General features: G+C 71.9%; 47 protein-coding genes (1 of these 47 cut by a window edge). 9 read left to right on the forward strand and 38 right to left on the reverse strand.

The genetic code is table 11. From position 1 onward, the window contains the following. Positions 1-347: 347 nt before the first annotated feature. The 5 genes from cimA to ureA form a co-directional block, all read right to left on the reverse strand. On the reverse strand, positions 348-1,958 hold the full coding sequence (gene cimA / locus ACFYR0_RS31860) for a citramalate synthase (protein ID WP_389335858.1): 1,611 nt from the start codon (positions 1,956-1,958) through the stop codon (positions 348-350). A 375-nt stretch (positions 1,959-2,333) separates the two neighbouring features. Next, complete coding sequence (locus tag ACFYR0_RS31865) at positions 2,334-2,936, reverse strand: TetR/AcrR family transcriptional regulator (protein ID WP_389335861.1); 603 nt, start codon at positions 2,934-2,936, stop codon at positions 2,334-2,336. 11 nt (positions 2,937-2,947) lie between these two features. Further along, positions 2,948-3,970 (reverse strand): agmatine/peptidylarginine deiminase, encoded by a 1,023-nt coding sequence (locus tag ACFYR0_RS31870; protein ID WP_389335864.1) that lies wholly within the window; start codon positions 3,968-3,970, stop codon positions 2,948-2,950. A gap of 8 nt (positions 3,971-3,978) precedes the next feature. Next, on the reverse strand, positions 3,979-5,691 hold the full coding sequence (locus ACFYR0_RS31875) for an urease subunit alpha (protein ID WP_389335867.1): 1,713 nt from the start codon (positions 5,689-5,691) through the stop codon (positions 3,979-3,981). After that, entirely contained in the window at positions 5,688-6,383 is a 696-nt protein-coding gene (gene ureA, locus ACFYR0_RS31880) for an urease subunit gamma (RefSeq protein ID WP_389335870.1), read from the reverse strand. The genes ACFYR0_RS31875 and ureA overlap by 4 nt, the downstream gene beginning before the upstream one ends. Positions 6,384-6,530: 147 nt before the next feature. Here ureA and ACFYR0_RS31885 point away from each other — a divergent pair, with 147 nt between their 5' ends. Continuing rightward, on the forward strand, positions 6,531-7,970 hold the full coding sequence (locus ACFYR0_RS31885; protein ID WP_389335873.1) for a cytosine permease: 1,440 nt from the start codon (positions 6,531-6,533) through the stop codon (positions 7,968-7,970). Here the strand turns inward: ACFYR0_RS31885 and ACFYR0_RS31890 are convergent. Together ACFYR0_RS31890 and ACFYR0_RS31895 are read right to left on the reverse strand one after the other, a co-directional pair. Continuing rightward, a complete protein-coding gene (locus tag ACFYR0_RS31890) occupies positions 7,967-9,055 on the reverse strand; it encodes a branched-chain amino acid aminotransferase (RefSeq protein WP_389335876.1) in 1,089 nt (362 codons plus the stop codon). The two genes, ACFYR0_RS31885 and ACFYR0_RS31890, sit on opposite strands and share 4 nt — an antisense overlap. A gap of 330 nt (positions 9,056-9,385) precedes the next feature. Continuing rightward, positions 9,386-10,429 (reverse strand): 3-isopropylmalate dehydrogenase, encoded by a 1,044-nt coding sequence (locus ACFYR0_RS31895; protein WP_389335879.1) that lies wholly within the window; start codon positions 10,427-10,429, stop codon positions 9,386-9,388. A gap of 163 nt (positions 10,430-10,592) precedes the next feature. Between ACFYR0_RS31895 and ACFYR0_RS31900 the strand changes: the two genes are divergently transcribed. Next, positions 10,593-12,212: a purple acid phosphatase family protein gene (locus ACFYR0_RS31900; RefSeq protein WP_389335882.1), complete on the forward strand. Its 1,620-nt coding sequence runs from the start codon at positions 10,593-10,595 to the stop codon at positions 12,210-12,212. A gap of 204 nt (positions 12,213-12,416) precedes the next feature. Here the strand turns inward: ACFYR0_RS31900 and ACFYR0_RS31905 are convergent, their stop codons facing one another. The 3 genes from ACFYR0_RS31905 to ACFYR0_RS31915 all read right to left on the reverse strand — a co-directional run bounded on the left by ACFYR0_RS31905 (position 12,417) and on the right by ACFYR0_RS31915 (position 14,171). Continuing rightward, positions 12,417-12,548, reverse strand: coding sequence for a hypothetical protein (locus ACFYR0_RS31905; protein ID WP_386386515.1), 132 nt, complete (start codon positions 12,546-12,548; stop codon positions 12,417-12,419). Between the two features lie 310 nt (positions 12,549-12,858). Beyond that, positions 12,859-13,392 (reverse strand): GNAT family N-acetyltransferase, encoded by a 534-nt coding sequence (locus ACFYR0_RS31910; RefSeq protein ID WP_389335885.1) that lies wholly within the window; start codon positions 13,390-13,392, stop codon positions 12,859-12,861. Between the two features lie 41 nt (positions 13,393-13,433). After that, the gene (locus ACFYR0_RS31915) at positions 13,434-14,171 is read right to left on the reverse strand and encodes a hypothetical protein (protein WP_389335888.1); all 738 of its coding nucleotides are present in this window, start codon (positions 14,169-14,171) and stop codon (positions 13,434-13,436) included. Between the two features lie 84 nt (positions 14,172-14,255). Here ACFYR0_RS31915 and ACFYR0_RS31920 point away from each other — a divergent pair, with 84 nt between their 5' ends. Next, positions 14,256-15,137 carry an alpha/beta fold hydrolase gene (locus ACFYR0_RS31920; protein ID WP_389335891.1) on the forward strand — a complete coding sequence of 294 codons (882 nt, stop codon included), beginning with the start codon at positions 14,256-14,258 and terminating at the stop codon, positions 15,135-15,137. A gap of 108 nt (positions 15,138-15,245) precedes the next feature. Beyond that, the gene (locus ACFYR0_RS31925) at positions 15,246-15,452 is read left to right on the forward strand and encodes a DUF5988 family protein (protein ID WP_389335894.1); all 207 of its coding nucleotides are present in this window, start codon (positions 15,246-15,248) and stop codon (positions 15,450-15,452) included. A gap of 159 nt (positions 15,453-15,611) precedes the next feature. On the opposite strand, the gene pruA is transcribed toward ACFYR0_RS31925, so the two are convergent. Both pruA and ACFYR0_RS31935 read right to left on the reverse strand, forming a co-directional pair. Continuing rightward, positions 15,612-17,243 (reverse strand): L-glutamate gamma-semialdehyde dehydrogenase, encoded by a 1,632-nt coding sequence (gene pruA / locus ACFYR0_RS31930; RefSeq protein WP_389335897.1) that lies wholly within the window; start codon positions 17,241-17,243, stop codon positions 15,612-15,614. 38 nt (positions 17,244-17,281) lie between these two features. Continuing rightward, positions 17,282-18,208 (reverse strand): proline dehydrogenase family protein, encoded by a 927-nt coding sequence (locus ACFYR0_RS31935; protein ID WP_389335900.1) that lies wholly within the window; start codon positions 18,206-18,208, stop codon positions 17,282-17,284. A gap of 181 nt (positions 18,209-18,389) precedes the next feature. Between ACFYR0_RS31935 and ACFYR0_RS31940 the strand changes: the two genes are divergently transcribed. After that, positions 18,390-19,556, forward strand: a complete 1,167-nt coding sequence (locus ACFYR0_RS31940; RefSeq protein WP_389335903.1) for a PucR family transcriptional regulator — start codon at positions 18,390-18,392, stop codon at positions 19,554-19,556. Positions 19,557-19,571: 15 nt separating this feature from the next. Here the strand turns inward: ACFYR0_RS31940 and ACFYR0_RS31945 are convergent, their stop codons facing one another. Further along, positions 19,572-20,153, reverse strand: a complete 582-nt coding sequence (locus ACFYR0_RS31945; protein ID WP_389335906.1) for a TetR/AcrR family transcriptional regulator — start codon at positions 20,151-20,153, stop codon at positions 19,572-19,574. A gap of 98 nt (positions 20,154-20,251) precedes the next feature. On the opposite strand from ACFYR0_RS31945, the gene ACFYR0_RS31950 reads away from it, so the two are divergent. Further along, positions 20,252-21,784 carry an MFS transporter gene (locus ACFYR0_RS31950; RefSeq protein WP_389335909.1) on the forward strand — a complete coding sequence of 511 codons (1,533 nt, stop codon included), beginning with the start codon at positions 20,252-20,254 and terminating at the stop codon, positions 21,782-21,784. Between the two features lie 94 nt (positions 21,785-21,878). Here the strand turns inward: ACFYR0_RS31950 and serA are convergent, their stop codons facing one another. The 6 genes from serA to ACFYR0_RS31980 form a co-directional block, all read right to left on the reverse strand. Beyond that, positions 21,879-23,468, reverse strand: a complete 1,590-nt coding sequence (serA, locus tag ACFYR0_RS31955; RefSeq protein ID WP_389335912.1) for a phosphoglycerate dehydrogenase — start codon at positions 23,466-23,468, stop codon at positions 21,879-21,881. Between the two features lie 234 nt (positions 23,469-23,702). Continuing rightward, on the reverse strand, positions 23,703-24,701 hold the full coding sequence (ilvC, locus tag ACFYR0_RS31960; protein WP_389335915.1) for a ketol-acid reductoisomerase: 999 nt from the start codon (positions 24,699-24,701) through the stop codon (positions 23,703-23,705). 117 nt (positions 24,702-24,818) lie between these two features. Next, positions 24,819-25,343, reverse strand: a complete 525-nt coding sequence (ilvN, locus tag ACFYR0_RS31965) for an acetolactate synthase small subunit (protein WP_386383443.1) — start codon at positions 25,341-25,343, stop codon at positions 24,819-24,821. Positions 25,344-25,363: 20 nt separating this feature from the next. Further along, positions 25,364-27,217 carry an acetolactate synthase large subunit gene (locus tag ACFYR0_RS31970; RefSeq protein ID WP_389335918.1) on the reverse strand — a complete coding sequence of 618 codons (1,854 nt, stop codon included), beginning with the start codon at positions 27,215-27,217 and terminating at the stop codon, positions 25,364-25,366. A 236-nt stretch (positions 27,218-27,453) separates the two neighbouring features. Then, positions 27,454-30,462 (reverse strand): putative bifunctional diguanylate cyclase/phosphodiesterase, encoded by a 3,009-nt coding sequence (locus ACFYR0_RS31975; RefSeq protein WP_389335921.1) that lies wholly within the window; start codon positions 30,460-30,462, stop codon positions 27,454-27,456. Between the two features lie 381 nt (positions 30,463-30,843). Continuing rightward, positions 30,844-31,794: a 2-hydroxyacid dehydrogenase gene (locus ACFYR0_RS31980; RefSeq protein ID WP_389335924.1), complete on the reverse strand. Its 951-nt coding sequence runs from the start codon at positions 31,792-31,794 to the stop codon at positions 30,844-30,846. 74 nt (positions 31,795-31,868) lie between these two features. Here ACFYR0_RS31980 and ACFYR0_RS31985 point away from each other — a divergent pair, with 74 nt between their 5' ends. Beyond that, entirely contained in the window at positions 31,869-32,867 is a 999-nt protein-coding gene (locus ACFYR0_RS31985; protein WP_386383451.1) for an aldo/keto reductase, read from the forward strand. A 161-nt stretch (positions 32,868-33,028) separates the two neighbouring features. Continuing rightward, positions 33,029-34,204 (forward strand): PQQ-dependent sugar dehydrogenase, encoded by a 1,176-nt coding sequence (locus tag ACFYR0_RS31990; protein ID WP_389335927.1) that lies wholly within the window; start codon positions 33,029-33,031, stop codon positions 34,202-34,204. Positions 34,205-34,399: 195 nt separating this feature from the next. Here ACFYR0_RS31990 and ACFYR0_RS31995 read toward each other — a convergent pair whose 3' ends face one another. The 19 genes from ACFYR0_RS31995 to mnmA form a co-directional block, all read right to left on the reverse strand. Further along, positions 34,400-34,600, reverse strand: a complete 201-nt coding sequence (locus ACFYR0_RS31995; RefSeq protein ID WP_389336084.1) for a DUF6191 domain-containing protein — start codon at positions 34,598-34,600, stop codon at positions 34,400-34,402. 39 nt (positions 34,601-34,639) lie between these two features. Then, positions 34,640-37,684: an AAA family ATPase gene (locus tag ACFYR0_RS32000; RefSeq protein WP_389335930.1), complete on the reverse strand. Its 3,045-nt coding sequence runs from the start codon at positions 37,682-37,684 to the stop codon at positions 34,640-34,642. Positions 37,685-37,755: 71 nt separating this feature from the next. Then, the gene (locus ACFYR0_RS32005) at positions 37,756-37,956 is read right to left on the reverse strand and encodes a hypothetical protein (RefSeq protein WP_389335933.1); all 201 of its coding nucleotides are present in this window, start codon (positions 37,954-37,956) and stop codon (positions 37,756-37,758) included. Between the two features lie 422 nt (positions 37,957-38,378). Then, positions 38,379-38,942, reverse strand: a complete 564-nt coding sequence (locus tag ACFYR0_RS32010) for a hypothetical protein (RefSeq protein WP_389335936.1) — start codon at positions 38,940-38,942, stop codon at positions 38,379-38,381. A gap of 46 nt (positions 38,943-38,988) precedes the next feature. Further along, complete coding sequence (locus tag ACFYR0_RS32015; protein WP_389335939.1) at positions 38,989-39,549, reverse strand: GNAT family N-acetyltransferase; 561 nt, start codon at positions 39,547-39,549, stop codon at positions 38,989-38,991. Beyond that, positions 39,527-41,755, reverse strand: coding sequence for an MMPL family transporter (locus tag ACFYR0_RS32020; protein WP_389335942.1), 2,229 nt, complete (start codon positions 41,753-41,755; stop codon positions 39,527-39,529). Before ACFYR0_RS32020 ends, ACFYR0_RS32015 begins: the two co-directional genes overlap by 23 nt. Before the next feature lie 256 nt (positions 41,756-42,011). Beyond that, a complete protein-coding gene (locus ACFYR0_RS32025) occupies positions 42,012-42,413 on the reverse strand; it encodes a hypothetical protein (protein ID WP_389335945.1) in 402 nt (133 codons plus the stop codon). 86 nt (positions 42,414-42,499) lie between these two features. Further along, on the reverse strand, positions 42,500-44,014 hold the full coding sequence (gene gatB, locus ACFYR0_RS32030) for an Asp-tRNA(Asn)/Glu-tRNA(Gln) amidotransferase subunit GatB (RefSeq protein ID WP_389335948.1): 1,515 nt from the start codon (positions 44,012-44,014) through the stop codon (positions 42,500-42,502). A gap of 15 nt (positions 44,015-44,029) precedes the next feature. Then, entirely contained in the window at positions 44,030-44,272 is a 243-nt protein-coding gene (locus tag ACFYR0_RS32035) for a hypothetical protein (RefSeq protein ID WP_389335951.1), read from the reverse strand. Next, positions 44,269-45,771 carry an Asp-tRNA(Asn)/Glu-tRNA(Gln) amidotransferase subunit GatA gene (gatA, locus tag ACFYR0_RS32040; RefSeq protein ID WP_389335953.1) on the reverse strand — a complete coding sequence of 501 codons (1,503 nt, stop codon included), beginning with the start codon at positions 45,769-45,771 and terminating at the stop codon, positions 44,269-44,271. The genes ACFYR0_RS32035 and gatA overlap by 4 nt, the downstream gene beginning before the upstream one ends. 3 nt (positions 45,772-45,774) lie before the next feature. After that, positions 45,775-46,071, reverse strand: coding sequence for an Asp-tRNA(Asn)/Glu-tRNA(Gln) amidotransferase subunit GatC (gene gatC, locus ACFYR0_RS32045; protein ID WP_386383472.1), 297 nt, complete (start codon positions 46,069-46,071; stop codon positions 45,775-45,777). Positions 46,072-46,328: 257 nt separating this feature from the next. Further along, a complete protein-coding gene (locus ACFYR0_RS32050; protein ID WP_389335955.1) occupies positions 46,329-46,820 on the reverse strand; it encodes a cupin domain-containing protein in 492 nt (163 codons plus the stop codon). Positions 46,821-47,228: 408 nt separating this feature from the next. After that, positions 47,229-49,493: a putative bifunctional diguanylate cyclase/phosphodiesterase gene (locus tag ACFYR0_RS32055; RefSeq protein WP_389335957.1), complete on the reverse strand. Its 2,265-nt coding sequence runs from the start codon at positions 49,491-49,493 to the stop codon at positions 47,229-47,231. A gap of 260 nt (positions 49,494-49,753) precedes the next feature. After that, positions 49,754-51,952, reverse strand: a complete 2,199-nt coding sequence (gene ligA, locus ACFYR0_RS32060; RefSeq protein ID WP_389335960.1) for an NAD-dependent DNA ligase LigA — start codon at positions 51,950-51,952, stop codon at positions 49,754-49,756. Between the two features lie 15 nt (positions 51,953-51,967). Continuing rightward, positions 51,968-52,969, reverse strand: a complete 1,002-nt coding sequence (locus tag ACFYR0_RS32065; RefSeq protein WP_389335963.1) for a methionine synthase — start codon at positions 52,967-52,969, stop codon at positions 51,968-51,970. 303 nt (positions 52,970-53,272) lie between these two features. Beyond that, positions 53,273-53,971 carry an SDR family oxidoreductase gene (locus ACFYR0_RS32070; protein WP_389335966.1) on the reverse strand — a complete coding sequence of 233 codons (699 nt, stop codon included), beginning with the start codon at positions 53,969-53,971 and terminating at the stop codon, positions 53,273-53,275. Positions 53,972-54,251: 280 nt separating this feature from the next. After that, entirely contained in the window at positions 54,252-54,791 is a 540-nt protein-coding gene (locus ACFYR0_RS32075; RefSeq protein ID WP_389335969.1) for a TIGR00730 family Rossman fold protein, read from the reverse strand. A gap of 42 nt (positions 54,792-54,833) precedes the next feature. Continuing rightward, complete coding sequence (locus ACFYR0_RS32080) at positions 54,834-55,661, reverse strand: hypothetical protein (RefSeq protein ID WP_389335972.1); 828 nt, start codon at positions 55,659-55,661, stop codon at positions 54,834-54,836. Positions 55,662-55,725: 64 nt separating this feature from the next. After that, a complete protein-coding gene (gene mnmA, locus ACFYR0_RS32085; protein WP_389335975.1) occupies positions 55,726-56,859 on the reverse strand; it encodes a tRNA 2-thiouridine(34) synthase MnmA in 1,134 nt (377 codons plus the stop codon). A gap of 60 nt (positions 56,860-56,919) precedes the next feature. Here mnmA and ACFYR0_RS32090 point away from each other — a divergent pair, with 60 nt between their 5' ends. After that, positions 56,920-57,103: the 5' end (the start) of an N-acetylmuramoyl-L-alanine amidase gene (locus ACFYR0_RS32090; RefSeq protein ID WP_389335978.1), read on the forward strand. Its footprint extends 530 nt past the window's final position; 184 of the gene's 714 nt are visible here — the first part of the coding sequence; the start codon lies at positions 56,920-56,922; the stop codon falls past the right edge of the window.

Here is a 57,103-nt window from a genome sequence, read left to right on the forward strand (position 1 = left end):
GATACGGTCCCTTGCGGGGGTTCTGGTGTCTGACGGCGGCCGCTGCGGGCGGACACCCCCCGCCCCGTCCCCTTGCCGCCGTACGCGGCTTCCCGCCGCCCGTCGCACGTCGCCTCGGGCCGCGCGCCGCCGCCGCGGGCATGCGTGCCGCCAGGGGCGGCACGGGTGGGCGGGGCGGCACCTCGTCGCGCCGAGTTGCGCACCGCCCCGCCCTTAGCCCCCACCGGGCGGTACGTCGCTGACGCCGGGCTGCGTAATGCCCCTGGCTGAGCGCGCACCGGGCGGGACCCCGTCGGCGTCGGGTCGCGCAGCGGCCTCGCGGCAGCGACGGGGCGTCGGAGGGACGGCTACTCGGCCGGGTGGACGCCTGCTCGGAGGAGGCCGTAGGTGTACGCGTCCTCCAGGGCCTGCCAGGACGCGGCGATGACGTTCTCGGCGACGCCGACGGTGGACCACTCCCCCGTACCGTCGGTCGTGGAGATGAGGACGCGGGTGGTCGACTGGGTGCCGTGGACGCCCTCGAGGATGCGGACCTTGTAGTCGACGAGGTCGAGCTTGGCGAGCTGGGGGTAGATCTTCTCCAGGCCGACCCGCAGCGCACGGTCGAGCGCGTTGACGGGGCCGTTGCCCTCGGCGGTGGCGACGATACGCTCCCCCTTGGCCCAGAGCTTGACCGTGGCCTCGTTGGCGTGGGTACCGTCGGGCCGGTCCTCGACGATGGCCCGCCAGGACTCGACCTCGAAGTAGCGCAGGGCCGCGCCCTGGGCCTCCGCGCGCAGGAGCAGTTCGAAGCTGGCGTCGGCCGCCTCGTAGGTGTAGCCCTTGAGTTCGCGTTCCTTCACGCGCTCGACCACCCGCCCGACCAGCGCGCGGTCGCCGCCGAGGTCCACGCCCAGTTCCTTGCCCTTGAGCTCGATGGACGCGCGGCCCGCCATGTCGGACACCAGCATCCGCATGGTGTTGCCGACCTGCTCGGGGTCGATGTGCTGGTACAGGTCGGGGTCGACCTTGATCGCGGAGGCGTGCAGGCCGGCCTTGTGCGCGAAGGCGGAGACGCCGACGTAGGGCTGGTGCGTGGAGGGGGTCAGGTTGACGACCTCGGCGATGGCGTGGGAGATGCGGGTCGTCTCGCGCAGCCGGCCCTCGGGCAGCACCTGCTTGCCGTACTTCAGTTCCAGCGCGGCGACGACCGGGAAGAGGTTGGCGTTGCCCACGCGCTCGCCGTAGCCGTTGGCCGTGCACTGGACGTGCGTGGCGCCCGCGTCGACGGCGGCGAGGGTGTTGGCGACCGCGCAGCCCGTGTCGTCCTGGGCGTGGATGCCGAGGCGGGCCCCGGTGTCGGCGAGGACGGTCGTCACCACGGCCTGGATCTGGGCGGGGAGCATGCCGCCGTTGGTGTCGCAGAGTACGACGACGTCCGCTCCGGCCTCCGAGGCCGTACGCACGACCTGCTTCGCGTACTCGGCGTTGGCGCGGTAGCCGTCGAAGAAGTGCTCGCAGTCGACGAAGACCCGGCGGCCCTGCGAGCGGAGGAAGGAGACGGTGTCCCGCACCATCTCCAGGTTCTCGTCCAGCGTGGTGCGCAGGGCCAGTTCCACATGGCGGTCGTGGGACTTCGCCACCAGGGTGACGACCGGGGCGCCGGACTCCAGCAGCGCCCTGACCTGGGGGTCCTCGGAGGCCTTGGCGCCGGCGCGGCGGGTCGAACCGAAGGCGACCAGCTGGGCGTTGCGGAAGGCGATCTCCTCCTGGGCGCGGGCGAAGAACTCCGTGTCCCTCGGGTTGGCGCCGGGCCAGCCGCCCTCGATGAAGCCCACGCCGAACTCGTCCAGGTGCCGTGCGATGGCCAGCTTGTCGGCGACGGTGAGGTTGATGCCCTCGCGCTGGGCGCCGTCGCGCAGGGTGGTGTCGAAGACGTGGAACGAGTCGTCGAGTTCGCTGGTTGCCGTCTCGGTCATGATCTCAGGGCTCCTGTTGTGGATCTTCGGTCTTACCGGAACAACCGGCTCCACCGTCCCCCCATGGTCCCTCGCGCTGGTGCTCCCCGGCTGCGGGTCGGCCAGAAAAGCGAAAAACCCCTCGCGGGTGCGAGAGGTCTGCGCGCGGGTCGAGGACGACGGTGTCCGCTCGTACCTGGTCGTACGGAGCGGTCACTGCGGACCGGCGCGCCTGCTGCCAATAATCATGGCGAACGAGAGCACGGGGGCAGTTTGGCACAGGGCGCCTCTGTGTGACCGGGGTGTCTCAGTATGCGAACCCCGCAGCTCGTTGTCCGGTGCCCCGGTCGTCCGTCGGCCGTGCCGGGTCGCGCCCGGTGGTGCGCTGCTTCCGGCCTACGGCAGCAGGCCCTCGCCCAGGAAGTCCTGGACATGGCCGAGGATCATCTCCCGGTCCGTGCCGCGCAGGCCGATGGCCACGTGGATGGAGAAGCCGTCCAGCAGGGCGCGCAGGCGGGCGGCGAAGCGGTCCGCGTCGACCGTGCGGAACTCGCCGCGTGACATGCCCTCGGCCAGCAGGGCCACCAGGTCGCGGTGCCAGACGCCCTCGATGGCGGACTGGCGTTCGCGGGCGTCGTCGGCGGCGTTCTGCGAGCGGTTCCAGACCTCCAGCCACAGCGTCCAGTGCGGGTCCCGGTGGCCGTCGGGGATGTAGAGGTCGACGAAGGCGTCCAGGCGTTCGCGGGCCGTCGCGGGGCGGGCCAGCAGCCGGCGCCTGTCGTCGCCGAGTCTGCTCTCGCTCCACTCCAGGGTCTGGAGCAGGAGTTCGTCCTTGGAGTGGAAGTAGTAGAGGAGGTGGCCGCTGCTCATGCCGACCTCGCGGCCGAGGGCCGCCATGGTGAGCTTCTCCAGACCGCGTTCGGCGATCATCTCCATGGCGGCGGACAGGACCTCCTCACGAGGCGGTGCGTTCTTCCGCGCGCGCGCCGCACCGGCCATCCGTGACTCCCTCACTGGCTCCTGGGCTGTTGCTGGGTGATGCAGTGGATGCCTCCCCCGCCCGCGAAGATCGTACGGGCGTCCACCAGGGTGACCGTGCGGTCGGGGAAGAGGCCGCGGAAGATCGCGGCGGCCACCTCGTCGTTCGGGTCGTCGAAGGCGCACAGGACGACGCCGCCGTTGCAGAGGTAGTGGTTGATGTAGGAGTAGTCGACCCAGTCGCCCTCCTCGTCCTTCAGGACGGTGGGCGCGGGGATCTCGACGACCTCCAGGGCGCGGCCCCGGGCGTCCGTCTCGCCGCGCAGGATCTCCAGGTACTCCCGGGAGCGGGCGTGGTCCGGGTGGGCCGGGTCCTGCTGGGTGTGCACGAGGACGGTGCCGGGCCGGGCGAAGGCGGCGACGATGTCGACATGGCCCTGGGTGCCGTACGTGCCGTAGTCGCCGGTCAGGCCGTGCGGGAGCCAGATCGCCTTGGTGGTGCCCAGCCTTGCGTGGATCTCCGCCTCGGCCTGTTCGCGGGTCCAGCCGGGGTTGCGTCCGGCGCCGAGCTGGACGGTGTCGGTGAGCAGGACCGTGCCCTCGCCGTCGACGTGGATGGCGCCGCCCTCGTTGACCAGGGGGCTGCTCAGCACGGGTGCCCCGGCCAGGTCGGCGACCTGGGCGGCGATCTTGGCGTCGTGCTCCCAGCGGGCCCACTCCTGGCCGCCCCAGCCGTTGAACACCCAGTCCACGGCGGCCAGTTCGCCCTGCTCGTCCGTGACGAAGGTCGGGCCGACGTCCCGCATCCAGGCGTCGTCGAGGTCGCGCTCCACCAACTCGATGTCCGGGCCGAGCAGTTCGCGGGCCGACTCGGCCTGGCCCGGGCCGTGCACGACCGTGACCGGCTCGAACGCCCTGACCGCGCGGGCGACTTGTGCCCATGCCGTACGGGCCCGGGTCAGCTCCCCCTCGTCGGTGAAGGTGGCGTTGGGGCCGGGCCAGGCCATCCAGGTGCGTTCGTGCGGAGCCCACTCGGGGGGCATGCGGTAGGTCATCGGAGGTCCTAGAGGAAGTAGAGGCGGTTGAGGGCGACCGAGTCGGCGGCTTGGGAGCGGAGGGGTTCGCCGTCGAGGGTGACGAGGCCGGTGTGCTGGTCGACGTCGACGTGTCCGGTGCGGGTGTTGTGCAGCAGGTCGGCGGGGCCGATGCCGCGGGTGTGGTGGACAGGGACGCGGCGGCGGCGGGTGGGGAGGGTGTCGTGGCCCTGGTCGAGGGCGGCGCGGGCGACGAAGGCGACGGAGAGGTCGGCGGGGGCGGCTCCGTGGGCGCCGAACAGGGGCCCGAGGACGAGGGGTTCGCAGGTGTCGGTGGCCGCGCCGGGGTCGCCGGTGACGCCGTAGGCGGGGAAGCCGGCCTTGAGGACGAGCTGCGGTTTGGCGCCGAAGTACTCGGGGCGCCACAGGACGATGTCGGCGAGTTTGCCGGTTTCGATGGAGCCGACCTCGTGGGCGAGGCCGTGGGCGACGGCGGGGTTGAGGGTGAGTTTGGCGATGTAGCGCAGGACGCGTTCGTTGTCGTGGCCGGTGCCGGGGTCGCCGAGTTCGGTCTTCATCTTCCCGGCCATGGCGAAGGTGCGGCGGACGGTCTCGCCGGCGCGGCCCATGCCCTGGGCGTCGGAGGAGGTGATGCCGATCGCGCCGAGGTCGTGCAGGACGTCCTCGGCGCCCATGGTGGAGGCGCGGATGCGGTCGCGGGCCATGGCCGCGTCGCCGGGCAGGTCGGTCTTGAGGTCGTGGACGGAGACGATCATGCCGTAGTGCTCGGCGACGGCGTCCCGGCCGAAGGGCAGGGTGGGGTTGGTGGAGGAGCCGATGACGTTGGCGACGCCGGCCATCTTCAGGACGTTGGGGACGTGGCCGCCGCCGCAGCCCTCGATGTGGAAGGCGTGGATGGTGCGGCCGTCCAGGACGCTGAGGGTGTCCTCGACGGAGAGGCATTCGTTGAGTCCGTCGCTGTGCAGGGCGACCTGGACGTCGTGGTCCTCGGCGGTGCGCAGGGCGGTGTCCAGGGCCCGGGCGTGGGCGCCCATGTCCTCGTGGACCTTGAAGCCGCAGGCGCCGCCCTCGGCGAGGGCCTCCACCAGGGGTGCGGGGTGGGAGGAGGAGCCGCGGGCGAGGAAGCCGATGTTGACGGGCCAGGCGTCGAAGGCGCCGAACGCGTGGCCCAGGGCCCAGGGGGAGTTGACGCCGACGCCCCAGACGGGACCGAACTCCTGGCCGATGACCGTGGTGACGCCGGAGGCGAGGGAGGCTTCCATGATGCGCGGGGAGAGCAGGTGGACGTGGGTGTCGACGGCTCCGGCGGTCGCGATCAGGCCCTCGCCGGAGACGATGGAGGTGCCGGTGCCGACGACGACGTCCACGCCGTCGAGGGTGTCGGGGTTCCCGGCCCGGCCGATGGCGGAGATCCGGCCCTCGCGGATGCCGATGGACACCTTGCGGATGCCCTGGACGGCGTCGATGACGACGACGTTGCTGATCACGACGTCGCAGGTGTCGCGGACGGCCGCGGCCTTGAGGTGCAGTCCGTCGCGGGCGGTCTTGCCGAAGCCCGCGAGGAACTCGTCGCCCGGGTGCTGGGAGTCCGACTCGACCCGGATCACCAGACCGGAGTCGCCGAGGCGGACGCGGTCACCGGTTCTCGGGCCGTGGGTGGCGGCGTACTCGTGGGGGGTGAGGCGGCGGGCCTCGGCGGGGTGGCCTCCGGGGCGGCTCATCGGCCCGCCCCCTCTCCGGCAGCTCCCAGGTAGCCGCAGGCGGCGGCCCTGCGCAGGGCCTCCTCGCGGGCGCCGGGCGCGTCCAGCGGGCCGTCGACCAGGCCCGCGAAACCGATCGCGATCCGCGCGCCGCCGATCGGGACGAGCCCGACCTCGGCGCTCTCGCCGGGCCCGAAGCGCACCGACGACCCGGCGGGGACCGCCAGCCGCATGCCGTAGGCCCGGCCGCGGGCGAAGTCGAGGCGCGGGTTGGCCTCGAAGAAGTGGAAGTGCGAGGTCACACTGACCGGCACCGCCGCCGTGTTGGTGACGGTCAGCCGGACGGCCGGTTCCGGCTCGGCGTGCTCGGGCCCCGGCAGCAGGGCGCCCGGAGCCCCCTCGCCGAGGCTCCCGCCGAGGGGGTCGGTGACCACCGCCAGCCGGGAGCCGTCGTCGAAGACGGCCTCGACGTGCACCTCGGTGACCACGTCGGCGACACCCGGCAGCACGTCGTCCGGGCCCAGGACCGAACGGGCGGCCTCGACCGCCTCGGCCAGCCGTCTGCCGTCGCGGGCGGCCTCGCAGACGGTGTCCGCGATCAGCGCGGTCGCCTCCGGCACGTTCAGCCGCAGGCCCCTGGCCCGGCGGGCACGGGCCAGTTCCGCGGCCCCGAAGAGCAGCAGCCGGTCACGTTCCGTGGGGGTCAGTCTCATGACGCGGGCACCTCCTTGCCTTCCAGCAGTTAGAGCAACACTCTAAACATCAGGTTCCCGCGACGGAAACATTGACGTGCCAGCTTAGGGAACGTCACATTGAACGACACTCTAACTCTCAGGGTGGCTGATCAAGGGAGACCTGCCATGCCGATGGAACAGCGCGGAGTCGACACCATCCCCGACGAGGAACGCACCAGTGGTCCGCGTGATCTCGTCTCGATCCTGCTGGGGTCGAACCTGTGTCTGGGGGTGATCGTCTTCGGCTGGCTGCCGCCCTCCTTCGGGCTCGGCTGGTGGGCCTCGGTCAGCTCGATCGTGGCCGGTACGGTCGTCGGCATCGCGTTCACCGCGCCGCTCGCCCTGATCTCGCTGCGCACCGGCACCAACCTCTCGACCTCCTCCGGCGCCGAGTTCGGCGTGCGCGGACGGCTGATCGGCTCGGTCGTCGGTCTGCTGCTCGCCCTCGGCTACACCGCCCTGACGGTGTGGATCGGCGGTGATGTGACGGTCACCGTGCTCGGCCGGCTGTTCGGCCTGCCGCAGAGCGGGACGGCGTACACCGCGGTCTACGGCCTGCTCGCGGCGGCGACGGTCGCGGGCGCGGTCTACGGCTACCGGGTGCTGCTCGCCATGTCCCGTGTCCTGGCGGTGGGCATGACCGCCCTGCTGCTGCTCGGCGTGATCGCCTACGCCCCGGACTTCACCACGGGCGCGCTGCCCGAGGCGGGCGGCTATCTGCTGGGCGGTTTCTGGCCGACCTGGCTGCTGGCGGCGGTGGCCGCGGGTCTGTCCGGCCCGGTCGCCTTCATCACCCTGCTGGGCGACTACACCCGTTACATCTCACCGGCCCGCCACTCCTCGCGCACGGTCCTGCGCGCGACCTGGCTCGGCCTGTCCCTCGGCCTGCTGGTGCCGCAGTTGTTCGGCACCTTCACGTCCTACGCCGCCCGGGCCGCGCTCGACTACGCCGGGCCGCTCGCCGAGTCCGCCCCGTCCTGGTACCTGCTGCCGCTGCTGCTGGCCGCCTCGGCCGGTTCGGTCGGCAACGCGGGCCTGATGCTGTACTCCATGGGCCTCGACCTGGACGCCATCCTGCCGCGGCTGTCCCGCGCCCGTGCCACCGTCGCGGTCGCCGTGGTCGCCACGGTCTGTGTCTTCGCCGGGCACTTCGCCTGGGAGGCGCAGTCGGCGATGACGTCGTTCGTGCTGCTGCTGACCGCGATCGGCACGCCCTGGGCGGTCATCACCCTGATCGGCCACGTCCGTTGCCGCGGCGCGTACGACGCCGACGCCCTCCAGGTCTTCAACCGCCGCTCGCGGGGCGGGATCTACTGGTACCGGGGCGGCTGGCACCCCGCCGCGGCCCTGTCCTGGGCGCTCGGCGCCCTCGTGGGCGTGCTGGCGGTGGCGCTGCCCTCGTACGAGGGGCCGCTGTTGTCGCTGACCGGCGGCGTGGACTGCAGCTTCCTGCTGTCGGGGCTGGTCGGGGGCTCGGCGTACCTGCTGTCGACGCCGGCCCGGGAAAGCGGCGGGGCCGCCGTCGGCGCGAAGTCCGAAGCGGCGGCCCTGACGGTGACGGACTAGCCGAGCGGGTGCATCCAGCCGTGCTTGTCCTCGGCCTTGCCGCGCTGGATGTCGAGCAGGGCCTGGCGCAGTCGCATCGTGACCTCGCCGGGCTCGCCGTCGCCCTGGCGCCACTCGGCGCCGTCGGTCTTCACCGTGCCGACCGGAGTGATGACGGCGGCGGTGCCGCAGGCGAAGACCTCGGTGAGCGAGCCGTTCTCGCTGTCGGTCCGCCACTGGGCGAGGGAGACGCGCCCCTCCTCCGCCCGGTAGCCGAGGTCGCGGGCGACGGTGAGGAGGGAGTCGCGGGTGACGCCCTCCAGGATGGAGCCGGTGAGGGCGGGGGTGACGATGCGGTCGCCGTACACGAAGTACAGGTTCATGCCGCCGAGTTCCTCGACCCAGGTGTGCTCGACCGCGTCGAGGTAGCAGACCTGGTCGCAGCCCTTGGCCGCGGCCTCGGCCTGCGCGAGCAGGGACGCCGCGTAGTTGCCGCCGGTCTTGGCGTCGCCCATGCCGCCGGGGACGGCCCGGACGCGGTCCTGGGAGACCCAGATGGAGACGGGCTTCACGCCGCCGGGGAAGTACGCGCCGGCCGGGGAGGCGATCACCAGGAAGAGGTACTCGTTGGCCGGCTTCACCCCGAGGCCGACCTCGGTCGCGATCATGAACGGCCGCAGGTACAGCGACTCCTCGCCGCCGTGCGCGGGCACCCAGGACCGGTCCTGGCGCACGAGCGCGTCGCAGGCCTCGATGAACGTCTCGACCGGAAGCTCGGGCATGCCCAGGCGGCGGGCGGAGGACTGGAAGCGCAGGGCGTTCTTCTCGGGGCGGAAGGTGGCCACCGAGCCGTCGGGCCTGCGGTAGGCCTTCAGGCCCTCGAAGATCTCCTGCGCGTAGTGCAGCACGGTCGTGGCGGGGTCGAGGGAGATCGGCGCGTACGGGACGAGCTGGCCGTCGTGCCAGCCGCGGCCGTCCGTCCACTTGATGATCACCATGTGATCGGTGAAGTGGCGGCCGAACCCGGGGTTGGCCAGGATCGCCTCGCGCTCCGCGGCGGACAGCGGGTGGGCGGAGGGCTTCAGCTCGATCGTGGGCGTCGTCATCGGTAGGGTCCTTCGCTTCCTGGCAAACGGCTGGGCGGCGACCGGTCTTTCGGCCGGGGGTCCGGGGGTCGCCCCCCGGGAATGCAGCACCGGTTGTGGTGACGGGCCGCCCTCACGCCCGTACGGCCGTTTCCGGCCACTGCTAGGACGTCCGAGCTTTCCCGCATACCGCGGCTCCGCGTTCGATTATCGCGCGCGGGACGCCGTGGAAGAAAACCGCGTGAGTGCTGCCCAAGGGTTGATGGTGGCACCCGGCGGGGACATGCGAAAGCCGCCGGGTGCGGATGCGACCCGGCGGCTTCGACTTGGCCGTGGTGTCGAGCGCCGGGGTCAGCCGGTTACCCGTACGGCGAGGGCGTCGCCGATCTCGCTGGTGCTCCGGGCCGGCCTGCCGACACGTTCGGCGAGGTCGGAGGCGACGGCCTCCTCGATGCGGGCGGCCTCGGCGTCGTGGCCGAGGTGGCGCAGCAGCAGGGCGACCGACAGGACCGTGGCGGTCGGGTCGGCCTTGCCCTGGCCGGCGATGTCCGGGGCCGAGCCGTGGACCGGCTCGAACATGGACGGGAACTCGCCGGAGGGGTTGATGTTGCCGGAGGCGGCCACGCCGATGCCGCCGGAGACGGCCGCGGCGAGGTCGGTGACGATGTCGCCGAAGAGGTTGTCGGTGACGATGACGTCGAACCGCTCGGGCTGGGTGACCAGGTAGATGGTCGCCGCGTCGACGTGCATGTACTCGGTGGTGACCTCGGGGAACTCCTCGGCCACCTTGTTGAAGATGTTCGTCCACAGGTGGCCGGCGAAGGTCAGCACGTTGTTCTTGTGGATCAGCGCCAGCTTCTTGCGCGGGCGGGCCTGGGCGCGGGCGAACGCGTCACGGACGACCCGCTCGACACCGAACGCGGTGTTCACGGACACCTCGGTGGCGACCTCGTGCTCGGTGCCCTTGCGGATGGTGCCGCCGTTGCCGGTGTACGGGCCCTCGGTGCCCTCACGGACGACGACGAAGTCGATCTCCGGCTGGCCGGCGAGCGGGGTGGCGACGCCGGGGAGGAGCTTGGAGGGACGGAGGTTGACATGGTGGTCGAAGGCGAAGCGGAGCTTGAGCAGGAAGCCGCGCTCCAGGACGCCGGACGGCACCGACGGGTCGCCGATCGCGCCGAGCAGGATCGCGTCGTGCTGCTTGAGGGCGGCGAGGTCGGCGTCGGTGAGGGTCTCACCGGTGGCGTGGTAGCGCCGGGCGCCGAAGTCGTAGTCCTTGGTCTCCAGCTTCACGTCCTCGGGGAGGACGGCGGAGAGGACCTTCAGACCTTCGGCCACTACCTCCTGGCCGATGCCGTCACCGGGGATCACTGCGAGATCGATGCTGCGAGACATGCGGGCACCCTACTCTTCGTCCCATTCAATGACATACGGCGTCCGCCATCTGGACATTCGAACGAGGGTCGGAGGATGCTCCGGCAGGCTGAAATCCATCTCGTCGGACCACGTTCACCCGTATGTAGCAGCAGTGTCGCGAGCCGCTGGGAACTTCATCGACATGGCCGCATTTTCCAGGGGGACGTCCTCCGAACCCGCCGTACCCGACTTCGGCATTCCCGAGCCGCTCGCGCGCCGGATGACCATGGCGGAGCAGCACGAGTACCTGCGCGCGAAGATGACCCGGCGCCGCACGCTGGTGACCGCGGGCGCGGTCGCGAGCGGACTGCTCACCGGCTGCTCGACCGCCGACGCGGCCGACCGCCCGGCCCGCACGGCGACCCCGACCGCCCCGGCCTCCGCCACCTCGGCGGCCCCCGGCGCGGCGGTGACGCCGTTCGGCCGGCATCTCTCGTTCGGCGCGGACCCGCGCACCCAGATGCGGATCTCCTGGCAGGTGCCGGCCGCGGTACGGCAGCCGTACGTCCGGCTCGGCGCGCGCCCCGACGCGCTCGGCCAGCGGATCGACGCCGAGCTGCGCCCCCTGCACACCCCTGGCGTGGAGGGCGTGAGCCCGGAGGTCGAGCAGTACTACCTGCACGCGGCGCTGGACGACCTGCTGCCGGGCACGACCTACTACTACGGCGTCGGGCACGAGGGCCTCGACCCGGCCGACGCAGCGCTGCGCGCCTCGGTCGCGTCGTTCCGTACGGCGCCCGCGCTGCCCGAGTCCTTCGTCTTCACCGCGTTCGGCGACCAGGGCGTGGGCGACGGGGCGGCGGCCGTCGACCAGCAGCTGCTGCGTGAGCGGCCAGCCTTCCACCTGCACGCGGGCGACATCTGCTACGCGAACGCCAACGGCCGGGGCACCACGGCGGACGGCTACGACGCCGCGTTCTGGGACCAGTTCTTCCGGCAGAACGAGCCGGTCGCGCAGGGCGTTCCCTGGATGGTGACGACCGGCAACCACGACATGGAGGCCTGGTACTCCCCCGACGGCTACGGCGGCCAGCTCGCCCGCTTCTCGCTGCCGGACAGCGGCTTCGACCCGCGGCAGGCGCCGGGCGTCTACTCCTTCGTGTACGGCAACGTCGGCGTGGTCGCCCTGGACGCCAACGACGTGTCGTACGAGATCCCGGCGAACCTCGGCTACAGCGAGGGCCGGCAGACGGCCTGGCTGGAGCGCACGCTGCGCACGCTGCGGGCGGCGGAGGAGGTCGACTTCGTGGTCGTCTACTTCCACCACTGCACCTACTCCACCTCGGCGCACGCCTCCGACGGCGGGGTGCGCGCGGCCTGGCTGCCGCTGTTCGCGCGGCATCAGGTGGACCTGGTGATCAACGGGCACAACCACGTCTACGAGCGCACCGACGCCATCAGGGACGGCGCGGTCGGCCGGCGTGTGCCGATCGGCGGCTCCACCGACCCGTCGCGGGACGGCACGGTGTACGTCACCGCCGGCGGAGGCGGCCGCGATCCGTACGGCTTCCCGGTGGGCGCGAAGGACAGCTACGAGGGGCAGGTGAACGACGCCGAGTCCCTGGAGACCTTCCACTGGACGCGGTCGAGGCAGCCCAGCTCGGAGACGGTGGAGTGGTCCCGGGTGCGCTTCCGGGGCTTCTCCTACCTCTCGGTGGAGGCGGAGGGCGGCACGGCCCCGCGGCTGACGGTGTCGGCCCGCACCCACACGGGGCAGCGGATCGACCACTTCGAGGTGCGCCGCGGACGCGCTCACGCCTGAGCCCGGGGCACGGGTGCCGGGACGCGAGACGCGGACGCCTGGGACCGGAGCCCAGGTGCCGGGACAGCGAGGTGCGGCACGGACGCCGGGACCCGTCCCGTGGGTCACGGACGTCGGCGCCGCTCCTCCTGCGGGTGCGGCTCCCGGAGTCGGGGACGCGCCCGGCGCGGCGGCCGGGCGCGGGAAGGCTCGGTGGCCGGCGGCTCAGTGGCCGGTCGAGCCGCCGTTGTCGCGGCGGTCGAGGGCGCGCTGGAGGGCGGCGGCGGCCTGCTTGCGGTCGGTCTCGCTCGGGCGGGAGACGTGACGGACTCGGCGGCGGACGGTCGTCTCGGCCATGGGAAATCGACTCCTTCGGACATACCGGAGTGCACGGGGGCGGGTTTCGAGACGCCGGAGAGGGCGGGGAGCACTGGCCGCAGGGGTTGCCTGCACGGGGCCCGGCTCACGACCGCCGTTCGCTTGATCGAGCGAGTCGTTCGGCTCCTACAAAGCTAAGGGAGGAGCTCGCTTCTGTCTCCACAATTACTCGGACTTCCTACTATCTGAGACGGCGACCTCGGCCACCTGCGCTTTCACCTCTCCCGGATGCCCGGCGAAGGCCCCGGGCCCCGGGCGGCGGCGGGAAGGCCGCGGCGGAGGCGCCCCGTCAGAGCACATCCCCCTCGCGCCAGTCGAAGAGCAGTACGGCGTCGGGGTCGGCCGCGGCGACGGGTACGGGCCAGACGTAGGTGGAGCCCTCCTCGTCGGGCAGCCGGAGCGGGCCGTCGGGGCTCAGCGCGTGGACCGGGCCGGACCAGGCCCGCCAGCCCCGGCTCTCGTACAGCGGGGCGCCCTCGTCGCTCGCCGACAGGGCGCCCAGGTCGTAGGCGCGGGTGATGACGCCCTCCAGCGCGTCCATGACCCGGCCGCCGAGACCGGTGCGGCGCACGTCCCGCCGTACGGCGACGCCCTCGACGTACCCGGTCCGCAGCCAGCGCGCGCCGAGCCGGACGCGGCGCATGACCACCGCGCCGTGCGCGGCGAGCCCGTGCTCGTCGTGCACCAGGGCGTGCATGCCGCCGAGCGTGTGCTCCCAGTCCTCGTCGCCGAGATCGCCGTCGAAGGCGTCGTACAACATGCCGCGCACGGCGAGGAGTTCGGCGGGGGCCAGGTCGCTGGTGTGTGCGGTGCGCAGGGTCACCGCGTCAGTATCGGCCGGGCCCCGGCCCCGCGCCGTGCATGTCAGGCGTGCCGCATCCAGACGTTGGGCTCGTGGTACACCCCGCTGTCGGCGTTCCGGTCGACGCGCAGGAGGCTCAGTCCGCCGGGGATGACGTACTCGCCGGAGATCGGCAGCCTCAGGCCGGTCCACTTCTCCCACTCGGCGACCGTGCCGGTCATCGTCTGCGACGCGGGCGCGGCGGCGAGGATCTCCGCGCCGAGGCGTTCATGGGTGCGGATCCAGGGGTCGAGATGGGTGCCGTCGTCGCGGCGCCGGTCCATGAAGCTCTCGATCGGTGTGATCGCGTACTGCTCCTTCGCGGTCGGGCGCACGGGCGCGAGGACCCGGGTGAGCCCGGCCCCCTCCGCGGCCCGGCGCAGCGCCAGGAGCGCCTCCCCGCCGAGCCCCCGCCCCTTGAGCGAGGGGGTGACGACGGCCCCGCAGATCACGAACGTGTCCGGTTCCAGGCCCTGTTCACGCCCCTCGACGGCCCGCGCGAGGGCGTCGGTGTAGCCGCCGGGCAGGTCGCCGACCGTGCCGTCCCAGCGCAGCGGCACGCCCCAGCCGCCCGCGACGGGGACGTCCCGTTCGTCGACGAGCAGCAGATCGAACCCCGCGAAGTACTCCCTGACCCGGCCTATGTACCGCTTCACCGTCCGGTCCGCGGTGATGAACTCCGGGAACCCCCCGCCGAACAGCTCCGCGAGCCGCTCCTCCGCCCAGGTACGCGCGTCGGCGCGTTCGCTTGTGAGTCTCACGCCCCGTTCCTACCACACTCGATCTTCACTCTAACCATTAAAAGTCTCTTGACTGGTTAGGCGCAGTTGGGTCAGGATGCCGTCATGACCACTCACCGGGTTCACCACCGCTCCACGACCGTCCGCGGGCACGAGATCCACTACCGCGTGGCGGGGCCCGAGGACGCGCCCGTGCTTCTGCTGCTGCACGGCTTCCCCAGCAGCTCGCACATGTTCCGCGACCTGATCCCGCTGCTCGCCGACCGCTACCGGGTGATCGCCCCGGACCACCTCGGCTTCGGCCGCTCGGCGACGCCGTCCGCCGCGGAGTTCGGCTACACCTTCGACGAACTCGCCTCGGTCACGGACGAGTTCACCGAGCAACTGGGCCTGAAGCGGTACGCGCTGTACATCCAGGACTACGGCGCCCCGATCGGCCTGCGTCTCGCCCTGGCCCACCCGGACCGGGTCACCGCGATCGTCACGCAGAACGGCAACGCCTACGAGGACGGTCTCGGCGCCGAGGCCTGGGCGCCGGTACTGGCGCTGATCGCCGAGCGGACCCCGCGGACCGAGGCGGCCGTGCGGGAGATCTACACCCTCGACGGGGTCAGGTGGCAGTACCTGCACGGCGTCCCGGAGGACCAGCACGACCTGGTCAGCCCGGACGCCTACGAACGGGACGCCGCCGAGGTGGCCCGCCCCGGCCAGGCCGAGATACAGCTCGACCTGATCTCCGACTACGGCTCCAACTTCGCCCTGTACCCGGCCTTCCACGCGTACTTCCGCGAGACCCAGGTGCCGCTGCTCGCGGTCTGGGGCGGCCACGACCAGATCTTCGTCCCGGCCGGGGCGCTCGCCTTCCAGCGGGACCTGCCGAAGGCCGAGATCCATCTGCTCCCGACCGGCCACTTCGCCCTGGAGACGCACGCGGCACAGATCGCCGGCCTGATGCGTGACTTCCTCGGCCGCAACGTGGCGGAGTGAGGGCGCCCGGCCCGGTCCCCGGCCGCGTCCCGGCGGGGGATCCCCCACACGGCTGATCCTCCGCGCGGTGCCCGACATGCGGCTGCCGCGAGGGGAACAGGTGACCTCATGAACGACACGGACAAGGTGTTTCTCGAAGGCGGCCCGGACGACCTCCCCGAGCGGATCGTCCCGGTACCGGCCCCAGGCCCCGATGTGAAGATCGAGGTCCGCAACGGCTACGAGCACTTCCGCCCGACCTCGCGCACGGCGGACACCCCCACGGGCAGTCTCCCCGTGTACGAGTGGTGGGAGCGCACGGAAATGCCCGGCTGAGGGGCGTCGCGGCCCCCAGGGACGAACGGCGGCCGGCACCACGCCGGCTCGGTGCGTGACGGCCGGGCCCCGGGAATGACACCGCCCCCGGTCCGGAGGGGGGATCCGGAGCGGGGGCGGGGTTCACGGGGCCGCGCGCGAGGCGCGGCGGGCGGGGTGTCAGCCCATGTGCGGGTAGGTGTAGTCGGTGGGCGCGACCAGCGTCTCCTTGATGGCGCGGGTCAGCGTCCAGCGCATCAGGTTCTGCGGGGCACCGGCCTTGTCGTTGGTGCCGGAGGCACGGCCGCCGCCGAAGGGCTGCTGGCCGACGACGGCACCGGTCGACTTGTCGTTGATGTAGAAGTTGCCCGCGGCGTAGCGCAGCTTCTCCATCGTGTAGGCCGCCGCCGCGCGGTCGCCGGAGATGACCGAGCCGGTGAGGGCGTAGTCGGACGCGGACTCCATCTGGGTCAGCATCTCGTCGTACTTGTCGTCCTCGTAGACGTGGACCGCGAGGATCGGGCCGAAGTACTCGGTCGTGAAGACCTCGTTCTCCGGGTCGGTGCACTCGATGACGGTCGGGCGGACGAAGTAGCCGACCGAGTCGTCGTAGGAGCCGCCCGCGACGATCGTGCAGGTCGGGTCCTGCTTCGCGCGGTCGATGGCGGCCTTGTTCTTGGCGAAGGAGCGGTCGTCGATGACGGCGCCGATGAAGTTCGACAGGTCGGTGACGTCACCCATGGTGAGGTAGTCGACCTCCGCGGCGAACTCCTCCTTGAAGCCGGAGTTCCAGATCGACGCCGGGATGTAGGCACGCGAGGACGCGCTGCACTTCTGGCCCTGGTACTCGAAGGAGCCACGGGTGAGGGCCGTCTTCAGGACCGCGCGGTCGGCCGAGGGGTGGGCGACGACGAAGTCCTTGCCGCCGGTCTCGCCGACCAGACGCGGGTAGGAGCGGTACTTCTCGATGTTCTGGCCGACCGTCTTCCACAGGTACTGGAAGGTCTTGGTCGAGCCGGTGAAGTGGATGCCGGCCAGGTCGCGGTGGTTCAGGGCGACCTCGGAGACGGCGATGCCGTCGCCGGTGACGAGGTTGATGACGCCCTTGGGCAGGCCCGCCTCCTCCAGCAGCCGCATCAGCAGCACGGCGGCGTGGGTCTGGGTCGGGGACGGCTTCCAGACGACCACGTTGCCCATCAGGGCCGGGGCGGTCGGCAGGTTGCCCGCGATGGCCGTGAAGTTGAACGGCGTGATCGCGTAGACGAAGCCCTCCAGCGGGCGGTGGTCCAGCCGGTTCCACACGCCCGGCGAGTTGGCCGGGGGCTGCTCGGCCAGGATCTGGCGGGCGTAGGCCACGTTGAAGCGCCAGAAGTCGACGAGCTCGCACGGGGTGTCGATCTCGGCCTGCTGGGCGGTCTTGGACTGGCCGAGCATGGTGGAGGCGGCCAGCGTCTCGCGCCAGGGGCCGGCCAGCAGCTCGGCGGCGCGCAGGATGATCGCCGCGCGGTCGTCGAAGGACATCGCGCGCCAGGCCGGGGCGGCGGCCAGGGCCGCGTCGATGGCGTCCTGCGCGTCCGCCTGCGTGGCGTTGCGGTAGGTGCCGAGGACGGCCTTGTGGTTGTGCGGCTGCACGACCTGGAAGAGCTCGCCGCCGCCCATCCGCTGCTCGCCGCCGATGGTCATCGGCAGGTCGATCGGGTTCTCGGCCAGCTCCTTGAGCTTGACCTCCAGGCGGGCGCGCTCGGGAGAGCCGGGGGCGTAGCCGTGCACCGGCTCGTTGACGGGGGTGGGGACCTGGGTCACAGCGTCCATGAGATCCGTAACTCCTTGTACGTGAGCGGGTGGTGGGCTCAGCCCTTGCTGACCATGGAGCGCAGGAAGAACCGCAGGTTCGCGGGCTTCTCGGCGAGGCGGCGCATGAAGTAGCCGTACCAGTCGGTGCCGTAGGCGGTGTAGACGCGCATGCGGTGGCCCTCCGCGGCCAGCCGCAGGTGCTCGTCGCTGCGGATGCCGTACAGCATCTGGAACTCGTACTCGTCGGGCTTGCGTCCGGCCTTGCGGGCGAGTTCCTGGCCGATGGAGATCAGGCGCGGGTCGTGGGACCCGATCATCGGGTAGCCCTCGCCGTCCATCAGCGTCTTCAGGATGCGGACGTACGCCTTGTCGATCTCCTGCTTGTTCTGGTACGCGACCTCGGCGGGCTCCTTGTAGGCGCCCTTGACGATGCGCACCCGGCTGCCGTTGCCGGCGAGCCGGCGGGCGTCGGCCTCGGTGCGGAAGAGGTAGGCCTGGATGACGCAGCCGGTCTGCGGGAAGTCCTTCCGCAGCTCGTCGTGGATGGCGAACATCGAGTCGAGGGTGGTGTGGTCCTCGGCGTCCAGGGTGACCGTGGTGCCGATCGCGGCGGCGGCCTCGACGACCGGGCGGACGTTGGCGAGGGCCAGTTCGTGGCCGCCCTCCAGCGCCTGGCCGAACATGGACAGCTTCACGGACATCTCGACGCGCTCACCGAGGTCGAGGCCCTTCAGGCGCTCGATCAGCTCCAGGTAGGCGTCCCGGGCGGCGGTGGCCTGCTCCGGGGTGGTGATGTCCTCGCCGACGACGTCCATGGTCAGCTCCAGGCCCTTGGCCGTGAGCTCCGAGACGATCGGGACGATGTCGGCCACGGTCTCGCCGGGGATGAACCGGTCGACGACCTGCTTGGTGACCGGGGCCGCCGAGATCAGGCGTCGCATCCGGTCGCTGCGCGACGCGGCGAGAATCACGGGACCCAGCACGGGGCACCTCCACAGAACAGCCGAAACGGGCCGCATCCCTACGAGTCGGGTACGGCACGGAGAACCACCGTGAAACCTAAGGATCTCTCCGATCGTCGGCCATCGACAGCTGTCACGCATCCCTGCCGCAGATCTCAGACAGATGTATGAAGAGACCTCGGACGTGAGGCAGAATGCCCGGGTGACGCCGGAATTCAAGGGTGACTACCAGGAGCTCGTCGACGAGATCTCCGAGCTCCTCGGCGCGCCCGCGACGCTGGAGAACCGGGACTTCGAACTGATCGCCTTCGGGACCTACGACAGCGAGGACGCCCTCGATCCGTCGGCCCTGGACCCGGTCCGCACCCGGTCGATCCTGACGCGGCGCTCCACGGCGGCGGTGCGGGAGTGGTTCGAGGGCTTCGGCATCACGCGGGCGACCGGTCCGGTACGCATCCCGCCGACGCCGGAGGCGGGCGTCTACCGGGGGCGGATCTGCCTCCCGGTGCGCCACCGGTCCGTGGTGCTCGGCTACGTCTGGCTGCTGGACGACGACCCGGGGCCGACGGACGCCCAGCTGACGGCCGCCATGCAGGTGAACGCCCGGATCGGCGCGCTGCTCGCGGACGAGGCGCAGCACGGGGCGGATCTGACGCGGGAGTTCCGCGCGGTGCTCACCGCGGAGCGGGGCTGGCAGCAGGACATGGCGGTGGCCGCGCTGCGGACGGCGCTGGGGCCGCGGGGCGAGGGGACGCACGCGGTGCTCTGTGTCGCGCCCTGGCCGTCGGCCGACCCGGACGACGCGCCGTCGGCGCGCACGGTGCCGCACGCGACGGCCCTGTGCACCCTCCCGTGGGGCGCCGCGGAGCACGCTCTGGCCGTCCTGGTCCGGTTGCGCTCGGCGGACGTGCACGTCCCGGCGCAGGCGGCGGCGCAGCGGCTGCTGCCGGAGGGGGCCCGTACGGCGGCCGGGATCGGTGAGCCGCGCGCCGGCCTGTCGGGCCTGGCCGCGTCCTGGCAGGAGGCCTCGGCGGCGGCGCGGGCGGTGCGGGCGGAACCGCGCCTGGGCCCGGTGGCCGAGTGGTCCGGCATCGGGCCGTACCGGCTGCTGACCGCGCTGCCCGCGGACGCCGGCCGGGACGCCTCTGTGGCTCCGCTCCTCTCCCCCGCCCAGCGGGAGCTGGCCCGCACGGCGGAGACCTATCTGGACAACGCCGGCCAGGCCGCCCGCACGGCCGCCGCCCTGGGCATCCACCGGCAGACCCTGTACTACCGGCTCTCCCGGGTGGAGGCGCTCACCGGCCTGGACCTGGACGACGGGGAGGACCGGCTGCTGCTGCACATGGCCCTGAAGGCGGCGCGGCTCTGAGCCGGCCGGGCTCCCTCAGGCTCCTTCGAAGCCGGCGAGCACCTGGCGCAGCCCGCGGGTGAGCTGGGCCGCCTCGGGCGCGGTCTCCGGGTCGAAGGTCCACTGCATCAACAGGCCCGTCATCAGGGTCAGATAGAGGTAGCCCGTCGAGTCCACGGCTTCCTCCGTGACCTCCTCCTCGGGCACGCCGCTGAACAGGGCCACCATGCCGCGCGCGGCCTCCCGCTGGGCGCGGGCCAAGTGGCCGCGCAGTTCGGGCAGTCGGTCGCCCATGGCGACGATCTCCACGCTGAGCCGCCACAGCGAGCCGGACTCGCGCATGGTGCCGATGATGTTCGTCCAGACCTCCTGGAAGCGCTCCGGTGAGCCCGGCGCGCCCCGGACCTCGGTCACACCGCCTTCAAAGGCGGTCGACATTCCCTCGACGAGCTCGACGTAGGCCTGGGCGAGGAGGGCGTCCTTGGAGCCGTAGTGGTAGCCGATCGAGGCCAGATTGGTGCCCGACTCCTTGACGACGTCGCGCGCCGTGGTCCGCGCGAACCCCTTTTCCAGCAGGCAGCGCTTGGCGCCTTCGAGCAGATCCTCACGGTGTCCCATGGGCGTCACCCTACCGCCGGATCCATACAGCCGTCCCATACAGACGACTTATACAATCGTTCTAGACAGCCGTTTAATACGGCTGTACGTTGCGGGGCATGACGAATCCGACGAGCACCACCGCCTCCCCGAACTCCCGGGCCGGGCGCCGCGAATGGACCGCCCTCGCCGTGCTGATGCTGCCGCTGCTGCTGGTCTCGATGGATGTCTCGGTGCTCTACTTCGCGATCCCCTCGATCAGCGCGGACCTCGCACCCACCGCCATCCAGCAGCTGTGGATCTTCGACATCTACGGCTTCGTGCTGGCGGGCCTGCTGATGACGATGGGCTCGCTCGGCGACCGGATCGGGCGCCGCCGGCTGCTGCTGACGGGCGCGGTCGCCTTCGGCGCCGCCTCACTGGTCGCCGCCTACGCGAACAGCGCCGAGACCCTGATCGCGGCCCGCGCGGTGCTCGGCATCGCCGGCGCGACCCTGATGCCGTCGACCATGGCCCTGGTGCGCACGATGTTCACCGACCCGGGGCAGCGCGCGAAGGCCGTCGGCGTGTGGTCCGGCGTGATGACGGGCGGTATCGCGCTCGGCTCGGTGATGAGCGGACTGCTGGTCGAGTACTTCTGGTGGGGTTCGGTCTTCCTGGTCAACCTGCCCGCGATGGCCCTGCTCCTGGTCCTCGGTCCGATGCTGCTGCCGGAGTCCAGGGACCCCTCCCCCGGCCGCTTCGACTGGCCGAGCGTCCCGCTGTCGATGGCCGCGCTGCTGCCCGTGATCTACGGCCTGAAACTGTTCGCGGGCGTCGGCTGGAACACCCGCTCCGTCGTGTGCGTCACCGCCGGCCTGCTCTTCGCCGCCCTCTTCGTCCAGCGCCAGCGCACCGCCGCCTCGCCGATGATCGACCCGGCGCTGCTGCGCGGCCGCGGCTTCACGCCCGCCGTCGTGCTGAACCTGATCGCCGCGCTGGCGATCATGGGCTCGGCGTACTTCACCACGCAGTACCTCCAGTCGGTGCTCGGCAAGAGCGCGCTGGAGGCGGCGCTGTGGGGCCTGCTGCCCTCGGTGCCGATCGGTGCGGCGGCGCCGGTCGCCGCCCTGCTGGTGCAGAAGGGCGTCAACCGTGCCTACGTCGTGGGCTCCGGCTTCGCCGTCACCGGCTGCGGCTTCGGACTGCTGACGCTGGCCGGGACCGACTCGCTGGCGCTGCTGCTGACCGCCTGCGCGGTGCTCGCCGCCGGCTGTGTCGTGGTGATGTCCCTGATCACGGATCTGGCCCTGGGCGCCGCCCCGGTGGAGAAGGCGGGCTCCGCCTCCTCCCTGCTGGAGACGGGCGCGGAGTTCGGAGGCGCACTGGGCATGGCGGTCCTCGGGTCCATCGGCGCGGCCGTCTACCGCCACGAGATCCCGGCCTCGGCGCCGGAGACCGCCCGGGAGACGCTGGGCGGCGCCCTGACCGTCGCCGACGACTTCCCCGGCCTGGCCACGGCCGCCCGGGAGGCGTTCACCAGCGGCATGAACGCGGCGGCGGTCGGCGGGGCCGTGCTCGTCGCCGGGGCGGCCGTACTGGCGACGGTGACACTGCGGCGGGTGACCGTGCGGGAGACCCCGGCCGAGGAGCGGGAACCGGCCGCCGTCTGAGGCGGGTCCGGAGAGGACCGACGACGCGGAACGCCGGCCGGGCCGGGACCCGCAGGGGTCCCGGCCCGGCCGGCGTTCCTCACCTCGTGAGGGCTCAGACCAGGTTGACCGACCGGGCCGACGTGGCGCCGATCTCCGCGGACACCTCGGACAGCACGGCGGAGGGCACGGTGTCGTCCACGGTCAGCACGGCCAGCGCCTCGCCGCCGACCGCGGCACGGGCGACCTGCATGCCACCGATGTTGATGCCCGCCTCGCCGAGGATGCGGCCGACGGTGCCGACGACGCCGGGACGGTCCTCGTAGCGCAGGACGACCATGTGGTCGGCGAGCGCGAGGTCCACGTCGTAGTCGCCGACGGCGACGATCTTCTGAAGGTGCTTCGGGCCGGCCAGGGTGCCGGAGACGGAGACCTCCTCGCCGGTGCCGAGCGTGCCGCGCACGGTGACGACGTTGCGGTGGTCCGGGGACTCCGAGCTGGTCGTCAGACGCACCTCGACACCGCGCTCCTGGGCGAACAGCGGGGCGTTGACGTAGGAGACCGTCTCGTCGACGACGTCCTCGAAGACACCCTTGAGCGCGGAGAGCTCCAGCACCTTCACGTCGTACTGGGTGATCTCGCCGTAGACCTCGACGTCGAGGCGGACCGCGACCTCACCGGCGAGCGCGGTGAAGATGCGGCCGAGGCGCTCGGCGAGCGGCAGGCCCGGCTTGACGTCCTCGGCGATGACACCGCCCTGGACGTTCACCGCGTCCGGGACCAGCTCACCGGCGAGCGCGAGGCGCACCGAGCGGGCGACGGCGATACCGGCCTTCTCCTGCGCCTCGTCGGTGGAGGCGCCGAGGTGCGGGGTGGCGACGACCTGGTCGAACTCGAACAGCGGGGAGTCCGTGCAGGGCTCCTTCGCGTACACGTCGAGGCCGGCACCGGCGACCCGGCCCTCCTTGAGGGCGGAGTACAGCGCCTCCTCGTCGACGATCCCGCCGCGCGCGGCGTTGACGATGCGCACGCTCGGCTTGACCTTGCGCAGCGCCTCGTCGCCGATCAGACCGACCGTCTCCGGGGTCTTCGGCAGGTGGACCGTGATGAAGTCGGAGACCTCGAGCAGCTCGTCCAGCGAGAGCACCTTCACACCCATCTGGGCGGCGCGCGCGGGCTGGATGTAGGGGTCGTAGGCGACGACCTTCATCCCGAAGGCGGACATGCGCTGGGCGACGAGGGCGCCGATGCGGCCGAGGCCGACGACGCCGAGGGTCTTCTCGGCCAGCTCCACGCCGGTGTACTTGCTGCGCTTCCACTCGCCGTTCTTCAGCGCGGCGTTGGCCTGCGGGATGTGGCGGGCGGTGGCCACGAGGAGACCGCAGGCCAGCTCGGCGGCGGTCACGATGTTCGAGGTCGGGGCGTTGACGACCATCACGCCGGCCTTGGTGGCGGCGGAGACGTCCACGTTGTCCAGGCCGACGCCGGCTCGTGCGACGACCTTCAGCTTGTTCGCGGCGGCGATCGCCTCGGCGTCGACCTTGGTGGCCGAGCGGATCAGGATCGCGTCCACGTCGGCGATGGCCGGGAGCAGCTCGGCGCGGTCGGCGCCGTTGCAGTGGCGGATCTCGAAGTCCGGGCCAAGCGCGTCCACGGTCGCGGGCGACAGCTCTTCAGCGATGAGTACGACAGGTTTCGAGCTCACGTGAGTCCTCACAAGTCCAATGCATGCGGACGGCCGTCCCGACGGCCGCAGGCGGAGGAGGGGGCTAGTCGCGTGGAGACGCACGACGCTGTGGGCCTGACGCGTATGTTGTGCAGCAGTGTAGTAGCGCCACGAGATGCGTACTTCGCCTGTGCGGAAGGATCACCCGTCCGTGGCTGGACGGGTTGGACAACGGGGCCGGAGCTCAGTGCCCCGGCCCCGTCCTCATGAGGCTCAGGCCTCCTCGTCGACCCAGCTCATCAGCTTGCGCAGCTGCTTGCCGGTGGTCTCCAGCAGGTGCTCGGAGTCCTGGCTCTTGTACTCGTTGTACTTCTTCAGACCGCCGTGGTACTCGTCCATCCAGTTCTGGGCGAAGGTGCCGTCCTGGATCTCCTCGAGGACCTTCTTCATCTCGGCCTTGGTGGCGTCGGTGATCACTCGCGGGCCGGTGACGTAGTCGCCCCACTCGGCGGTCTCGGAGACCGACCAGCGCATCTTCTCCAGGCCGCCCTCGTACATGAGGTCGACGATCAGCTTCAGCTCGTGCAGGCACTCGAAGTAGGCGATCTCCGGCTGGTAGCCCGCCTCGACCAGGGTCTCGAAGCCGGCCTTGACCAGGGCGGAGGTGCCGCCGCAGAGCACGGCCTGCTCGCCGAACAGGTCGGTCTCGGTCTCCTCGGTGAAGGTCGTCTTGATGACCCCGGCGCGGGTGCCGCCGATGGCCTTGGCGTACGACAGGGCCAGCTCGAAGGCGTTGCCGGTGGCGTCCTGCTCGACGGCGGCGATCGCGGGGACGCCGCGACCCTCCTCGTACTGGCGGCGGACCAGGTGGCCCGGGCCCTTCGGGGCGACCAGGGCGACGTCGACGCCGGCCGGGGGCTTGATGAAACCGAAGCGGATGTTGAAGCCGTGCGCGAAGAACAGCGCGTCGCCGTCGTTGAGGTTCGGGGCGATGGACTCCTCGTAGACCTGGGCCTGGATCGGGTCCGGGATGAGGATCATGATGACGTCGGCCTCGGCGGCGGCCTCGGCCGGGGTCACCACGCGCAGACCCTGCTCCTCGGCCTTGGCCTTGGACTTGGAGCCCTCGTGCAGACCGACGCGGACGTCGACACCCGAGTCACGGAGCGACAGCGCGTGGGCGTGGCCCTGGCTGCCGTACCCGATGACCGCGACCTTGCGGCCCTGGATGATGGACAGGTCGGCGTCGGCGTCGTAGAACAGCTCGGCCACTTTGGGTTCTCTCCTTGGGTGCAGGTGTTGCGTCCCACCGTATGACGGTGAGGGGAGGGGAAGTCTCGGGGTCTCGGTATACGGGCGGCCGGTGTCCCCCGGCCGCCCGAATCCGGCTTAGGCCGACCGGTCGAGGGCGCGCAGCGACCGGTCGGTGATCGAGCGGGAGCCGCGGCCGATCGCGATCGTGCCGGACTGGACCAGTTCCTTGATGCCGAAGGGCTCCAGCATCTTCAGCATGGCCTCCAGCTTGTCGCTGGAGCCGGTGGCCTCGACGGTGACGGCCTCCGGGGAGACGTCGACGGTCTTGGCGCGGAACAGCTGGACGATCTCGACGATCTGGGAGCGCGTCTCGTTGTCGGCGCGCACCTTCACCAGAACGAGTTCACGGGCGACGGCCTGCGAGGGCTCCAGCTCGACGATCTTCAGCACGTTGACGAGCTTGTTGAGCTGCTTGGTCACCTGCTCCAGCGGCAGGTCCTCGACGTTCACCACGATGGTGATGCGGGAGATGTCGGGGTGCTCGGTGACGCCGACCGCGAGCGAGTCGATGTTGAAGCCGCGACGGGAGAACAGCGCGGCGATCCTGGCCAGGATGCCCGGGGTGTTCTCCACCAGGACGGAGAGCGTGTGCTTGGACATGTTCTGAACTCGCCTGTCTCTCAGTCGTCTTCGTTGTCGCCGAAGTCGGGGCGGACGTCCCGGGCGGCCAGGATCTCGTCGTTGGAGGTGCCGGCGGCGACCATCGGCCACACCATGGCGTCCTCGTGGACGATGAAGTCGACGACGACCGGACGGTCGTTGATCGAGTTGGCCTCCTCGATGACCTTGTCCAGGTCCTCGGGGGACTCGCAGCGGATCGCGTGGCAGCCCATGGCCTCCGACAGCTTCACGAAGTCGGGGACGCGGGTGCCGCGGGCCTCGGGGTTGACGTCGTCCGGGCCCGAGTGCAGGACCGTGTTGGAGTAGCGCTGGTTGTAGAACAGCGTCTGCCACTGGCGGACCATCCCGAGGGCGCCGTTGTTGATGACGGCGACCTTGATCGGGATGTTGTTCAGGGCGCAGGTGGTGAGCTCCTGGTTGGTCATCTGGAAGCAGCCGTCGCCGTCGATCGCCCAGACGGCCCGGTCGGGCGCGCCGGCCTTGGCGCCCATGGCGGCCGGGACGGCGTAGCCCATGGTCCCGGCGCCGCCGGAGTTCAGCCAGGTGGCGGGCTTCTCGTACTGGATGAAGTGCGCGGCCCACATCTGGTGCTGGCCGACGCCCGCGGCGAAGATCGTGCCCTCGGGGGCGAGCTGTCCGACGCGCTCGATGACCTGCTGCGGGGACAGCGAGCCGTCCTGCGGCTGGTCGTAGCCGAGGGGGTAGGTGTCGCGCCAGCGGGACAGGTCCTTCCACCACGCGCTGTAGTCGCCCTGGTGGCCCTCGCTGTGCTCCTTCTGGACGGCCTGGACCAGGTCGGCGATGACCTCGCGGGCGTCTCCGACGATCGGCACGTCGGCGGCGCGGTTCTTGCCGATCTCGGCCGGGTCGATGTCGGCGTGGACGATCTTGGCGTACGGGGCGAAGCTGTCCAGCTTGCCGGTGACGCGGTCGTCGAAGCGGGCGCCGAGGGCGACGATCAGGTCGGCCTTCTGGAGCGCGGTGACGGCGGCGACCGAGCCGTGCATGCCCGGCATGCCCACGTGCAGCGGGTGGCTGTCGGGGAACGCGCCGAGCGCCATCAGCGTGGTGGTGACGGGCGCGCCGGTGAGCTCCGCGAGCACCTTCAGCTCGGCGGTGGCCTGCGCCTTGAGGACGCCGCCGCCGACGTAGAGGACGGGCCGCCTGGCACCGGTGATCAGCTTGGCGGCCTCGCGGATCTGCTTGGTATGCGGCTTGGTGACCGGGCGGTAGCCGGGCAGGTCCATGGTGGGCGGCCAGGAGAACGTCGTCCTCGCCTGGAGGGCGTCCTTGGCGATGTCGACCAGGACCGGGCCGGGGCGGCCGGTGGAGGCGATGTGGAACGCCTGCGCGATCACCCGCGGGATGTCCTCGGCCTTGGTGACCAGGAAGTTGTGCTTGGTGATCGGCATGGTGATGCCGACGATGTCCGCCTCCTGGAAGGCGTCCGTGCCGATCGCCTTGGAGGCGACCTGGCCGGTGATCGCCACCAGCGGCACCGAGTCCATGTGGGCGTCGGCGATCGGGGTGACCAGGTTGGTGGCGCCGGGGCCGGAGGTGGCCATGCAGACGCCGACCTTGCCGGTGGCCTGCGCGTAGCCGGTGGCCGCGTGGCCGGCGCCCTGCTCGTGGCGCACCAGGACGTGGCGCACGCGCCGGGAGTCCATCAGCGGGTCGTACGCGGGAAGGATCGCACCGCCGGGAATGCCGAATACGGTGTCGGCGCCGACCTCCTCGAGAGAGCGGATGAGGGACTGCGCGCCCGTGACGTGCTCGGGGGCGGACTGATGTCCTCCGGATCGGGGCCGCGGCTGCGGGTGATGGGCCCCGGTGGCCTGCTCGGTCATCGGCATTCTCTTCTCGATGCTGAGGGTTTTTGCGAGGTTTCGTGCGGTGTGCGGCTGTTGTACAGCTTGTCCTGTGCAACAAAAAACCCCTCGTGCCTAGAGGCAAGCGAGGGGAGCGCGCCGGGTGGGTGCACTGGGAGTTCCGGGTCGTCCGGACGTCACCAGTTTCAGCCGACGCGCTTTCCAAGTACGAGAATTCGGGTGCGCATGGAACTGACCCTCCCCCCGGCGCGCACGTGGTGTCAAGTGGGTGGGACGGGAGTCTCATTATGTGAGCGAAGGGCCGTCCCGCCTCCGAAGACGGTGGTCACTCCCTCGTAGCCGCGGCCTCCGCCGCCCGCGAACGCGGGCTCCACCGGACCGTGCGGCACCGGATAATGGCCGGAAGTCAGCGCCCGGCGCAGCCGGTACTCGTCCAGCGGCCCGGCGAAGGCCAGACCCTGCCCCTGCGTACAGCCCATCGAGCGCAGGGCGACGGCCTGTTCCGGCAGGTCCACGCCGTCGGCCACGGACTGGAGCCCGAGGTCGCCGGCGATGCGCAGCAGCCCGGCGGTGATCTTGTGCAGCCGCGCGGACTCGACGACGCCCTCCACGAGACTGCGGTCGAGCTTCAGTATGTCGACCGGAAGCCGCCGCAGGGCGGTGATCGCCGCGAATCCGTTGCCGAAGCCGTCCAGCGCGATCCGTACGCCGAGCCGCCTGAGGGCGGCCAGCCGCCGCTCCAGGTCGTCCAGCACCTTGAGGTCGGGATCGGACAGCTCGATCACCAGCGCGCCGGAGGGCAGTCCGTGACGGGTCAGCAGCGCCTCGACCGAGCTCAGCGGCAGCGAGCGGTCCAGCAGCCGCCGGGCGCTCATCCGCACGACGACCGGTACGGCGTGCCCCGTGCCGGTGCGCTCGGCGGCCTGCTCCACGGCCTCCTGGAGCACCCAGCGCCCCAGTTCGGCGGTCTTCTCGCTGTCCTCCGCGACCCGCAGGAACTCCGCCGGGGTGAACAGCACGCCCTGGGAGGACCGCCAGCGCGCCTGGGCCGCGACCGAGGTGATCCGGCCGTCCTCCAGCGACACCACCGGCTGGTGGAGCAGCGTGAACTCCCCGTCGTGCAGCGCGGCCCGCAGCCGTGTCGCCAGCTCCGCCTTGCGTACGACGTCCTGCTGCATCTGGGGTTTGTACAGCTCGACGCGGCCCTTGCCGGCCGACTTGGCGCGGTACATCGCCAGGTCGGCGTTGCGCAGCAGTTCGCCCGCGCCGAGGCCCGGCTCGGCGAAGGAGACGCCGATGGAGGCGGCGACCCGGACATCGTTGCCGTCGATGACGTACGGCTGCGACAGGGTCACCCTGAGGCGGTCGGCCAGCTCCATGATGTGGCGTTCGCGGGCCGCCCGGTCGCGGCCGCCGTCCCCGAGGATCAGGGCGGCGAACTCGTCGCCGCCGAGCCGGGCCGCGGTGTCGGTCTGCCGGACGGCGTCCTGGAGCCGGCGCGCGGCCTGGACGAGCAGTTCGTCCCCGGCCTGGTGTCCGATCGTGTCGTTGACGGCCTTGAAGCCGTCCAGGTCGATGAAGAGCACGGCCGTGCCGCGGTCGGTGGAGCGGCGGCCGGACAGGGCCTGCTGCACCCGCCGGGTGAACAGGGCGCGGTTGGGCAGGTCGGTGAGCGGGTCGTGCTCGGCGTTGTGCTGGAGCTGTGCCTGGAGGCGTACCCGCTCGGTGACGTCCCGGCTGTTGAAGATCAGGCCGCCGTGGTGGCGGTTGACCGTGGACTCCACGTTCAGCCAGCCTCCCCCGCCGTCGCCCTCGCCCTCGCCCGGGCGGGAGGTGCCCCCGCCGCCGGAGCGGAAGCGGCACTCGATCCGGGTGGTGGGTTCGTCGGCCGGGCTGGCGGCGAGGAAGCGGCGCACCTCGTGCACCACGCGGCCCAGGTCCTGCGGGTGGATCAGTTCGGCCAGTTCGGTGCCCACCAGGTCGTCGGCGGGGCGTCCGTAGACCCCGGCCGCGGCCGGCGAGACGTACCGCAGGACACCGCTGGGCGCGGCGATCATGATGACGTCGCTGGAGCCCTGCACCAGGGAGCGGAAGTGGTTCTCCTTCTGCGCCAGTTCCTGGGTGAGGGTGATGTTGTCGAGCAGCATGATGCCCTGGCGCACCACCAGCGCCAGCACGACGGTGCCCGCCGTGAGCAGCACGACGCGGTCGACGCTGCGGCCGTTGAGGACGTTGTAGAGGATGCCCAGCGTGCAGACGGCCGCGGCGAGGTAGGGGGTGAGGGCCGCGAGCGATCCGGTGATCGGGCGGGCGGCCGCGTACCGGCCGGACTCCTGGTTGCCGCGCTGGAGATGCTGGGCGGCGCCGCGCTGTCCGGGCACATGCTCGTGCACCACGCGTGTGTGCGGCTCGTCCTCGTCGTGCCCGGAGCGGGGCGTGACCCACGGCGCGTAGGCGAGCAGCAGGGAACCGGCGAACCAGCCGGCGTCCAGCAGTTGCCCGGAGCGGTAGTTGTTGTGCAGCAGCGGTGAGGTGAACAGCGCGTCGCACATCACGGTCAGGGCGAGGGCGCCGATCGCGGTGTTGATCGCGGAGCGGTTGGCGCCGGAGCGCCGGAAGTGCAGGGCGAGCACCATGCTCACGAGCGCGATGTCGAGCAGCGGATAGGCGAGGGTGAGCGCGGAGTGCGGCACGCTCGACCCGTCGGCACGGGCCGTCTGCGCGAGTGCCAGGCTCCACGACAGGGTGAGCAGGGAGCCGGCGATCAGCCAGGCGTCCAGCACGAGGCAGACCCAACCCGCCTTCGTCACGGGCCGCTTGGCGAGGACCAGCAGTCCCACGATGGCGGGCGGCGCGAAGCACAGGAAGAACAGGTCGGCGTAGCTGGGGCTCGGCACGGGGCGGCCCAGCACGACCTCGTACCAGCCCCAGATCAGATTGCCCAGGGCCGCCATCGCCGAGGAGAGCGCGAACAGCAGCCAGGCCGGGCGGAACCGGACCCGGCGGCGCCGGGCGTAGAGGAAGCAGGAGACGGCGGCGGTGCCCGCCGCGGCGCTCAGCCCGAAGTCGCCCATGATCAGGGCGGCTTGCTCGGAGCCCCAGCCGAGCGCGGAACCGACGGCGTATCCCGCGCACACCAGGGCCAGCCCCAACTGGCGGACCGGGCTCACCCCGCCCTGGCCGGCCGGCGGCCGTCCCAGGGACGAGGCCGGTACCGGCAGGGCCCGCAGCACTCCGTCGAGCGTCGTCGTCGGGGGCGGCGAGCTCACCGGTCGCTCCCGGTCCGGGCCGCGCTCTCCGGGGAGCGGTGGGCGGGGTGGGTCTGCCTCCTGCGCCCGCTGTGCCTGCGGTGGTCGCTGTGATGGCAGTGGCCGACGTGGCAGCCGCGTCTGTGCGCGGCCGGGTGCCAGGGTCGCCGTCGGCGGCCTCGTCGCGTCGGATCGTTCGTCCATAGGCCGTGCATCGCCCGTCGCCCCCCTCGCAGTCTCACAAGTCCGTCCCCGGCGCCGATCGGTGCGCGGCGCAGCCCCTGTCGGGACGATACACCAGTCTCGTCACTCAGGGACATAGCTTCTCTACGCTCCGTGACGATCAGCGGCAGGGTGGGCACCGCCCGCATCCGGAGGACTGCGGAGGGTACCCGAAAGGGGTTACGCGCCGGTCGCCCCCGTAGTCAGGATCACGTTCGCGAGGGGCTCCCGGTTCACGAACCGGCGTACCTGGTCCGCGATCAGGCGCTTGGCACGGGGCATGAACGCGGACGTCGGACCGCCGACGTGCGGGCTGATGAGCACGCCGGGCGCACGCCACAGCGGGTGGTCCGCGGGCAGCGGCTCCGGGTCGGTCACGTCGAGCGCGGCGGTGACCCGGCCGCGCTCCAGTTCGGCGAGCAGGGCGTCGGTGTCCACGACGGCCCCGCGGGCGACGTTGACGAGCAGGGCGCCGTCCTTCATCCGGGCCAGGAAGTCCTTGTCCACCAGGCCGCGGGTGCTGTCGGTGAGAGGCGTGGACAGCACGACGACATCCGCCTGCGGGAGCAGCGCGGGCAGTTCGGTGAACGGGTGCACGGGCCCGCGCGCCGTGGTGCGCCCCGAGCGCGCGACGCGCGCCACCCGCGCGAGCTCGAAGGGCGCGAGCCGGTCCTCGATGGCCGAGCCGATCGATCCGTATCCCACGATCAGTACGTTCCTGTCGGCCAGGGCGGGCCGGAAGCCGCCGAGCCACCGCCCCTCGTCCTGGGCGCGCACGAAGTCGGGGATGCCGCGCAGGGACGCCAGGATCAGCGCGAGGGTGAGCTCGGCCGTGCTCGCCTCGTGCACTCCTCGCGCGTTGCACAGCCGTACGCCCGGGCGCAGATGCCTCAGGCCCGGTTCGACGTGGTCGATGCCGGCGGACAGCGTCTGGACCACCTCGACGCGGCTCATGCCGGGCAGCGGGCGTACGCCGACGCCCACGGGCTTCATGTAGGGCACGACGTAGAAGACACAGTCGGCGGGGTCCGCGGGGAAGTCCTCGCCGCCGTTCCAGAAGCGGTAGCCGGGACCTTCGGGGAGGCCCTCGATGTCGTCCGCGGGGATGGGCAGCCACACGTCAGCAGTCATGGTCAGGAGGCTATGCCAGGGGTATCGGGCGCAGAGGTTAGGTTGGGGGCCGAGAGAGGGAGGGATGCTGCCAGGTGGAGCGCAGGACGATCGGCGCGGGGGCACTCCCGGTGGGGGCCGTCGGGCTCGGGTGCATGCCGATGAGCTGGGGGTACAGCACGTCCCGGCAGCGGGGCGACGAGTCGCTCAGAGCGGTGCACCGGGCGCTCGACGTGGGCTCGACGCTGCTGGACACGGCCGACATGTACGGCCCGTTCACCAACGAGCTTCTGGTGGGGCGGGTGTTGAAGGAGCGCCGGGCGGACGCGTTCGTGTCGACGAAGGTCGGACTGCTGGTCGGTGAGCAGCACATCGTCGCCAACGGCCGCCCCGGGTACGTGAAACGGGCCTGCGACGCGTCCCTGCGACGGCTGCAGACGGAGGTGATCGACCTCTACCAGCTGCACCGCGCGGATCCCGAGGTGCCCGTGGAGGAGACCTGGGGCGCGATGGCGGATCTCGTCCGGGCGGGCAAGGTAAGGGCGTTGGGCCTGTGCGCGGTCGGGGTACGGGGCGGCCGGCGCTCCGGGCAGCGGCTGTACGACCCGACGATCCGGCAGTTGGAGCGGGTGCAGCAGGTCTTCCCGGTGAGCGCGGTCGAGGCCGAGCTGTCGCTGTGGTCCCCGGAGGCGCTGCGGGCGCTGCTGCCGTGGTGCTCGGCGCGGGGCATCGGGTTCCTGGCGGCGATGCCGCTGGGCAACGGTTTCCTCACCGGCACGCTGACGCCGGGCGAGGGCTTCGAGCCGGACGACATGCGTGCCCGGCATCCCCGTTTCACCGCCGAGATGATGGCGGCGAACCAGCCGATCGTCGCGGGGCTGCGCCGGGTCGCCGCCCGGCACGGCGACGGGGTCACGGCCGCGCAGGTGGCCCTCGCGTGGGCGCTGGCGCAGGGGCCGCACGTGGTGCCGGTGCCGGGGGCGAAGCGGGAGCGCTGGGTGGCGGAGAACGCGGCCGCAGCGGGGCTGCGGCTGTCCGCGGAGGACCTGACGGAGCTGGCCGGGCTGCCGGGGGCGCGGGGGTCCTGGGACTGACGGTGCGGCTGGGGGCGGCTGGGCCGGCGGACACGTGACCGGTTCCGTCCCGGTGGCGACGGCCGGGGAGTCACGAAATTATGGGGGACTGTTCGGGGGAACGGGAACCTGTGGGGCGCGGGCGGTGTATGAGAGGGAGAACCCGTCGCGTCGAAGGGACCATGATCGTGCAACGTCGAGTGGTGACCGCCGTACTGGCCGCGGCCGCGCTCCTGGTGACGGCAGGATGCTCCTCCGACGACGGGGGCACGGACCCGCCGTCGGGCGGCCGGAGCACCTCGGCGTCCTCCGGGGCACCGTCCTCCGGCGGCCCGGCGGAGGAGACCCCGCCCGCGAAGGGCTCGGTGAAGGTCGTGCGGACGGTCGCCGAGGGCCTCAAGTCGCCCTGGGGCCTCGCCCCGCTGCCGGGCGGAGGGCTGCTGGTCTCCTCCCGTGACGAGGCCACGATCAGCCGGGTCGACGACCGGACCGGCCGGGTGACCGAGCTGGGCGAGGTGCCCGGGGTGACCCCGGAGGGCGAGGGCGGCCTGCTGGGCATAGCCCTCTCCCCCGACTACGCCTCCGACCACATGGTCTACGCGTACTTCACCTCCGCCTCGGACAACCGCGTCGTGCGCGTGCTGTACGACCCCGAGAGGCCGGCCGGAGAGCAACTGGGCGCGCCGGACACGGTGTTCAAGGGCATCCCCAAGGGCTTCGTCCACAACGGCGGGCGGATCGCCTTCGGCCCGGACAAGATGCTGTACGTGGGCGCGGGCGAAACCGGTGAGACCGGTCTGTCGCAGGACGAGTCCTCGCTGGGCGGCAAGATCCTGCGGCTGACCCCCGAGGGCGAACCTGCCCCGGGCAACCCGTTCCCGGACTCGCCGGTGTACTCCCTGGGCCACCGCAATGTGCAGGGGCTGGCCTGGGACGACCGGCAGCGGCTGTTCGCCTCGGAGTTCGGGCAGAACACGTGGGACGAGCTCAACGCGGTCCGGCCTGGCGGCAACTACGGCTGGCCGGAGGTCGAGGGCCGCTCCGACGGCTCCGACGGCTCCGGATTCGTCGACCCCATCGCCCAGTGGCGCACCGAGGAGGCCTCTCCGAGCGGGCTCGCCTACGCCGAGGGGTCTCTGTGGATGGCGGGCCTGCGCGGCGAACGCCTGTGGCGTGTCCCGCTGGGCGGCGCCGAGGCGTCCGCCGACCCGCAGGCCTTTCTGGAGGGCGACTACGGGCGTCTGCGGACGGTCGTCTCCGCGGGTGGGAACAAGTTGTGGCTGGTGACCAGTGAGACGGACGGGCGGGGTTCCCCGGGGAACGGTGACGACCGGATCCTGGAGCTGGAGGTTAGGTAGGGGGTCTGGGGGTGGGTGCGCGTCGAGTGTGGCCGGTCGCGCGGTTCCCCGCGGGCTTGGGGGTGCGTGCGCGTCGAGTGTGGCCGGTCGCGCGGTTCCCAGCGGCCTGGGGTGCGTGCGGGTCGAGTGTGGCCGGTCGCGCGGTTCCCCGCGCCCCTTAGGGCGTGGCGGCCGGGGAGGCGGGTCGGGGTTGGGCTAGGTGGGGGTGTCTGGCGTCGCGGGGTCCTCCGTGGCGGGCTCCGGGGGTCTGATGACGACCTTGCCGGAGGCCAGGTCTATCGGGCCGCGGCCCGGGTCGTTGGCGCCGACGTCCTCCCGTGTCAGTTCCAGCCGTTTCTGCTCGTCACGGGTGTGCTTGCGACCCGGGGCGAAGAGGTCCTCGAAGGCGTTGAACATCGCGTCCCTTCCCGTGGCCGCGTGGCTCACCCGGATCCATCATCGCGCGACCGCCGCCTCCCCCGCCGCCGGAGGGAAGAGTCCCAGCCTGTGGGCCACGGCGGCGGCCTCTCCCCGGCCGGCCACACCGAGTTTGGACAGGATGTTCGAGACGTGGACGCTGGCGGTCTTCGGGGAGATGAAGAGTTCCTCGGCTATCTGGCGGTTGGTACGGCCGTCGGACACCAGGCGGAGCACATCGCGCTCGCGGCTGGTCAGGCCCAGGGCCTCGACCGGGTCGGCGGGGGCAAGGGCGGGCCGGGTGCCGCCGTCGAGGGCGAGGCGGGCACGCTGGGCGAGGCGGGTGACCCGGTCGGCCAGCGGGGCAGCGCCCAGGTGGCGGGCGACGGCGAGGGAGAGGCGGAGCAGTTCGGTGGCGCGGTCGGCGCCCGTGGGTGTCGTGCCGGGGGTGAGGAGGGACTCGGCGAGGCGGTGGCGGGCGCGGGCCAGGTCGTAGGGGCGGTCGAGCTGTTCGAGGTCGGCGACGACCTCGGACCAGCGGTCGGGTTCGGGGGTGCGGCGGGCGGCTCGGTGGAGTTCGGCGCGCAGCCATTTCTCGTGGGTCAGCCAGACGGGGGCGCCGGTGGGGAGCTTCTTCGCGGCGTCGGCGATCCGCTCCAGGGTGTCCTCCCGGTCCGCGCGCAGGGCGGGCAGGTCGGGGGCGTCGGCCTCGGCGGCGGCCGCGGCGAGGAGGAGGGGCCAGCCGTAGCGCTGCGTGCCGGGCGGGAAGCCGGCGTCGAGGACGCGTAGGAGTTCCCCGCGGGCGTCGCCGAGACGGTCCTCGGCGGCGGCGAGACCCAGGGTGAGAGCGGCGACCGGCAGCCACTGCTGGGGCATCGGGTCGTGGGTGCCGAAGTACCGCAGGGCCGAGGACAGTTGGTCATGGGCTCCGGGGAGGTCGCCGCGGCCCAGGGCGATCTGGGCGAGGATCAGCGTGGCGCCGCCCTGCGGTTTGGCGCTCTGGCCGCGGCCCAGCGAGGTCGTGGCGGCCTCGACGGCCTCGTCCCAGCTGCCGAGGGCGTAGAGCGACTCGGCGAGGTTGGTCCACACCCAGGCCTCGGAGTGCAGCAGGCCGAACTTGCGGGTGAAGACGGCCCCCGCGCGCAGGATCGGCACGGCTTCCTGCGAGCGGCCGACGGCGTCCAGCTCGGTCGGCAGGTTCACATAGGCCCGGCCCGCGACATGCGCGGCGCCCTCGCGCAGGGCGAGCCGTTTGACCTCGGCGAGCTCGCTGAGCCCGGCGGTGGTGTCACCGGCGTCGACGGTGAGGACGCCGAGGGTGAGGCGGGCGTTGAGCTCGATCTCGCGGGCGCCGACCATACGGGCGTACTCCACCGCGCGCTCGGCGGCCGCGAGGGCGTCGGGGCCGGGCTCGTGCAGCATGGACCAGCTCGCGACGCTGGAGAGCACCTCGGCGTGCACCTCCGAGGGCGGCAGACCGCGGACGAGTTCCTGGGCCCGGGCCAGTTCGGCCCAGCCGTCGCCGCGGGCCTTGGCCTGGATGAGGCGGGAGCGCTGGACCCAGAACCAGGCGGCGCGCAGCGGGTCGGGCTCGTCGTCCAGCAGCCGCAGGGCGCGCTTGGTGATCTTCAGCGCGCGTTCGCGTTCGCCGCAGAAGCGTCCGGCGAGGGCGGCCTCGGCCATCAGGTCGAGGAAGCCCAGGGTGGCGGTGGCGGGGTCGCAGCCGCAGTAGGCGTCGGTGTAGTCGGCGAGGCTCAGGGCGGCGCGGGTGTCCTCGGGGGCACTGTCCCACAGGTCCATCGCGCGTTCCAGGAGCCGCAGCTGCTCGGCGTAGGCGTGCCGGCGACGGGCGGAGGCGGAGGCGTCGAGGACGGCGGGCAGGGCCTTGGCGGCGTCGTGGGCGTTGTACCAGTAGCTGGCGAGGCGGGTGACGCGCTCGTCGGCGGGGACGAGGGTCGGGTCGGCCTCCAGGGCTTCGGCGTAACGGCGGTTGAGGCGGGCGCGTTCGCCGGGGAGCAGGTCGTCGCCGACGGCCTCGCGGACCAGGGAGTGGCGGAAGCGGTAGCCGTCGCCCTCGGCGGTGGGGGTGAGGATGCTGGCGTGCACGGCGGCGCGCAGGGCGTCGATGAGGTCGTCCTCGCAGAGGCGGGCGACGGCGGCCAGGAGCCGGTGCTCGACGGTGGAGCCGCCCTCGGCGACGATCCGGGCGACCTGCTGGGCGCTGTCGGGCATCTTCTCGACGCGGACGAGCAGCAGGTCGCGCAGGGAGTCGGTGAGACCGGTGGCGCAGCCCTCGTGGGCGGCGACGGCGAGTTCCTCGACGAAGAAGGCGTTGCCGTCGGAGCGTTCGAAGATCGCGTCGACCTGGGCGGGGTCGGGTTCGGCGGCGAGGATGCCGGCGATCTGGCGGCGGACCTCGTCGTGGTCGAAGCGGTCGAGTTCGAGTCGGCGGACGGTGCGCAGCCGGTCGAGTTCGGCGAGCAGGGGGCGCAGCGGGTGGCGGCGGTGGATGTCGTCGGAGCGGTAGGTGGCGAGGACGACCAGGCGGCCGGTGCGCAGGGTGCGGAAGAGATAGGCGAGCAGATGACGGGTGGAGGCGCCGGCCCAGTGCAGGTCCTCCAGGACGATGACGACGGTGCGGTCGGCGGCGACGCGTTCCAGGAGGCGGGCGGTGAGTTCGAGGAGCCGTGCGGTGCCCTCCTCGTCGTGGCGGCCGGTGCCGGTGTCGCCCAGTTCGGGGAGCAGCCGGGCGAGTTCCTCCTCCTGGCCGGCCGCGGCGGCGGCCAGTTCGTCCGGCAGGGTGCGGCGCAGGGTGCGCAGCGCGGTGGAGAAGGCGGCGAAGGGAAGTCCCTCGGCGCCGATCTCTACGCAGCCGCCCAGCGCGACGACGGCTCCGGCGCGGGCGGCGGCGGCGGTGAACTCCTCGACGAGGCGGGTCTTGCCGACCCCGGCCTCGCCGCCGACGAGAAACGCCTGCGGCTCGCCCGCGGCGGCGCGGGCGAGCGCTTGGTCCAGCGTGTCCAACTCCTCGGCGCGGCCTACGAATACGGGACTGACGGTCCTGGTCTCCACGGGTGCGAGCATCGCACGCGGGTGCGAAGTCGCGGGACCCGTTTTCTCCGGTGCCGCCGTCCCGGCCGGGCGCCCGGCCGCGCTCACGCGGTGCGCGGCGGACGGAACCGGCGGGAAGGGCGGCTATGCGACTCGGCCTCGGCGGGGCGTGCGTCGGCCGCCCTGCGCGCGGCCTCGGCGCGGGCCTCGCGGTTGCGGCGTACGGTCTCGCGGGCGAGTCGCTCGTGGTCGGCGCGGCGGATCAGTTCCGCGGAACGCAGCTGCTGGATCTCGTACTCGTACATGGTCTCTCCCTGGTGAAGGTCCGGTCTCCGGTGCGGTGGAGGGCCGGTCTCTCGGCTTCGCTCTCTCGCGATGCCTCTACCTTCGTCTCCCAGGGGGGTGCGCCACATCGGGAGAGTTCCGCATCTTCGGGGGCGCCGGGGGCCTTAGACGCGGGTAAGGGGTCCTACTCGCCGCGTAAGGCACTTACACGGCGACCAGGGCCCTTCTGATGGATCTCCGTGGGAGCAGGAGCGGCGTCCGGTGCGGGCGATCGGCGTGCGGTGCGGAGGGTCGTGTGACGGAGCCACCTGTCCCTTCACGCCGTGCGGCTTGGGGGCACCTCCCACGCCCTTGAGGCGGTGGGAGAGTGCGTGCCGGGCGTCGCGACGCCGGGGAGATCCGTCAGAAGGGCCCTGGGACCCCTGTCGGCCTGTGGGTTCGTTCAGCCTGTCGCGGGCAGGCCGAGGAGTACGCCGGTGTACTTGAGGACGGCCAGGAGCAGGCCGATGACGCCGAGCGCGACACCGGCCCAGGCGACCGACTTGATCCAGGGCGCCTGCGGCGCGCCGGGTGCCCCGAAGGCGGGCCGGGCGAGCACCACGACGCCGGTGATCAGCGCGGCGAGCGCGAACAGGCCCGCCCACAGCGCGCCGGCCTGCCAGGCGTCGCCGTAGCCCTCCTTGACCATCGTGGCCACGCTGGACGACGAGGAGGTCTCCAGCTGGCCGATCAGCGACTCGCGCGCCGAGGCGACGGTGCCGATCCACCCGCCGGTGAGCGAGACCAGACCGAGGGCGGCGGAGACCACGGCTCCCGCGCCCTGGCCGACCCCGGAGGGCCCGGTCCGGTCCTCGGCGGTCTCCGACGCCTCGCCGGTCTCCTCGGACACCTCGGGCCTCTCGGAGGTCTCCGCCCCGATCTCCCCGGTCTCCCCGGTCGCCTCGGTGGCCTCGTCCGTCGCGGCGGCCTCGGGGGCGGCCGCGTTGTCCACAGTCTTCGTTCCCATGCCCCGCACCGTACGGAGGAAGTCTGAGAGGCCCCTTAACGATCGTCTACGACCGTCCGCGCGCGGCCCGCCAGTCGGGCGCGAGGACCGACCAGACCTCCAGGTCCTGCCGTACGCCGTGGTGCAGATGGCTCTCGCGGCGGACGCCCTCGCGGGTCATACCGAGGCGGCGGGCGATGTTCAGGCTCGGTGTGTTGCCGGTGGCGGCGATCCACTCGACGCGGTGGATGCCGCGGTGGTCGACCGCGTGGTCGATGAGCACCCGCATCGCGCGCGTGATCAGGCCGCGCCCGGTGGCCGCGGGCTCCAGCCAGCAGCCGACCTCGCAGTTGCCCTGCCCGGCGTCGAAGTTGAGGAAGAGGACGCCGCCGACGAGCTTGCCCTCCAGCCACAGGCCGTGCAGGGACGCGGTGTCGGCGGCGCGCCAGTCGGCGTAGCGCTGGAGCGCCTCGCGGGCGGTGGCCACGTCCGTGGCGCGCGACCCGAAGGGCACGAACCGGTTGATGAACTCCCGGCCCCGGTCCAGGTGCGCGAGGAACTCCTCGGCGTGCCAGGGCTCCAGGGGGCGGAGTTCGGCACCGTCGTCACCCAGCGATATCGCGTACATCCCGCTCCAGTTCCTGCTCGAACTCCCGGTCGACATCCGCGAGCCTCTCATGCGCGGCACGGGTCTCGGGCGGTTCGATGCTGATGCGGGGCAGACGCCGGTCGAGCCAGCGCGGCAGCCACCAGTTGGCGCCGCCGAGCAGATGCATCAGCGCGGGCACCAGGAGGGTGCGCAGGACGAAGGCGTCGAGGGCGACGGCGGCGGCGAGCGCGATGCCGAACATCGCGATGACGCGGTCGCCGCTGAGCACGAAGGCGAGGAAGACCGAGATCATGATGACGGCCGCGGAATTGATCACCCGGCTGGTCTCGGCGAGGCCGACGCGGACCGCGCGCCGGTTGTCTCCGGTCTCCAGCCACTCCTCGTACATCCGGCTGACCAGGAAGACCTGGTAGTCCATGGAGAGCCCGAACAGCACCGAGACCATGATCACGGGCAGGAAGGGCTCGATGGGTCCCGCGCGTCCGAGGCCGAGCAGTTCGCTGCCCCAGCCCCACTGGAAGATCGCGACGACGACCCCGAAGGCCGAGGCGACGGCGGCGATGTTCATGACGGCGGCCTTCAGCGGGATGCCGATCGAGCGGAAGGCCAGCAGGAGCAGCACACAGCCCAGGCCGATCACGACCCCGACGAACAGCGGCAGCTTGCCGACGATCACGTCGGCGAAGTCGTCGTACCCGGCCGTGACGCCGCCCACCTGGAGGTCGAGCGAGGTGCCGGACTCGGCGCGCGGCAGCACCTCGGCGCGCAGCCGCTCGACCAGGTCGCTGGTCTGCCCGGACTGCGGCGAGGACTGCGGTACGACGGTGAGGTACGCCGTGTCGCCACCGGTGCTGTAGGTGACCGGGGTGACGGCGGCGACGCCGTCGGTGGAGCGCAGGGTGGCGTCGAGGTTGTCCAGGGCGAGCTTGTCGGCGGCGCCGTGGACCTCGCTGACGAGGGTGAGCGGGCCGTTGACGCCGGGGCCGAAGCCGTCGGCGAGGAGGTCGTAGGCCTGGCGTGTGGTCGAGGACTCGGGGTTGTTGCCCTGGTCGGAGGTGCCCAGGCGCAGGGAGAGCGCGGGCAGCGCGAGCACGGTCATCACGAGGAGGGCGAGGGCGCCGAGCTTCTTGGGGTGCCGCTCGACGAACGCCGACCAGCGGGCGGCGAAGCCGGTGGGCACCTCGGGCTCGGGCCCGTGCTCGGCGAGCCTGCGCCGCTCGCGGCGGCTGAGCGCCCGCATCCCGATGAAGGACAGCAGCGCGGGCAGCAGGGTGACGGAGGCCGCGACGGTGAGGACGACGGTGAGCGAGGCGGCGATGGCGACGCCGTTGAGGAAGTTCAGGCGCAGGATGAGCATGCCCAGCAGGGCGATGCACACCGTCGCACCCGCGAAGACGACCGCGCGTCCGGTGGTGGACACGGCGCTGGTCGCGGCCTCCGTGACGCTCAGCCCGCGTTTCAGGCCGCGCCGGTGCCGGGTGACGATGAACAGGGCGTAGTCGATGCCGACGCCGAGCCCGATCAGCATGCCCAGCATGGGCGCGAAGTCGGCGACGGTCATGACGTGCCCGAGCAGTTCGATGCCGAAGTAGGCGGTTCCCACGCCGACCAGCGCGGTCGCGATGGGCAGCAGCGAGGCGGCGAGCGAGCCGAAGGCGAGGAACAGCACGACGGCGGCGACGACCACGCCGACGATCTCGGCGATGTGGCCGCCGGAGGAGTCGGTGAGCGCGATGGCGTTGCCGCCCAGCTCCACCTGGAGCCCGTCGGCCCCGGCGGCCTTGGCGGCGGAGACCACGGCCCCGACCTGGCCGGCGTCGAGGCTCTCGACGGAGTTCTCGAAGGTCACGGTGGCGTAGGCGGTACGGCCGTCCTCGCTGACCCGGTCGGTGCCGTGGCCGCCGTAGGGGCTCTGCACGTCGGCCACGCCGGGCAGTTCGGCGATCCGTTCCAGGGTGCGGCTCATCGTCTGCTCGACGTCGGCGTCGCGGACGCTGCCGGAGTCGGTGTGCCAGACGACGGTGTCGCTGTCCCCGCCGAGGCCGGGGAAGCCCTCCTGGAGCAGTTCGGTCGCACGGCCGGACTCGGTCCCGGGGACCTCGTAGTCGTTCGAGTACGCCGCTCCGGCGACGGAGGCGGCGGCCGTGACCCCGCCGAAGGCGAGGAGCCACAGCAGGACGGCGACGAGGCGGTGCCGGACACACCAGCGTGCAAGGGCTGCCACGAAACCTGCTCCCTGATCGACCTGATGTCACTCTTTGACCGGGATCAGTCGCACATCAACCGAACAGCCCGCAAAGAACGCATGAGCAATTCCTAGTCCACTCTTACAGGTGTAAATGATCCTTTGGAGCGTTCGTGGGCTGATTCACAGGAGATGGGAGACACCTCACAGGACACTCCGGGGGCGTCTGCCGCCCCGCCGTCGGTCGCCGCGCCGCCCCGCCCCTCCCCGCCGTCAGTCGCCCGTCGTCCCACCGTCAGTCGAACTGGTCTCCGAACGCCATCACCGTCACCCCGGCGATCAGCAGCCACAGCGCCCGTCGGGTGCGGCCACGGGAGCCGAGCAACGCGGCCGTGGCGCACACCGCCGAGCCGACGGCGTAGGCGGCGGGGACGAGCAGCGGTGCGGAGCCGGTGAGCCGGAGCAGGGCCGCGGCGGCTCCGGCGAGCGCCAGCAGGCCGCCGGTGGCGGCGGCGGTCCAGCGGGCCCGCCGGGCCGCCGCGACCGGGTCGCCGGGCTCGTCGGGGCCGCCCGTGCCGTCCGTGCCGTCTGTTCCTTCTGCGCTCTCTGTGCCCTCTGTGGTGTCCTGGGCCTGCGGGGATATGTCCCCGGGCTGGTCGCTCGTCTCCGCGGTGCCGGAATCGCTTGATCCGTTCATGGCGCGGCAGCGTAGTCCCTGTGCTCCCCGCACATGCCACAGGCCCCGGGGACGACGGTCCCCGGGGCCTGCGCGCGATGTCGGGCTCAGCCCTCGCTGACGCCCAGCTTCTCCAGGATCAGCTCCTTGACGCGGGCCGCGTCGGCCTGGCCGCGGGTCGCCTTCATGACCGCGCCGACCAGGGCACCGGCCGCGGCGACCTTGCCACCGCGGATCTTGTCCGCGATGCCCGGGTTGCCCGCGATGGCCTCGTCGACGGCCGTGCCGAGCGCGGAGTCGTCGGAGACGACCTTCAGACCGCGCTTGTCGACGACCTCGTCCGGGGTGCCCTCGCCCGCGAGGACGCCCTCGATGACCTGGCGGGCCAGCTTGTCGTTCAGGTCACCCTTGGTGACGAGCTCGGTGACCCGGGCCACCTGGGCCGGGGTGATCGCCAGCTCGTCCAGCGCCTTGCCCGACTCGTTGGCGCTGCGCGCCAGCTCGCCCATCCACCACTTGCGGGCGGAGGCGGCGTCGGCACCGGCCTCGATCGTGGCGACGATCGGGTCCAGCGCGCCGGCGTTCAGGATCGACTGCATGTCGGTCGCCGAGATGCCCCACTCCGCGAGCAGGCGGGTACGGCGGGCCAGCGGCAGCTCGGGCAGCGCCGCGCGGATCTCCTCGACCCACTCACGGGAGGGGGCCACCGGGACGAGGTCGGGCTCCGGGAAGTACCGGTAGTCCTCGGCCTCCTCCTTCACGCGGCCCGAGGTCGTGGACCCCGTGTCCTCGTGGAAGTGGCGGGTCTCCTGGATGATCGTGCCGCCGGAGGACAGCACGGCCGCGTGCCGCTGGATCTCGAAGCGGGCCGCGCGCTCCACGGACCGCAGCGAGTTGACGTTCTTCGTCTCCGAGCGGGTGCCGAACTCGACGGTGCCGTTCGGGCGCAGCGACAGGTTCACGTCGCAGCGCATCTGGCCCATCTCCATACGGGCCTCGGAGACGCCGAGCGCCTTGATGAGCTCGCGCAGCTCGCGGACGTACGCCTTCGCGACCTCCGGGGCACGCTCGCCCGCTCCCTCGATCGGCTTGGTGACGATCTCGATCAGCGGGATGCCGGCGCGGTTGTAGTCGAGCAGGGAGTGGGACGCGCCGTGGATACGGCCGGTGGCCCCGCCGACGTGCGTCGACTTGCCGGTGTCCTCCTCCATGTGGGCGCGCTCGATCTCCACGCGGAAGGTCTCACCGTCCTCCAGCTGTACGTCGAGGTAGCCGTTGAAGGCGATCGGCTCGTCGTACTGGGAGGTCTGGAAGTTCTTCGGCATGTCCGGATAGAAGTAGTTCTTCCGGGCGAAGCGGCACCACTCGGCGATCTCGCAGTTCAGCGCGAGGCCGATCTTGATGGCGGACTCGACACCGGTCGCGTTGACGACCGGCAGCGCGCCGGGCAGGCCCAGGCAGACCGGGCAGGTCTGGGTGTTGGCGTCCTGGCCGAGCGCGGTCGAGCAGCCGCAGAACATCTTGGTCTTGGTGCCGAGTTCGACATGGACCTCGAGGCCCATGACGGGGTCGTACGACGCCAGCGCGTCCTCGTACGACACCAGGTCGGTCGTGGTGGTCACGGTGAAACTTCCCTCTCAGCCCAGCAGGACGTCGTCGTCGCCCAGCCGCTTCAGCTCGCGGTAGAGGATGGCGAGGCCGGTGACGATGGCGGCGGCGGACACGGCGGCGTCGATCAGGCGCAGCGTGTCGCTCTCCACGCGGGCCTTCTTGGCCTGCTTGGCGACGGCGACGGCACCGAACGCGGTGGTGGCCATGGACAGGTACAGACCGGACTTGGACTTCTTGAAGCCCTTGGCCTTCGACAGTGCCTTACTCACAGCGACGGAGCCTCCTCGATCAGCGGGTGCCCCCACTTTTCCACGAAGGCGGCCTCGACGGCGGCGCCGACCTTGTACAGCCGGTCGTCCTGCATCGCCGGGGCGATGATCTGGAGGCCGACCGGCAGGTTGTCCTCCGGGGCGAGGCCGCAGGGCAGCGACATGGCCGCGTTGCCCGCCAGGTTGGTCGGGATGGTGCACAGGTCCGCGAGGTACATCGCCATCGGGTCGTCGGCGCGCTCGCCGATCGCGAAGGCGGTGGTCGGGGTCGTCGGGGAGACGATCACGTCGACCTGCTCGAAGGCCTTCTCGAAGTCGCGCGTGATGAGCGTGCGCACCTTCTGGGCGCTGCCGTAGTACGCGTCGTAGTAGCCGCTCGACAGGGCGTACGTGCCGAGCATGATGCGGCGCTTGACCTCGGGGCCGAAGCCCGCCTCCCGGGTGAGGGAGGTGACCTCCTCGGCCGAGTGGCTGCCGTCGTCGCCGGTCCGCAGGCCGTAGCGCAGGCCGTCGAAGCGGGCGAGGTTGGAGGAGCACTCGGACGGCGCGATCAGGTAGTACGCCGACAGGGCCAGGTCGAAGGACGGGCAGTCCAGCTCGACGATCTCGGCGCCGAGCTCCTTGAGCAGCTCGACCGACTCGTCGAAGCGCTGGATGACACCGGCCTGGTAGCCCTCGCCGCGGAACTGCTTGACCACGCCGACGCGCATGCCGGCGACGCTGCCGTTGCGGGCGGCCTCGACGACCGGCGGGACCGGGGCGTCGATGGAGGTGGAGTCCAGCGGGTCGTGCCCGGCGATGACCTCGTGCAGCAGGGCCGCGTCCAGGACCGTGCGGGCGCAGGGGCCACCCTGGTCGAGGGAGGAGGAGAAGGCGACCATGCCGTACCGGGAGACCGCGCCGTACGTCGGCTTCACGCCGACGGTGCCGGTGACGGCGGCCGGCTGGCGGATGGAGCCGCCGGTGTCGGTGCCGATGGCGAGGGGCGCCTGGAAGGAGGCGAGGGCCGCGGAGGAACCGCCGCCGGAGCCACCGGGGATCCTGGTGAGGTCCCAGGGGTTGCCGGTGGGGCCGTAGGCGCTGTTCTCCGTCGACGACCCCATGGCGAACTCGTCCATGTTGGTCTTGCCGAGGATGACGACGTCGGCGGCCTTCAGCCGCTTGGTGAGCGTCGCGTCGTACGGCGGGATCCAGCCCTCGAGGATCTTGGAGCCGACGGTCGTCGGGATGCCCTCGGTGGTGAAGATGTCCTTGAGCGCGAGCGGCACACCGGCGAGGGGGCCGAGCTTCTCGCCGGCCTCCCGCTTGGCGTCCACGGCACGGGCCTGCGCCAGGGCGCCCTCACGGTCGACGTGCAGGAAGGCGTGCACCTTCTCGTCGACGGCCTCGATGCGGGCGAGGTGGGCCTCGGTGACCTGGACGGCGGTCAGCTCACCGGAGGCGATCTTCGCGGCGGTCTCGGCGGCGGTGAGCTTGATGATGGTGACGTTGTCCGTCATGGTTTAGTCCTCCCCCAGGATCTGCGGCACCTTGAAACGCTGCTGCTCCTGGGCCGGGGCGCCGGAGAGCGCCTGCTCGGGGGTGAGCGACGGACGCACCTCGTCCTGGCGCATGACGTTCGTCAGCGGGAGCGGGTGCGAGGTCGGCGGTACGTCTTGGTCGGCGACCTCGCTGACGCGGGCGACCGCGCCGATGATGTCGTCCAGCTGGCCCGCGAAGTGTTCGAGCTCTTCGGGCTTCAGCTCCAGACGCGCCAGCCGGGCGAGGTGGGCGACCTCCTCGCGCGTGATGCCAGGCATGCAGCGATCCTCTGGGGTGAGTGTGTGGTTCGGGGCTGGGGCTAGTCGTCACATTCCCGTCGTCCGCCCGGAGGGCGGGCCCCGCGGCGTATGGTGCGTGCGATCGCAAGGCGCCGGAGCGGCCTCGTGGCGGAGCCACGTGGCCGATTCGGCGACGCGGCGAGCGTGCGTGCCAGGCGTCGCGGGGCAGACGCGAATGTGACGACTAGCCCCAATCCTAGGGGGCGGGGGGCTGTGCCCGTTAAACGGTCAAGCCCTCATCGGCGGGCGTCCCATGCGGGGCTGCCCAGGAAGTGGTTGTCGTAGAGGTCCTGGACCTCCAGCAGGCTCTCCGGGCCGACCTCGCCCAGACGGATGCGCCTGAGGTGGCGGAAGTACTCGAAGCGCTCCACGCCGGGCGTGATCACGATGAGCAGATCGGCCGTGCTGCCCGGGACGGCGGCGAAGGCGTGCGGCCGGCCCGGCGGGACGACGACCAGGTCACCGCGCCCGGCGGTCACCACGTCGTCGCCGGAGAGGACGTCGAGGGCGCCGTCGAGCAGGAAGAACATCTCCGCGGAGTTGCGGTGCAGATGAGGCCTGGCCCCGTCGGCCCCCTCCCCCAGCGTGACCCGGACCGTGGACAGCGCCCCGCCGGTGGCACTGCTGTCGGCCAGCAGCTTCACGGCCACCGGGTCCGCGCCCACCACCTCCGCGTCGGCGTCCCGCACGACAACGGTCTCATCGAACCCCGGCACGAACAGCGACATACCCCAACCCCCTGAGAACCCGCCCGCCAGTCACCTTCCCAACGCCCATGAACCCGAAATGAATCCCACCGGCACCACAAGGGCCAGCGGTCCGGGAACCCCCCAGGGGCGCGAGCCTTGAGGGGGGCGGGGAACGGCGCAGATCTTCAGGGGCGCGGGGAACGGCGCAAATCCTTAGGGTCGCGAGGAACGGCGCGAGTCTTCAGGGGCGGGCGCGGGGAACGGCGCAAGTCTTCAGGGACGGACGCGGGGAACGGCCGGCCCCTTAGGGGGCGCGGGGAACTGCGCGAGTCCTCCAGGGGCGCGGGGAACTGCGCGAACAGGGGCGCGGGGAACTGCGCGACGAACCACCACACCCCCGCAGACGCACGACGACAAACCGCGGCACGCCCCAAGGCACCCAAGGACCTACTCGGCGGCGGGCAGAGCCGCCCGAGGCCGCTCCCACCCCCGAACCCCCCGCGCCCGCAACCACGCGGTCGTCTCATCCGCAGGCATAGCCGCGGCGACCAGCCACCCCTGCACGGCATCACACCGCAGATCCCGCAGCCGCTCCCACGTCTCGTCGTCCTCGACCCCCTCGGCGACCACGAGAAGCCCCAGCGAGTGGGCGAGATCGACGGTGCAGCGCACGATCTCGGCGTCCTCGTTGTCCACGGCGAGCCGCGCCACGAACGAGCGGTCGATCTTCAGCTCGCTGACCGGCAGCCGCCGCAGATGCACCAGCGAGGAGTACCCCGTGCCGAAGTCGTCGAGGGACATCTTCACGCCGTGCCCGGTGAGCCCCGCGAGGGTGTCGGCGGCGCGCTGGGGGTCCTCCAGGAGGACATGCTCGGTGATCTCCAGCTGGAGAGCCCCCGCGGGCACCCCGTGCCGGGCCAGACGCGCGGCGACCGAACCGGCGAAACCGGGGGTGTGCACATCACGCGGGGAGACATTGACCGCGACGGGCACGAACAGCCCCTGGGAGCGCCACTCGGCGACCTGCCCGAGCGCGGTCTCCAGGACGTACTCGGTGAGGTGCGGCATCAGACCGGAGGACTCGGCGATGGCGATGAACTCGTCCGGCGGCACCTTGCCCCGCTCCGGGTGCACCCAGCGCACCAGGGCCTCCAGGCCGGCCACCTGTCCGTCGAAGCGGACCTTGGGCTGGTAGTGCAGCTGCACCTCGTGCGCGTCGAGCGCGCGGCGCAGGTCGGCCAGCAGGCCGAGCCGGTCGGGGGTGTTGGAGTCGCGCTTGGACTCGTACACCTCGACCCCCGTGCGGTCCCGCTTGGCCTGGTACATCGCCACGTCCGCGCGGCGCAGCAGGCCCTCGGCGTCCAGGGCGTGGTCGGGGAAGACGGCGACTCCCGCGCTGGCCTCCAGGACCAGGGTGAGGCCGTCGAGGTCGAGCGGGGAGCTGAGCGCGGCGACGATGCCGCGGGCGATGCGGGTCGCTGAGGTGGTGGAGTCGGCGACCGGCAGTAAGACGGCGAACTCGTCGCCGCCGAGCCGGGCGACCTCGGCGCCGCGCGGGAGGGCCAGCCGGAGCCGGTCCGCGGTCTGGAGCAGCAGCCGGTCTCCGGCGAGATGACCCAGGGTGTCGTTGACCGATCTGAAACGGTCGAGGTCGATCAGCATCAGGGCCGCGCGGGCGCCGATGCGGTCGGCGTCGTCCAGGGCGGTCCAGATGCGCTCCAGCAGCCACTGCCGGTTGGGCAGTCCGGTGAGCGGGTCGCGCAGTTGCTCCTCGGCCCGGGCCCTGGCTATCCACAGGGTGGAGTCGAGGGCGATGAGCGGGATCGCGAACAGCGGCAGCAGGATCGGCTTGGCCATCGCGACCACGCACATCAAGGGCGCTATGCCGAGCAGCGCGACGGCGACCAGGCCCTGTCTGAGCAGGGCGGTGCGGGCGATCGTCGGCAGCCCTCCGGAGCGGGGCGCGTGCAGGTACCAGAGCAGGACGCGCGAGACGGCGAGATAGGCGCCCGCGGTCAGCACGATCTCGGGCACGGTGTAGACCGTCCACGCCTCGGGGTTCCAGGGGTGCTCCACCGACGGCACCCGGCCGAAGGCCGCCAGCGTCAGGGCGCCCGCGCCGATGCCGAGGATGTCCACCGCGCCGTGCAGCACGCCCTGTCGCCAGCGGTTGCGGCGGGCTATGCCGACCAGCACCACCACCGTGAGGCTGACCATCCCGGCGGGCACCCAGCCGTACAGCAGCAGGACGGCCAGGGTGAGGGCGGCTCCGGAGCCCGTGCCGCCCCACCAGCGGGCGCGGCCGAGCATGACCAGATGGCCGACGATCAGACCCGTCAGCAAGGCCAGCGACCAGCCGGCCGTACCGGACGGGAAGAGGGCGTGGCTGCCGGTGAAAGCGCGGTAGAAACCGGCGCCCAGCGCGAAGCCGGCGGCCGCGACGACGGCGGCGGGCAGGGCGGGCCAGGTCGGGGTCCGGTCGGCCTCGCCGCCGTGCAGTCCGGGGACGCGGCCGGCCGCGAGCGGCGCCGTGCCGAGTGGACGGGTGCCGAGCGGATCGGCGCCGAGCGGACCGGCGAACAGATCGGGGCCGCCCTGGTCGGCGGCGTGGTCCGACGCGCCGGACCGCCGACGCCGTGCCCGGCCCTCGCGCCACGCGCCGGAGAGCCGGCGCAGCCATGAGTCCGGGGCGGCGCTCTCGGTCGGTTCCATTCCCGTCCCTCTCACAGCCGGCGGTGCCCACGCCCCGCGGCCCGATGCCCGACGTTCCGCATCGGCACCGCGTCGGAAAACCCTTTCCCGCTGCCGTCCAGAAGCGGGGGGATGCCCCGACCGCGGCTGGGCACGGCAGGTGCATTCCTCAACAGTAGGACGCGGAGGGCTTCCTCGGGCAGCGGTCGCCGACGGTTGCCCGAATGCGCCCGTGCCACCCGTATGCAACTGATATGCGCCGATCGGGTGGCCTTCAACCGCTACTCCCCGGTCGGAAGCGCGGCCTCCGCGGCGGCTTCCGGGCCCTGCGCGAGCAGGATGTCGAAGCCGTCCTCGTTCAGCACGGGAACCTTGAGCGCCAGCGCCTTGTCGTGTTTTGAACCGGGGTTGTCACCCACAACGACGAACGAGGTCTTCTTCGACACCGAACCGGTCACTTTCGCGCCCTGGTTCTGGAGGGCGTCCTTGGCTCCGTCCCGGGTGTAGCGCTCCAGGGTGCCGGTGACCACGACGGTGAGGCCCTCCAGCGGCCGCGGCCCCTGGTCCTCGCCCGCGCCCTCGTCCTCCAGGGTGACTCCGGCGGCCTTCCACTTGCGGACGATCTCGCGGTGCCAGTCCTCGGCGAACCACTCCTTGACGGCCTTGGCGACGATCCCGCCCACGCCGTCGACCGCCGTCAGCTCCTCCTCGCTCGCCTCGTCGATCCGGTCGAGCGAGCGGAACGCGCGGGCCAGCGCCTCCGCGGCGACCGGGCCGACATGCCGGATGGACAGGCCGTTGAGGAAGCGGGCCAGCGAGCGCGTCTTCGCCGCCTCGATGTTCGCCAGCAGCGCGAGGGTGTTCTTCTTCGCCTCGCCGTCCTTGTTGGCGAAGACGGTGGCGACCTTGTCCTCCCCCGTCCTCGCGTCCCGCTTGGGCAGCCCGCTGTCCTTGTCGAGGACGTACGCCCTGATCGGCAGCAGCTTCTCGACGGTGAGGTCGAACAGGTCGCCCTCGTCGGCCAGAGGTGGCTCGGACGGCTCCAGCGGCTGGGTGAGGGCGGCCGCCGCCACATAGCCGAAGTGCTCGATGTCCAGACAGGCGCGGCCCGCGAGGTAGAACATCCGCTCACGCAACTGGGCGGGACAGGTGCGGGCGTTGGGGCAGCGCAGGTCGACGTCGCCGTCCTTCATCGCCTTCAGCGGCGTATCGCACTCAGGGCACTGCGACGGCATCACGAACTCGCGCTCCGTGCCGTCCCGCAGGTCGACCACCGGGCCGAGGATCTCCGGGATCACCTCACCGGCCTTGCGGATGACCACGGTGTCGCCGATCAGCACGCCCTTGGCCTTCACGACGTCCTGGTTGTGCAGCGTCGCGAACTCGACCTCCGAGCCCGCCACCGTGACCGGCTCGACCTGCGCGTACGGCGTGACCCGGCCCGTACGGCCCACTCCCACGCGGATGTTGACCAGCTTGGTGTTGACCTCCTCCGGCGGGTACTTGTACGCCGTCGCCCAGCGCGGCGCGCGCGAGGTCGAGCCGAGGCGGCCCTGGAGCGGGATCTCGTCGAGCTTGACGACCACGCCGTCGATCTCGTGCGCCACCGAGTGCCGGTTCCCGGCCTCGGCGTAGTGGGCGACGAACTCCCGTACCCCGTCGAGGCCGTCGACCACCCTGTTGTACGGGGAGGTCGGCAGGCCCCAGCTCTTGAGCAGGCCGTACGCCTCCGACAGCCGGGTGAGCGGCTCGAAGCCCTCCAGGGCGCCGATGCCGTGCACGATCATGTGCAGCGGCAGGGTCGCCGTGACCTTCGGGTCCTTCTGCCGCAGTGAACCGGAGGCGGAGTTGCGGGGGTTGGCGTACGGCTTCTCCCCCGCTGCGATCCGGCGCTCGTTGAGCCCGGCGAAGTCCTCCATGGGGAAGTACACCTCGCCGCGGATCTCCACGAGATCGGGCACATGATCACCGTCGAGCCGGTGCGGGATCTCGGCGATGGTCATCACGTTCGGGGTGATGTCCTCGCCGATCCGGCCCGTGCCGCGGGTGGCCGCGCGCGTGAGCCGGCCGTGCTCGTACGTCAGGTTGACGGCGAGGCCGTCGACCTTCAGCTCGCACAGGAAGTGGTGGTCGGGCGTGCCGACGTCCTTGTGGATGCGCTCGGCCCAGGCGGCGAGACCCTCGTCGTTGAAGACGTTGTCGAGGGAGAGCATGCGCTCTCTGTGCTCGACCTCGGCCAGGTCCGTCGAGAACTCGACCGCCACCTTCTGCGTGGGCGAGTCGGGCGTCCGCAGCTCCGGGTACTCCTCCTCCAACGCCTCCAGGGTGCGCAGGAGTTGGTCGAAGTCCGCGTCGCTGATGACCGGAGCGTCGTTCACGTAGTACCGGAAGCGGTGCTCCTCGATCTGCTCAGCGAGCTGCACGTGCCGCTCCCGCGCTTCGGCGGGCACCGTCGTCTCCGCTTGCTTGTCGCCGGCCACCGTGTCGTCCTCCCGTTACTCAGGGTTGTCCGCGAGGGATCTCGCCGCCCGGACGCAATGGGCGAGGGCCCGGCGGGCGTACTCCGGGGAGGCCCCCGCGAGTCCGCATGCCGGAGTCACCGTGACCATCTCCGGGAGAAGCCCCGGCCGCAGCCCCAACCTGCGCCACAGCGTCCTGACACCCATGACGCTACCGGCAGGGTCTGACAATCGGCCGTCCCCCGTCGGCACGACACCGGCGAACAGCCGCGTGCCCGCCTCCACGGCCTCGCCGATCACCTCGTCGTCACGCTCGGTGAGGAGCGAGAAGTCGAACGAGATGCCTGCCGCGCCCGCCCGGCGCAGAAGCGCGAACGGCACGTCCGGCGCGCACGAGTGGACCACGGTCCGGCCCTCCTCGTGCACCCCGATCACGTCGCGGAGCGCGGCCTCGACGATCTGCCGGTCGACGGCGCGGTGGGTGCGGTAGCCGCTGGCGGTCTTCACGTGGCCGCGCAGTACGGCGGTGAGGGACGGTTCGTCGAGCTGGAGGACCAGTTGGGCGCCGGGGACGCGGCGGCGGAGCTCGGCCAGGTGCTGGCGCAGGCCCTCGGCGAGGGAGCCGGTGAGGTCGCGGCAGGCGCCCGGGTCGGAGAGCGCGGACTCGCCGTTCCTCAGCTCCAGGTTCGTGGCGAGGGTCCAGGGGCCTACGGCCTGCACCTTCAGCTGGCCGCTGTAGTCCTGGGTGAACTCCTCCAGCGCGTCGAGGTCCTCTCCCAGCCAGGAGCGGGCCCGCTTGGTGTCGCGGCCCGGGTGGTCGCCGATGCGCCAGCCGCTGGGCTCCACGCGCGCGTACAGCTCCACGAGCAGGCCCGCGGTTCGGCCGATCATGTCCGCGCCGGGGCCGCGGGAGGGGAGTTCGGCGAGGAAGGGGAAGTCCTCGACGCTGCCGGTGACGGTCTTGGCGGCCTCTCGGGCGTCTCCGCCGGGCATGGAGCCGATGCCGGTGGCGGGGGCGAAGCTGAAGTGTTCGTTCACGCTGCGAAGCCTACGTAGGTGCCGGGGTCGGCGTCCCCGGCCGGTCTTTCCCTCGCCCCCGCCGCCCCCACCCGTCCCGTCCCGGGGAGCTCCGCCCCCTGCCCCCGGACCTCTGCCCACCCACCACCCGAATCGGCCGGTCGGGAAGCGAGGCGGCCGGAGCCACTCGGACCGTCTCGTCCTCGGGGCCGGCGCCCCACTCAGTCCGTCCGGCGATCGAGGACAAGGCCCTTTTCAGGGCCGGGGCGGGGGGCCGGGGGCGGCAGCCCCCGGGATGGGACGGGTAGGGGCGAGGAAGAGGGGTCAGCGGCCTGGGCGGACCGTCAGGTCGTTGATCTCGGCGTCGGCGGGGAGGTCGATGGCCGTGAGGATCGTCGTCGCGACGGACTCGGGGTCGATCCACTTCGACGCGTCGTACTCCTTGCCCTCCTGCTGATGGACCTTGGCCTGCATAGGGCTGGCCGTACGCCCGGGATAGACGGAGGTGACCCGGACGCCGTTGGGGTGCTCCTCGTGGCGGAGGGAGTCGGCCAGGGCCTTGAGGCCGTGCTTGGACGCGGCGTAGGCGGACCACTCGGCATGCGCGTTCAGGCCCGCGCCGGAGTTGACGAACACCACGTGCCCGCGCGTGGTGCGCAGCTGCGGCAGGAAGTGGCGGGTCAGCTCGGCCGGGGCGATCAGGTTGACGTTGAGCTGGTGGCGCCAGGACTTCGGGGTCAGGTCGCCGACCCGCCCGAGGTCGACGACACCGGCGATGTGCAGCAGGGTGTCCACCCGCTCCGGCAGGGTCTGGTGGGAGAAGGCCCAGCTGAGCCGGTCGGGGTCCGCCAGGTCGCCGACCAGGGTCCGGGCGCCGGGGAACTCGGCCGTCAGCTCCTTCGCACGGCCCGCGTCGCGCGCGTGCAGCACGAGCTCGTCCCCGCGCGCGTGCAGACGGCGGGCGACGGCCGCGCCGATGCCGGAACCGGCCCCGGTGATCACATGAGTTGCCATGTCCGCCATGGTCGCACCCCCGCGCGCCGGGACCTCCGGGACCACCCCCGCTCCACGGCCCTGGCGGACCGCCCCAGGCCCTGTCGTCGAACTCCCGCCTCCCCGCGACGCCGTGCACGCTCCCCCACTTCGTGGGAGGCGCCCCCACTCGCCGCACCGGGCACAAGCCCGAGTACGTCCGGTACGAGGGCTTGCACCCGGCACTCCCCCGGAGGGGGGAACCCCCAGAGCACGCACCTGACGCCGCGGGGCCGCCCTCCGGGCGACGACGGGAGTCCGACGACAGGACCTAGCGGATGCCCCGGCTCTCCTCCAGGTACGCCAGCGCGCCCACCGGCTCCTCGGCGAAGAACACCAGCTCGGTGAGCGGCAGGGGCAGGAAGCCCTCGTCCTCCATGCGGCGGAACTGCTCCTTGAGGCCGTCGTAGAACCCTGCGGTGTTGAGCAGCACGACCGGCTTGTCGGTGTGGCCGTGCTTCTTCAGCTCCAGGATCTCGGTCGCCTCGTCCAGCGTGCCCGTGCCGCCGACCATGACGACCACGGCGTCGGCCTTCTCCAGAAGCAGCTTCTTGCGCTCCGCGAGGTCCCCGGCGATCACCATCTCGTCGGCGCCCGCGCGGGCCTTGGCGGCCAGGAAGCCGACCGAGACGCCCAGCAGCCGGCCGCCCGACGACTGCACGCCGTCCGCCACGACCTTCATCAGACCGACGTCCGACCCGCCCCACACCAGCGTGTGTCCGCCCTTGCCCAGCAGTTCGGCGAACTCCCGCGCGGGGCGGGTGTAGCGGTCGTCGAGGTCGGCGGCGGAGAGGAAGACGCAGATGTTCACGAGTGACACCGTACGGCTCCCCCGCCGACCCGGGACAACCGGTTATCGCACGTCCACGTAGTCCCCGGTCGTGGCCTTGGCGCCGGTGACGGAGTTGCCCGCGTAGTACCAGCGCCAGGTGCCGTCCTTGGACGCGGTGACGGTGGTCTTCAGGGCGCCCGTCGAGGTGGTGGTGAGCGTCTTGACGTTGGTGTACGTCGTCGTGCCCGCCGCCTTGAACTGGAGGGTGACCTTCTGGCCGCCGTACAGGTCGTAGCGGTGCGTGTCCCAGTTGGCCCGCTTCAGCGTGCCCTTGATAGTGATCGGCTTGCCCTTGGTGACCGGCTCGGGGCTCGCGTCGGCACTCTCGATGACGGAGGCGCGCTTGAGGCGGGTGGTGTAGGAGAGCAGGTCGTCGTCGTATCCGCCGCCGACCTTGATCGCCAGGCCGGACGTCTTCCACGTCGTGGCGTCGCTGTTGACGAGCTTCTTGCCCCCGGGGAGCATCAGGGGGTCGATCTGAAGCGACTCATCACAGTCGTAGTAGGTGTAGCCACCGGCGCTCGACTGCATGCAGTTCCACTGGATCGTCCCGATGGCCAGTCCCCTGCTGTTCGAGCCGAAGGTGCCGCGATAGACGCGGATCCTCCAGTCGTCCAGCTTGACCTTCGTCTTCACCGTGTACGTCATCGGCACCTCGATCTCGGCACCCGTGCCCACCACGATCGGCTTGCCCTTGTTGATGACCACGGCCGAGAACGTGATGTCGCTGTCGGCCGCGTGCGCGCTCGGAGCCGTGAGCAGCGTGCCCGCGACAGCCGTGCCGACGGCCGCGAAAACGGTTGCCACGCGCCGCGCGGCCGGGAATCTGCGTGCTGTCCGCAGAGTCATGTCCCACCCCTGATGTGTGCCTGTGAAGACCGGGTGATCTTCCACCCGGTGCAGGCACTCTAGATCACGGGTGTGACAGCGCTTCCGCGCGCACGGTAGAGGCGATCGTCGCCGAGCCCACCACGCGCGTGCCGTCGTAGAGCACGATCGCCTGACCGGGGGCGACGCCGCGGACCGGCTCGGTGAAGGTGACCTCCAGGGAGCCGTCGACGATCTCGGCGGTGACCTCGGTCTCGCCGCCGTGGGCGCGCAGCTGGGCGGTGTAGGTGCCGGGGCCGGTGGGGGCGGCGCCGCACCAGCGCGGCCGGACCGCCGAGAGGGCGGTGACGTCCAGGGAGGCCGCCGGGCCGACGGTGACGGTGTTGTCCACCGGGGAGATGTCCAGCACGTAGCGCGGCTTGCCGTCGGCGGCGGGGACACCGATGCGCAGGCCCTTGCGCTGGCCGATGGTGAAGCCGTACGCGCCCTCGTGGGTGCCGAGTTTGGTGCCGGCCTCGTCGACGATGTCGCCCTCCGCCTTGCCGAGGCGCCGGGCGAGGAAGCCCTGGGTGTCGCCGTCGGCGATGAAGCAGATGTCGTGCGAGTCGGGCTTCTTGGCGACGGCCAGGCCGCGGCGCTCGGCCTCGGCGCGGATCTCGTCCTTCGTCGTGACCGTGTCGCCCAGCGGGAAGAGGGCGTGCGCCAGCTGCCGGTCGTCCAGGACGCCGAGGACGTAGGACTGGTCCTTGGCCATGTCGGAGGCGCGGTGCAGCTCGCGGGTGCCGTCCTCGGTGACGATCACCTGGGCGTAGTGGCCCGTGCAGACCGCGTCGAAGCCGAGGGCGAGGGCCTTGTCCAGCAGGGCCGCGAACTTGATCTTCTCGTTGCAGCGCAGGCACGGGTTGGGCGTACGGCCCGCCTCGTACTCGGCGACGAAGTCCTCGACGACGTCCTCGCGGAAGCGGTCGGCGAGGTCCCAGACGTAGAACGGGATGCCGATGACGTCCGCGGCGCGGCGGGCGTCGCGGGAGTCCTCGATGGTGCAGCAGCCCCGCGCGCCCGTGCGGAAGGACTGGGGGTTCGCGGAGAGGGCGAGATGGACGCCGGTCACGTCGTGGCCCGCCTCGGCCGCGCGGGCGGCGGCTACGGCGGAGTCGACGCCGCCGGACATGGCGGCGAGGACGCGGAGGGGACGGGAGCGCTGCGGGGTGTCAGTCATAACCCTTCCAGGGTAAGGGGGCGCGGGAACCGGGGCCCGCGAGTATCCGTTGTGGATCACATGGGACGTACTACGGGGGCCACCCGGGACACCGACCGGCGGATCAGGCGGCGTGCCCTGCTCGTCGGCGGCATGACGGCGGCGGCCGGCACGGCCGTGCTCGCCCGCGACGAGCTGCGGCGGCTGTGGTGGCGTACGCCGGGTGTGCGCAAGCCGCGCAAGGCGGGCGAGGTCGACTTCACGG

This window comes from Streptomyces sp. NPDC005017, assembly GCF_042873115.1.
Lineage (GTDB): Bacteria > Actinomycetota > Actinomycetes > Streptomycetales > Streptomycetaceae > Streptomyces.

What these genes read in the sequence shown, in the direction of transcription:
- cimA (WP_389335858.1), bottom strand. Translation starts at nt 1,958, where the DNA reads ATGACCGAGACGGCAACCAGCGAACTCGACGACTCGTTCCACGTCTTC.
- ACFYR0_RS31865 (WP_389335861.1), bottom strand. Translation starts at nt 2,936, where the DNA reads ATGGCCGGTGCGGCGCGCGCGCGGAAGAACGCACCGCCTCGTGAGGAG.
- ACFYR0_RS31870 (WP_389335864.1), bottom strand. Translation starts at nt 3,970, where the DNA reads ATGACCTACCGCATGCCCCCCGAGTGGGCTCCGCACGAACGCACCTGG.
- ACFYR0_RS31875 (WP_389335867.1), bottom strand. Translation starts at nt 5,691, where the DNA reads ATGAGCCGCCCCGGAGGCCACCCCGCCGAGGCCCGCCGCCTCACCCCC.
- ureA (WP_389335870.1), bottom strand. Translation starts at nt 6,383, where the DNA reads ATGAGACTGACCCCCACGGAACGTGACCGGCTGCTGCTCTTCGGGGCC.
- ACFYR0_RS31885 (WP_389335873.1), top strand. Translation starts at nt 6,531, where the DNA reads ATGCCGATGGAACAGCGCGGAGTCGACACCATCCCCGACGAGGAACGC.
- ACFYR0_RS31890 (WP_389335876.1), bottom strand. Translation starts at nt 9,055, where the DNA reads ATGACGACGCCCACGATCGAGCTGAAGCCCTCCGCCCACCCGCTGTCC.
- ACFYR0_RS31895 (WP_389335879.1), bottom strand. Translation starts at nt 10,429, where the DNA reads ATGTCTCGCAGCATCGATCTCGCAGTGATCCCCGGTGACGGCATCGGC.
- ACFYR0_RS31900 (WP_389335882.1), top strand. Translation starts at nt 10,593, where the DNA reads ATGGCCGCATTTTCCAGGGGGACGTCCTCCGAACCCGCCGTACCCGAC.
- ACFYR0_RS31905 (WP_386386515.1), bottom strand. Translation starts at nt 12,548, where the DNA reads ATGGCCGAGACGACCGTCCGCCGCCGAGTCCGTCACGTCTCCCGCCCG.
- ACFYR0_RS31920 (WP_389335891.1), top strand. Translation starts at nt 14,256, where the DNA reads ATGACCACTCACCGGGTTCACCACCGCTCCACGACCGTCCGCGGGCAC.
- ACFYR0_RS31925 (WP_389335894.1), top strand. Translation starts at nt 15,246, where the DNA reads ATGAACGACACGGACAAGGTGTTTCTCGAAGGCGGCCCGGACGACCTC.
- pruA (WP_389335897.1), bottom strand. Translation starts at nt 17,243, where the DNA reads ATGGACGCTGTGACCCAGGTCCCCACCCCCGTCAACGAGCCGGTGCAC.
- ACFYR0_RS31945 (WP_389335906.1), bottom strand. Translation starts at nt 20,153, where the DNA reads ATGGGACACCGTGAGGATCTGCTCGAAGGCGCCAAGCGCTGCCTGCTG.
- ACFYR0_RS31950 (WP_389335909.1), top strand. Translation starts at nt 20,252, where the DNA reads ATGACGAATCCGACGAGCACCACCGCCTCCCCGAACTCCCGGGCCGGG.
- ilvN (WP_386383443.1), bottom strand. Translation starts at nt 25,343, where the DNA reads ATGTCCAAGCACACGCTCTCCGTCCTGGTGGAGAACACCCCGGGCATC.
- ACFYR0_RS31970 (WP_389335918.1), bottom strand. Translation starts at nt 27,217, where the DNA reads ATGCCGATGACCGAGCAGGCCACCGGGGCCCATCACCCGCAGCCGCGG.
- ACFYR0_RS31980 (WP_389335924.1), bottom strand. Translation starts at nt 31,794, where the DNA reads ATGACTGCTGACGTGTGGCTGCCCATCCCCGCGGACGACATCGAGGGC.
- ACFYR0_RS31990 (WP_389335927.1), top strand. Translation starts at nt 33,029, where the DNA reads ATGATCGTGCAACGTCGAGTGGTGACCGCCGTACTGGCCGCGGCCGCG.
- ACFYR0_RS31995 (WP_389336084.1), bottom strand. Translation starts at nt 34,600, where the DNA reads ATGTTCAACGCCTTCGAGGACCTCTTCGCCCCGGGTCGCAAGCACACC.
- ACFYR0_RS32000 (WP_389335930.1), bottom strand. Translation starts at nt 37,684, where the DNA reads ATGCTCGCACCCGTGGAGACCAGGACCGTCAGTCCCGTATTCGTAGGC.
- ACFYR0_RS32005 (WP_389335933.1), bottom strand. Translation starts at nt 37,956, where the DNA reads ATGTACGAGTACGAGATCCAGCAGCTGCGTTCCGCGGAACTGATCCGC.
- ACFYR0_RS32010 (WP_389335936.1), bottom strand. Translation starts at nt 38,942, where the DNA reads ATGGGAACGAAGACTGTGGACAACGCGGCCGCCCCCGAGGCCGCCGCG.
- ACFYR0_RS32015 (WP_389335939.1), bottom strand. Translation starts at nt 39,549, where the DNA reads ATGTACGCGATATCGCTGGGTGACGACGGTGCCGAACTCCGCCCCCTG.
- ACFYR0_RS32025 (WP_389335945.1), bottom strand. Translation starts at nt 42,413, where the DNA reads ATGAACGGATCAAGCGATTCCGGCACCGCGGAGACGAGCGACCAGCCC.
- gatA (WP_389335953.1), bottom strand. Translation starts at nt 45,771, where the DNA reads ATGACGGACAACGTCACCATCATCAAGCTCACCGCCGCCGAGACCGCC.
- gatC (WP_386383472.1), bottom strand. Translation starts at nt 46,071, where the DNA reads ATGCCTGGCATCACGCGCGAGGAGGTCGCCCACCTCGCCCGGCTGGCG.
- ACFYR0_RS32050 (WP_389335955.1), bottom strand. Translation starts at nt 46,820, where the DNA reads ATGTCGCTGTTCGTGCCGGGGTTCGATGAGACCGTTGTCGTGCGGGAC.
- ACFYR0_RS32055 (WP_389335957.1), bottom strand. Translation starts at nt 49,493, where the DNA reads ATGGAACCGACCGAGAGCGCCGCCCCGGACTCATGGCTGCGCCGGCTC.
- ACFYR0_RS32070 (WP_389335966.1), bottom strand. Translation starts at nt 53,971, where the DNA reads ATGGCGGACATGGCAACTCATGTGATCACCGGGGCCGGTTCCGGCATC.
- ACFYR0_RS32080 (WP_389335972.1), bottom strand. Translation starts at nt 55,661, where the DNA reads ATGACTCTGCGGACAGCACGCAGATTCCCGGCCGCGCGGCGCGTGGCA.
- mnmA (WP_389335975.1), bottom strand. Translation starts at nt 56,859, where the DNA reads ATGACTGACACCCCGCAGCGCTCCCGTCCCCTCCGCGTCCTCGCCGCC.